The organism is Streptomyces sp. NPDC058045, assembly GCF_042885635.1.
In the GTDB taxonomy this organism is placed as follows: domain Bacteria; phylum Actinomycetota; class Actinomycetes; order Streptomycetales; family Streptomycetaceae; genus Streptomyces.
The window spans coordinates 1-57,671 of the sequence record NZ_JBHVRR010000035.1; the positions used below are offsets into that span (position 1 = coordinate 1).

41 protein-coding genes, 2 pseudogenes and 1 riboswitch (1 of these 44 running past the window's edge) are annotated in these 57,671 nt (G+C 71.8%); of the genes and pseudogenes, 18 read left to right on the forward strand and 25 right to left on the reverse strand.

What is annotated here, in order from left to right:
- Nucleotides 1-176: 176 nt before the first annotated feature.
- Genes ligA through ACFVST_RS20810 form a run of 4 tightly spaced genes read right to left on the reverse strand, consistent with a single transcriptional unit; the run spans nt 177 to nt 4,694 of the window.
- A complete protein-coding gene (gene ligA / locus ACFVST_RS20795) occupies nt 177-2,378 on the reverse strand; it encodes an NAD-dependent DNA ligase LigA (RefSeq protein ID WP_390153928.1) in 2,202 nt (733 codons plus the stop codon).
- A gap of 14 nt (nt 2,379-2,392) precedes the next feature.
- Nucleotides 2,393-3,412 (reverse strand): methionine synthase, encoded by a 1,020-nt coding sequence (locus ACFVST_RS20800; RefSeq protein ID WP_390153931.1) that lies wholly within the window; start codon nt 3,410-3,412, stop codon nt 2,393-2,395.
- Between the two features lie 3 nt (nt 3,413-3,415).
- On the reverse strand, nt 3,416-4,105 hold the full coding sequence (locus ACFVST_RS20805; protein ID WP_390153934.1) for an SDR family oxidoreductase: 690 nt from the start codon (nt 4,103-4,105) through the stop codon (nt 3,416-3,418).
- A 49-nt stretch (nt 4,106-4,154) separates the two neighbouring features.
- Nucleotides 4,155-4,694, reverse strand: coding sequence for a TIGR00730 family Rossman fold protein (locus tag ACFVST_RS20810; protein WP_390153937.1), 540 nt, complete (start codon nt 4,692-4,694; stop codon nt 4,155-4,157).
- A gap of 55 nt (nt 4,695-4,749) precedes the next feature.
- Between ACFVST_RS20810 and ACFVST_RS20815 the strand changes: the two genes are divergently transcribed.
- Nucleotides 4,750-5,109, forward strand: a complete 360-nt coding sequence (locus ACFVST_RS20815; RefSeq protein ID WP_390153940.1) for a DUF427 domain-containing protein — start codon at nt 4,750-4,752, stop codon at nt 5,107-5,109.
- 10 nt (nt 5,110-5,119) lie between these two features.
- Here the strand turns inward: ACFVST_RS20815 and mnmA are convergent, their stop codons facing one another.
- Nucleotides 5,120-6,241: a tRNA 2-thiouridine(34) synthase MnmA gene (gene mnmA, locus ACFVST_RS20820; RefSeq protein WP_390153942.1), complete on the reverse strand. Its 1,122-nt coding sequence runs from the start codon at nt 6,239-6,241 to the stop codon at nt 5,120-5,122.
- Between the two features lie 82 nt (nt 6,242-6,323).
- Between mnmA and ACFVST_RS20825 the strand changes: the two genes are divergently transcribed.
- Complete coding sequence (locus ACFVST_RS20825) at nt 6,324-7,046, forward strand: N-acetylmuramoyl-L-alanine amidase (protein ID WP_390153945.1); 723 nt, start codon at nt 6,324-6,326, stop codon at nt 7,044-7,046.
- An 11-nt stretch (nt 7,047-7,057) separates the two neighbouring features.
- On the opposite strand, the gene ACFVST_RS20830 is transcribed toward ACFVST_RS20825, so the two are convergent.
- From ACFVST_RS20830 to ACFVST_RS20880, 11 genes are all read right to left on the reverse strand, one after another.
- A complete protein-coding gene (locus ACFVST_RS20830; RefSeq protein ID WP_390153948.1) occupies nt 7,058-8,221 on the reverse strand; it encodes a cysteine desulfurase family protein in 1,164 nt (387 codons plus the stop codon).
- A gap of 328 nt (nt 8,222-8,549) precedes the next feature.
- On the reverse strand, nt 8,550-9,425 hold the full coding sequence (locus ACFVST_RS20835; RefSeq protein WP_390153951.1) for a thioesterase family protein: 876 nt from the start codon (nt 9,423-9,425) through the stop codon (nt 8,550-8,552).
- A gap of 97 nt (nt 9,426-9,522) precedes the next feature.
- Nucleotides 9,523-10,185: a trimeric intracellular cation channel family protein gene (locus ACFVST_RS20840; RefSeq protein ID WP_390153954.1), complete on the reverse strand. Its 663-nt coding sequence runs from the start codon at nt 10,183-10,185 to the stop codon at nt 9,523-9,525.
- Between the two features lie 91 nt (nt 10,186-10,276).
- Nucleotides 10,277-11,401: an ABC transporter ATP-binding protein gene (locus ACFVST_RS20845; protein WP_390154046.1), complete on the reverse strand. Its 1,125-nt coding sequence runs from the start codon at nt 11,399-11,401 to the stop codon at nt 10,277-10,279.
- Between the two features lie 89 nt (nt 11,402-11,490).
- Entirely contained in the window at nt 11,491-12,597 is a 1,107-nt protein-coding gene (locus ACFVST_RS20850; protein ID WP_390153957.1) for an ABC transporter ATP-binding protein, read from the reverse strand.
- Nucleotides 12,594-13,592 (reverse strand): ABC transporter permease, encoded by a 999-nt coding sequence (locus ACFVST_RS20855; RefSeq protein WP_390153960.1) that lies wholly within the window; start codon nt 13,590-13,592, stop codon nt 12,594-12,596. The genes ACFVST_RS20850 and ACFVST_RS20855 overlap by 4 nt, the downstream gene beginning before the upstream one ends.
- 123 nt (nt 13,593-13,715) lie before the next feature.
- Nucleotides 13,716-15,491, reverse strand: coding sequence for an ABC transporter substrate-binding protein (locus ACFVST_RS20860; RefSeq protein ID WP_390153963.1), 1,776 nt, complete (start codon nt 15,489-15,491; stop codon nt 13,716-13,718).
- A gap of 66 nt (nt 15,492-15,557) precedes the next feature.
- Nucleotides 15,558-16,562 carry an ABC transporter permease gene (locus tag ACFVST_RS20865; RefSeq protein ID WP_390153966.1) on the reverse strand — a complete coding sequence of 335 codons (1,005 nt, stop codon included), beginning with the start codon at nt 16,560-16,562 and terminating at the stop codon, nt 15,558-15,560.
- A gap of 625 nt (nt 16,563-17,187) precedes the next feature.
- Nucleotides 17,188-17,985 carry an enhanced serine sensitivity protein SseB C-terminal domain-containing protein gene (locus ACFVST_RS20870; protein WP_390153969.1) on the reverse strand — a complete coding sequence of 266 codons (798 nt, stop codon included), beginning with the start codon at nt 17,983-17,985 and terminating at the stop codon, nt 17,188-17,190.
- A 237-nt stretch (nt 17,986-18,222) separates the two neighbouring features.
- Complete coding sequence (locus ACFVST_RS20875) at nt 18,223-18,999, reverse strand: enhanced serine sensitivity protein SseB (protein ID WP_390153972.1); 777 nt, start codon at nt 18,997-18,999, stop codon at nt 18,223-18,225.
- A gap of 88 nt (nt 19,000-19,087) precedes the next feature.
- A complete protein-coding gene (locus ACFVST_RS20880; RefSeq protein WP_390154049.1) occupies nt 19,088-19,735 on the reverse strand; it encodes an AAA family ATPase in 648 nt (215 codons plus the stop codon).
- 310 nt (nt 19,736-20,045) lie between these two features.
- Nucleotides 20,046-20,142: riboswitch (glycine riboswitch) on the forward strand.
- 149 nt (nt 20,143-20,291) lie between these two features.
- Between ACFVST_RS20880 and gcvT the strand changes: the two genes are divergently transcribed.
- The 5 genes from gcvT to ACFVST_RS20905 all read left to right on the forward strand — a co-directional run bounded on the left by gcvT (nt 20,292) and on the right by ACFVST_RS20905 (nt 25,622).
- On the forward strand, nt 20,292-21,416 hold the full coding sequence (gcvT, locus tag ACFVST_RS20885) for a glycine cleavage system aminomethyltransferase GcvT (RefSeq protein WP_390153975.1): 1,125 nt from the start codon (nt 20,292-20,294) through the stop codon (nt 21,414-21,416).
- Nucleotides 21,417-21,523: 107 nt separating this feature from the next.
- The gene (gene gcvH / locus ACFVST_RS20890; protein WP_390153978.1) at nt 21,524-21,901 is read left to right on the forward strand and encodes a glycine cleavage system protein GcvH; all 378 of its coding nucleotides are present in this window, start codon (nt 21,524-21,526) and stop codon (nt 21,899-21,901) included.
- A gap of 42 nt (nt 21,902-21,943) precedes the next feature.
- Entirely contained in the window at nt 21,944-23,206 is a 1,263-nt protein-coding gene (gene glyA, locus ACFVST_RS20895; RefSeq protein ID WP_390153980.1) for a serine hydroxymethyltransferase, read from the forward strand.
- Between the two features lie 125 nt (nt 23,207-23,331).
- A complete protein-coding gene (locus tag ACFVST_RS20900; protein WP_390153983.1) occupies nt 23,332-24,714 on the forward strand; it encodes an L-serine ammonia-lyase in 1,383 nt (460 codons plus the stop codon).
- Between the two features lie 62 nt (nt 24,715-24,776).
- Nucleotides 24,777-25,622, forward strand: coding sequence for an ABC transporter permease (locus ACFVST_RS20905; protein ID WP_390153986.1), 846 nt, complete (start codon nt 24,777-24,779; stop codon nt 25,620-25,622).
- Here ACFVST_RS20905 and ACFVST_RS20910 read toward each other — a convergent pair.
- Complete coding sequence (locus ACFVST_RS20910; RefSeq protein WP_390153989.1) at nt 25,612-26,265, reverse strand: heme oxygenase (biliverdin-producing); 654 nt, start codon at nt 26,263-26,265, stop codon at nt 25,612-25,614. The two genes, ACFVST_RS20905 and ACFVST_RS20910, sit on opposite strands and share 11 nt — an antisense overlap.
- A gap of 367 nt (nt 26,266-26,632) precedes the next feature.
- Between ACFVST_RS20910 and ACFVST_RS20915 the strand changes: the two genes are divergently transcribed.
- Both ACFVST_RS20915 and ACFVST_RS20920 read left to right on the forward strand, forming a co-directional pair.
- A complete protein-coding gene (locus tag ACFVST_RS20915; protein WP_390153991.1) occupies nt 26,633-27,190 on the forward strand; it encodes a GH25 family lysozyme in 558 nt (185 codons plus the stop codon).
- Nucleotides 27,191-27,330, forward strand: a pseudogene (locus ACFVST_RS20920) (ABC transporter ATP-binding protein); the annotation flags it as partial.
- A gap of 168 nt (nt 27,331-27,498) precedes the next feature.
- Here the strand turns inward: ACFVST_RS20920 and ACFVST_RS20925 are convergent.
- From ACFVST_RS20925 to ACFVST_RS20940, 4 genes are all read right to left on the reverse strand, one after another.
- The gene (locus ACFVST_RS20925) at nt 27,499-28,356 is read right to left on the reverse strand and encodes a polysaccharide deacetylase family protein (RefSeq protein WP_390153994.1); all 858 of its coding nucleotides are present in this window, start codon (nt 28,354-28,356) and stop codon (nt 27,499-27,501) included.
- A 441-nt stretch (nt 28,357-28,797) separates the two neighbouring features.
- Entirely contained in the window at nt 28,798-29,301 is a 504-nt protein-coding gene (locus ACFVST_RS20930) for an ATP-binding protein (RefSeq protein ID WP_390153996.1), read from the reverse strand.
- 309 nt (nt 29,302-29,610) lie between these two features.
- Entirely contained in the window at nt 29,611-30,378 is a 768-nt protein-coding gene (locus tag ACFVST_RS20935; RefSeq protein WP_390153998.1) for an enoyl-CoA hydratase/isomerase family protein, read from the reverse strand.
- Between the two features lie 69 nt (nt 30,379-30,447).
- Complete coding sequence (locus ACFVST_RS20940; RefSeq protein WP_390154051.1) at nt 30,448-31,584, reverse strand: Ig-like domain-containing protein; 1,137 nt, start codon at nt 31,582-31,584, stop codon at nt 30,448-30,450.
- A gap of 659 nt (nt 31,585-32,243) precedes the next feature.
- Here ACFVST_RS20940 and ACFVST_RS20945 point away from each other — a divergent pair.
- The 4 genes from ACFVST_RS20945 to ACFVST_RS20960 all read left to right on the forward strand — a co-directional run bounded on the left by ACFVST_RS20945 (nt 32,244) and on the right by ACFVST_RS20960 (nt 40,594).
- Nucleotides 32,244-34,067, forward strand: coding sequence for an ABC transporter ATP-binding protein (locus ACFVST_RS20945; RefSeq protein WP_390154001.1), 1,824 nt, complete (start codon nt 32,244-32,246; stop codon nt 34,065-34,067).
- Nucleotides 34,064-35,926, forward strand: a complete 1,863-nt coding sequence (locus tag ACFVST_RS20950) for an ABC transporter ATP-binding protein (RefSeq protein ID WP_390154004.1) — start codon at nt 34,064-34,066, stop codon at nt 35,924-35,926. The genes ACFVST_RS20945 and ACFVST_RS20950 overlap by 4 nt, the downstream gene beginning before the upstream one ends.
- 761 nt (nt 35,927-36,687) lie before the next feature.
- Entirely contained in the window at nt 36,688-38,688 is a 2,001-nt protein-coding gene (locus ACFVST_RS20955; RefSeq protein ID WP_390154054.1) for a M4 family metallopeptidase, read from the forward strand.
- 316 nt (nt 38,689-39,004) lie between these two features.
- Nucleotides 39,005-40,594, forward strand: a complete 1,590-nt coding sequence (locus ACFVST_RS20960; RefSeq protein WP_390154007.1) for a M4 family metallopeptidase — start codon at nt 39,005-39,007, stop codon at nt 40,592-40,594.
- A 92-nt stretch (nt 40,595-40,686) separates the two neighbouring features.
- Here the strand turns inward: ACFVST_RS20960 and glgP are convergent, their stop codons facing one another.
- Nucleotides 40,687-43,314, reverse strand: a complete 2,628-nt coding sequence (glgP, locus tag ACFVST_RS20965) for an alpha-glucan family phosphorylase (protein ID WP_390154010.1) — start codon at nt 43,312-43,314, stop codon at nt 40,687-40,689.
- Between the two features lie 225 nt (nt 43,315-43,539).
- Between glgP and ACFVST_RS20970 the strand changes: the two genes are divergently transcribed.
- The 4 genes and pseudogenes from ACFVST_RS20970 to glgB all read left to right on the forward strand — a co-directional run bounded on the left by ACFVST_RS20970 (nt 43,540) and on the right by glgB (nt 51,354).
- Nucleotides 43,540-45,546, forward strand: a complete 2,007-nt coding sequence (locus tag ACFVST_RS20970; RefSeq protein WP_390154013.1) for an alpha-1,4-glucan--maltose-1-phosphate maltosyltransferase — start codon at nt 43,540-43,542, stop codon at nt 45,544-45,546.
- Nucleotides 45,543-47,237, forward strand: a pseudogene (gene treS, locus ACFVST_RS20975) (maltose alpha-D-glucosyltransferase); the annotation flags it as partial. The gene ACFVST_RS20970 and the pseudogene treS, both read left to right, overlap by 4 nt.
- A 275-nt stretch (nt 47,238-47,512) precedes the next feature.
- Nucleotides 47,513-48,958 carry a maltokinase gene (locus ACFVST_RS20980; protein WP_390154016.1) on the forward strand — a complete coding sequence of 482 codons (1,446 nt, stop codon included), beginning with the start codon at nt 47,513-47,515 and terminating at the stop codon, nt 48,956-48,958.
- 173 nt (nt 48,959-49,131) lie between these two features.
- Nucleotides 49,132-51,354: a 1,4-alpha-glucan branching enzyme gene (glgB, locus tag ACFVST_RS20985; protein WP_390154057.1), complete on the forward strand. Its 2,223-nt coding sequence runs from the start codon at nt 49,132-49,134 to the stop codon at nt 51,352-51,354.
- A gap of 59 nt (nt 51,355-51,413) precedes the next feature.
- Here the strand turns inward: glgB and ACFVST_RS20990 are convergent, their stop codons facing one another.
- From ACFVST_RS20990 to ACFVST_RS21000, 3 genes are all read right to left on the reverse strand, one after another.
- Complete coding sequence (locus tag ACFVST_RS20990) at nt 51,414-53,630, reverse strand: HelD family protein (RefSeq protein WP_390154019.1); 2,217 nt, start codon at nt 53,628-53,630, stop codon at nt 51,414-51,416.
- A 211-nt stretch (nt 53,631-53,841) separates the two neighbouring features.
- On the reverse strand, nt 53,842-54,621 hold the full coding sequence (locus ACFVST_RS20995; RefSeq protein ID WP_390154021.1) for a VOC family protein: 780 nt from the start codon (nt 54,619-54,621) through the stop codon (nt 53,842-53,844).
- 212 nt (nt 54,622-54,833) lie between these two features.
- Nucleotides 54,834-56,255 (reverse strand): cation:dicarboxylate symporter family transporter, encoded by a 1,422-nt coding sequence (locus ACFVST_RS21000; protein ID WP_390154023.1) that lies wholly within the window; start codon nt 56,253-56,255, stop codon nt 54,834-54,836.
- 311 nt (nt 56,256-56,566) lie between these two features.
- Here ACFVST_RS21000 and ACFVST_RS21005 point away from each other — a divergent pair, with 311 nt between their 5' ends.
- A protein-coding gene (locus ACFVST_RS21005) for an ATP-binding protein (protein ID WP_390154026.1) crosses the window boundary here: on the forward strand, nt 56,567-57,671 show its 5' portion. Its footprint extends 530 nt past the window's final position; the window shows 1,105 of its 1,635 coding nt (coding positions 1-1,105); its start codon is at nt 56,567-56,569; its stop codon lies beyond the right edge, outside the window.

The following is a 57,671-nucleotide window of genomic DNA, read 5'->3' on the forward strand; positions in this document are numbered from 1 at the left end:
CCGGAACGGTGTCCGGGGGCCGCCGCCCGGCCGGGTTCGGCAGGCGCACGTCCCCAACAGTAGGCCGCAGAAGGCTTCCACGGGCAGCGGTCGGCGGCGGTTGCCCGATTACCGACAGCCCACCCGTATGCATCTGGTATGCGCGGTACGAGCGGTCTTCAACCTCTGCTCGTCCTCTACTCCTCGGCGGGGAGTGCCTTTTCCGCCGCGGCCTCGGGACCGTCCGCGAGCAGCACCGCGAAGCCCTCCTCGTCGAGGACGGGGACCTTCAACTGCACTGCTTTGTCATGCTTGGAGCCCGGGTTCTCCCCGACGACGACGAAGGACGTCTTCTTGGAGACCGAGCCGGTGACCTTGGCTCCCCTGCTCTGGAGGGCCTCTTTGGCGCCGTCCCTGGTGTGGGTGGCGAGGGTGCCGGTGACGACGACGGTGAGGCCCTGGAGGGGGCGCGGGCCCTGCTCCTCACCGGCGCCCTCCTCTTCCATCCGGACGCCCGCGGCCCGCCACTTGCGGAGGATTTCCTGGTGCCAGTCGACCTGGAACCATTCCTTCAGCGAGGCGGCGATGACCGGTCCGACGCCGTCGGTGGCGGCCAACTCCTCCTCGGTGGCCTGCTCGACGCGCTCCAGTGAGCGGAACTCGCGGGCCAGTGCCTCGGCGGCGACCGGGCCGACATGACGGATCGACAGGCCGGTGATGACGCGGGCCAGGGGGCGTGCCTTGGCGGCGGAGATGTTCTCCAGCATGGTGAGGGCGTTCTTGCGGGGCTCGCCCTCCTGGTTGGCGAAGACGGTGGCGATCTTCTCCTCGCCGGTCTTGGGATCCCGCTTGGGCAGGCCGCTGTCCTGGTCGAGTACATAGGCGCGGATGGGCAGCAACTGCTCGACGGTGAGGTCGAAGAGGTCGCCCTCGTCGGTGAGGGGCGGCTCGGTGGGTTCCAGGGGGCGGGTGAGGGCGGCGGCCGCGACATAGCCGAAGGCCTCGATGTCGAGTGATTTCCGGCCGGCGAGATAGAACAGCCGCTCGCGCAACTGGGCAGGGCAGGTACGGGAGTTGGGGCAGCGCAGGTCCACGTCGCCCTCTTTCATGGGGCGCAGCGGGGTGCCGCACTCGGGGCATTCGGTGGGCATGGCGAACTCCCGCTCGCCGCCGTTCCTCAGATCGACCACGGGGCCGAGGATCTCCGGGATGACGTCGCCCGCCTTGCGCAGCACCACGGTGTCCCCGATGAGGACGCCCTTGGCCTTCACCACGTCCTGGTTGTGCAGGGTGGCGAACTCGACCTCGGAGCCGGCCACGGTGACCGGCTCGACCTGGGCGTAGGGCGTGACGCGGCCGGTGCGGCCGACGCCCACGCGGATGTCGATGAGCCGGGTGTTGACCTCCTCCGGCGGGTACTTCCAGGCGATGGCCCAGCGGGGGGCGCGGGAGGTGGAGCCCAGGCGGCCCTGGAGGGGGATCTCGTCCAGCTTGACCACGACGCCGTCGATCTCGTGCTCCACGGAGTGGCGGTTCTCCCCGAAGTGGGCGATGAACTCCCGTACGCCGTCGATGGATTGGACCACGCGGTTGTGCCGGGCGGTGGGCAGGCCCCAGTCGCGCAGCAGGTCGTAGGCGGCGGAGAGGCGGTCGAGTGCGAGGCCGGTGTGGGCGCCGATGCCGTGCACCACCATGTGCAGGGGGCGGGTGGCGGTGACTCTGGGGTCCTTCTGGCGCAGTGAACCGGCGGCGGCGTTCCGCGGGTTGGCGAAGGGCTTGTCGCCGGCTTCGACCAGGCGGGCGTTGAGGTCCTGGAACTGCTCCATCGGGAAGAAGACCTCACCGCGGATCTCCACCAGCTCGGGGATCCGCTCGCCGTGCAGGTACTCCGGGATGTCGGCGATGGTGCGGATGTTGGGGGTGATGTCCTCGCCGGTGCGGCCGTCGCCGCGGGTGGCGGCGCGGGTGAGGTGGCCGTTCTCGTAGGTGAGGTTGACCGCGAGGCCGTCGATCTTCAGCTCGCACAGGAAGTGGTGCGGGGAGCCGTCGAGTTCTCTGGCCAGGCGGTCGGCCCAGGTGGCGAGCTCCTCGTCGTCGAAGGCGTTGTCCAGGGAGAGCATCCGTTCGCGGTGCTCGACGGCGGTGAACTCGGTGAACACCGTCTGGTAGTCCCCCGCGACCTTCTGGGTCGGGGAGTCGGGGGTGCGCAGCTCCGGATACTGCTCCTCCAGGGCTTCGAGGGAGCGCAGCAGCCGGTCGAACTCGCTGTCGCTGATGACCGGTTGGTCCCGTACGTAGTACCGGAAGCGGTGCTCCTCGATCTGCTCAGCGAGCTGCGCGTGCTGCTCCCGCGCCTGTGCGGGCGCCTCTTCGGGCTGTGCGTGCTGGTCGCCGGCCACCGTTCGTCCTCCCGTTACTCTGGGTTGTCCGCGAGGGATCTCGCCGCCCGGACGCAGTGGGCGAGGGCGGCCCGCGCGTACGCCGGGGAGGCGCCCGCGAGACCGCAGGAGGGGGTGACGGTCACGGCCTCCGCGAGGAGTCCGGGCCGCAGCCCCAGCCTGCGCCACAGCGTCCTGACACCCATGACGCTACCGGCAGGGTCTGACAATGGGCCGTCGGTGGACGGCACCACTCCGGCGAAGAGGCGGAGCCCGCCCTCCACGGCCTCGCCCAGCACCTCGTCGTCACGTTCGGTGAGCAGCGCGGCGTCGAAGGAGACACCGTCCACCCCGGCCCGGCGCAGCAGTGCGAACGGCACCTCGGGCGCGCAGGAGTGCACGACGACGGGCCCGTCGTGGACGGCGGCCACTTCGCGCAGGACGGACTCGACGAGCTGCCGGTCGACGGCGGGGTGGGTGCGGTAGCCGCTGGCGGAGCGGACCCGGCCGTGCAGTACGGCGGTGAGGGAGGGCTCGTCGAGCTGGAGGACCGGCTGGGCGCCGGGCACGCGGCGGCGTACCTCGGCGAGGTGGCCGCGCAGGCCTTCGGTGAGGGAGGCGGCCAGGTCGCGGCAGGCGCCCGGGTCGGACAACGCGGCCTCGCCGCCGCGGAGTTCGAGCGCGGCGGCCAGTGTCCACGGCCCGGTGGCCTGCACCTTGAGCGGCCCCTGGTGGCCCTGGGTGAACTCCTCCAGGGCGTCCAGGTCCTCACCGAGGAAGGAGCGGGCGCGGCGGGTGTCGCGGCCGGGCCGGTCCCCGAGCCGCCAGCCGCTGGGCTCGACGTGCGCGTACAGCTCGACCAGGAGGCCGGTGGTGCGGCCGATCATGTCGGCGCCGGGGCCGCGGGCGGGCAGTTCCGGCAGGTGGACCAGGCCCTGGCCGTTCTCGAAGCTGCCGGTGACGGTCTTCACGGCCTCCCGGGCGTCGCCGCCGGGCATCGAGCCGACGCCGGTGGCGGGGCCGGGGGTGAAGGCGGCGGGGGTGCTGTCGCTCACCGGTTACCGTCCCGGCCGTACGGTCAGGTCGGTGAGCTCGGCGTCGCGCGGCAGGTCGAGGGCGGTCAGCACGGTGGTGGCGACGGACTCGGGGTCGATCCAGCGCTCCGCGTCGTACTCCTTGCCCTCCTGGCGGTGGACCTTGGCCTGCATGGGGCTGGCGGTGCGGCCGGGGTGGACGGAGGTGACGCGGATCCCGGCCTGGTGTTCTTCCTGGCGCAGGGCGTCGGCGAGGGCCTTGAGGCCGTGTTTGGAGGCGGCGTAGGCGGCCCAGTCCGGGTTGGCGCGGAGGCCGGCGCCGGAGTTGACGAAGACGATGTGGCCGCGGCTGAGCCGGAGTTGGGGCAGGAAGTGGCGGGTCAGCTCGGCGGGGGCGACGAGGTTGACGTCGAGCTGGTGCCGCCAGTGCTTGGGGGTGAGGTCGCCGACGCGGCCGAGGTCGACCACTCCGGCGATGTGCAGCAGCGAGTCGACGCGGTCGGGCAGGGACTGGTGGGAGAACGCCCAGGAGAGCCGGTCGGGGTCGGCGAGGTCGCCGACGAGGGTGCGGGCGCCGGGGAAGGCCGCGGCGAGGTCCTTGCCGCGGGCGGCGTCGCGGGCGAGGAGGATCAGCTCGTCGCCGCGTGCGTGCAGCCGCCGGGCGACGGCCGCACCGATACCGGAGCCCGCCCCGGTGATCACATGGATTGCCATACGCCCATGCTCGCACCCCAGGCCCGCAGCCCTCACCACGGAGGGTGGCCTACTCGATTCCGGCGGACTCCTCCAGGTAGGCGAGGGCGCCGACCGGTTCCTCGGCGAAGAGGACCAGGTCGGTGAGGGGCAGCGGCAGGAAGCCCTCGTCCTCCATGCGCTGGAACTGCTGCTTGAGGCCGTCGTAGAAGCCGCCGGTGTTGAGGATCACCACGGGTTTGGTGTGGTGGCCGTGCTTCTTGAGTTCGAGGATCTCGGTGGCCTCGTCCAGGGTGCCGGCGCCGCCGACCAGGACGACGACCGCTTCGGACCGGGCGAGCAACTCCGCCTTGCGTTCGGCGAGATCGCGGGCGACCACCATCTCGTCGGCCCCGGCCCGCGCCTTGTGGGACAGGAACTCCACGGAGACGCCGACCAGCCTGCCGCCCGCCTCCCGCACTCCGTCCGCGACCACCTTCATCAGGCCGGTGTCGGAGCCGCCCCAGACCAGGGTGTGCCCGCCCCGCCCGAGCAGTTCGGCGAACTCGCGGGCGGGCCGGGTGTAGCGCTCGTCCAGATCGGCCGCGGAGAGGAAGACGCAGATGTCCATGGGCTCACGGTACGGGCGCGGGAAGAAGGACCGGCCGCCGGGTGCTGTACGAGACATGGCTGACACACATGCTGGACACGGGAACGGGGCCGCGGGCCACACCATCACCGTCGAGCAGGGCGGCGAGCTGGTGCGGGCGGTGCACGACGGCCGGGTGCTGGCGGAGAGCCGCCGTCCGCTGGTGCTGCGGGAGACGGGCTGCCCGCCGCGCTACTACCTGCCCGCCGAGGACGTCCGCACCGACCTGCTGACGCCCTCGGACACCACCACCCACTGCCCGTTCAAGGGCACCGCCTTGTACTGGTCGGTGCCGGGCGCGCAGGATCTGGTGTGGGCGTATCCGGAGCCGAAGGAGCAGGTGGCCGGGATCCGGGGCCGCTACTGCTTTTACCGGGTGGAGGTGGGCGAGGGCTGAGGCGCCCGGCTCAGACGGAGGCGGTGGCGCGCTCGGTGGCGGAGATGGTGGCGGAGCCGACCACACGGCTGCCGTCGTAGAGGACGACGGCCTGGCCGGGGGCGACGCCGCGGACGGGCTGGTCGAAGGCGACCCGCAGGGTGCCGTCGCCGACCTCCGCGGTGACCTCGGTCTCGCCGCCGTGCGCCCGGAGCTGGGCGGTGTAGCGGCCGGAGGCGGCGGGGGCGGTGCCGCACCAGCGGGGGCGGATCGCGGTGAGGGCGGTGACGTCGAGGGCGGCGGCGGGGCCGACGGTGACCGTGTTGTCCACCGGGGAGATGTCCAGGACGTAGCGGGGCTTGCCGTCGGGGGCGGGGGTGCCGATCTTCAGGCCCTTGCGCTGCCCGATGGTGAAGCCGTACGCGCCGTCGTGGCGGCCGACGGTGGCGCCGGACTCGTCGACGATGTCGCCCTCCGCGGTGCCGAGGTGTCCGGCGAGGAAGCCCTGGGTGTCGCCGTCGGCGATGAAGCAGATGTCGTGGCTGTCGGGCTTGCGGGCGACGGCGAGGCCGCGCCGCTCGGCCTCGGCGCGGATCTCGTCCTTGGTGGTGGCGGTGTCCCCGAGCGGGAAGAGGGCGTGCGCCAACTGCCGGTCGTCCAGCACCCCGAGGACATACGACTGGTCCTTGGCCAGGTCGGTGGCGCGGTGCAGCTCGCGGGCGCCGTCGGGGCGGGTGACGACCTGGGCGTAGTGCCCGGTGCAGACGGCGTCGAAGCCGAGGGCGAGGGCCTTGTCCAGCAGCGCGGCGAACTTGATCTTCTCGTTGCAGCGCAGGCACGGGTTCGGAGTGCGCCCCGCCTGGTACTCGGCGACGAAGTCCGCCACCACGTCCTCGCGGAACCGCTCCGCGAGGTCCCAGACGTAGAAGGGGATGCCGATGACGTCCGCGGCGCGGCGCGCGTCGCGTGAGTCCTCGATGGTGCAGCAGCCGCGGGCTCCGGTGCGGAACGACTGCGGGTTCGCCGAGAGGGCCAGGTGCACGCCCGTCACGTCGTGTCCGGCTTCCACCGCGCGGGCGGCGGCGACGGCGGAGTCCACCCCGCCGGACATGGCGGCGAGGACACGGAGGGGGCGCTGCGTGGTCTCAGTCATAACCCCACCAGGGTACGGGTCCACGGGAACCGCGGGCGCCCGAGTATCCGTTGGAGGGGTGAGCGAGGAGGAACGGGCGAGGGTGGCGGAGCGCAGGGGTGGTACGCAGCGGGGTGGCCGGGGCGGGGCCGGTGGATCGGGGCCGCATCTCGGCCGGCGGGCGGCGCTGATCGGCGGCGGTCTGGCGGTGCTGGGCGCGGCGGGCCTGGCCAGGGACGAGTTGGCGCGGCTGCTGGGCGGGCGCCCGAGCCGGCCCCGGAAGGCGGGCGAGGTGGACTTCCGCGGCGCCCGCTGGATCGAGGCCTCCCCGGCGAACCGGCGGCTGGCGGACCGCCCCGCGGACTACCGGGTGGACCTGGTGGTGGTGCATGTCACCCAGGGCGGTCTGCGCAGCGCGGTGAAGGTGTTCCGGGATCCGGCGCACGGGGCGGCGGCGCACTACATAGTGGCGCGGGACGGTGCGGTGACGCAGATGGTGCGGGAGCTGGACGTCGGCTTCCACGCGGGCAACCGCGAGTACAACAACCGCAGCATCGGCATCGAGCACGAGGGCTGGGTGGACCGCCGCAGCTCCTTCACGGACGCCATGTACGCGGCCTCGGCCCGGCTGACGGCCGGGATCTGCGAGCGGTACGGCATCCCGGTGGACCGGCGGCACATCATCGGCCATGTCGAGGTGCCCGGCGCCGACCACACCGACCCGGGCCCGTACTGGGACTGGGACCGCTATCTGAAACTGGTGCGCCGCGCGGGCACGGCCGGACGGGACGACCGGGACGAGCGGGGCAAGCGAGAGGAAGGCTGAGGGACTCCGGCTCAGGTGAGTCCGGCGGTGCGGGCGCGTTCCACGGCGGGGCCGATGGCGCGGGCCAGTGCGTCCACGTCCTCGGGGGTGGAGGTGTGGCCGAGGGAGAAGCGCAGGGTGCCGCGGGCCAGGTCGGGATCGGTGCCGGTGGCGAGCAGGACGTGGCTGGGCTGGGCCACTCCGGCGGTGCAGGCGGAGCCGGTGGAGCACTCGATGCCCTGGGCGTCGAGCAGCAGCAGCAGCGAGTCGCCTTCGCAGCCGGGGAAGGTGAAGTGGGCGTTGGCGGGGAGCCGGTCCACCGGGTCGCCTCCGAGGATCGCGTCCGGTACCGCCTTCTGCACGGCCGCGACCAGCTCGTCACGCAAGCCGCCGATCTCACGGGCGAAGTCCTCACGGCGCTCCGCGGCGAGCCGTCCGGCGACGGCGAAGGCGGCCACCCCGGGCACATCCAGGGTGCCGGAACGCACATTGCGCTCCTGCCCGCCGCCGTGCAGTACGGGTACCGGGGTGTGGGCGCGGCCCAGCAGCAGGGCGCCGATACCGTAGGGGCCGCCGATCTTGTGCGAGGAGACGGTCATCGCGGCGAGCCCCGAGGCACCGAAGTCGAGCGGGACCTGACCGTAGGCCTGGACCGCGTCGGAGTGCAGCGGCACCCCGAACTCGGCGGCCACCTCGGCGAGTTCGGGTACCGGCAGCAGGGTGCCGATCTCGTTGTTGGCCCACATCACGGTGGCCAGGGCGACATTCCGCGGATCGCGGGCGAGGGCCTCGCGCAGGGCCTCCGGGTGGACCCGGCCGTGGCGGTCGACGGGAAGGTACTCGACGGTGGCGCCCTCGTGCTCGGCGAGCCAGTCCACCGCGTCGAGCACCGCGTGGTGCTCCACCGGGCTGGCCAGCACCCGGGTACGGGCCGGGTCCTCCGCGCGGCGGGACCAGTAGAGCCCCTTCACCGCGAGGTTGTCCGCCTCGGTGCCGCCGGAGGTGAGGACGACCTCGCTGGGTCGGGCACCGAGGGAGGCGGCAAGGGCCTCCCGGGCCTCCTCCACGGTGCGGCGGGCGCGGCGGCCCGCGGCGTGCAGCGCCGAGGCGTTGCCGACGGCGGTGAGCTGGGGTGTCATCGCCTCGACGGCCTCCGGAAGCATCGGAGTGGTCGCGGCGTGGTCGAGGTAGGCCATGGTGGCCTCGATTCTACGAGCCCCGCACCGGGAGCCGATCCGGCGCGGGGGTCGTACGGGTCGGGGTCGGCCCGCGAGCCGGTCCGGGACGGGGGTGGTCGGCGGAGGCCGGTGCGGCGTGCGGGCCGTGTCAGAGGCCGCGGCGGTGAGGCCGACCATGGCATGAGTCACACCCGGGGCGTCCGGGAGGCGGCCCCGATCGCTGACCGTGTGCGGCGCCAACCGGAGCTGGGCGACCGTCAGCCAACTCACCTGGGTCACCCGGAAGTTGGCAAAGCAGCCGGAGGCTGGACCGACCGGCCGCCCCCCACCCCGGTACGGGCGCGGCTCAGTTCAGCTTGGCGCGGGCCAACTGGCGGGACTGGGCGACGAGTCGGTCCGCGCTGTCCCAGACCTCGGCGTCCTCCTCCAGGAAGCCGCCGGCCAGATTGCGGGTGGTGATGGCGACCCGCAGCGGCCCGGGGGCGGGCAACGCCCTGATGTGCACGGTGAGTTCGACGGTGGGCACCCAGCCCTTCAGCCCCAGCTCGAAGGCGGTGGGCGGGAGGGCGTCGACGGCGAGCAGCAGGGAGAACGGGTCGTGGTCGCGGCCGTCGGCGAGCCCGAACCAGGACCGTATCTCGCCCTTGCCGGAGGGGGCGCCCAGGGCCCAGCCGAGGGTGGCGGGGTCCATTTTCAGCCAGAGTCGCTCGGTGAACGCCGAGCTGCCCGGTATCGGGGTCTGCTCCGGCGCGTCCTGCGGCCCGAAGCACTGGTCGGGGGGCGGCAGTTGGACGGGCCGGGCGGTGGTGCGGACATCGTCGGGGAGGGTCGAGAGGTCGCCGTAGGAAGCGAGGACCCGGATGCGTTCCACCTCGTGCCCGTCGGCGTCCCGCTGGAGCAGGGCGGCGGAGCCGGTGGAGAGGGTGCGGCCGGTGCGGACGGTCTCGGTGCGCACCACGGCGGGGCCGGGCTGGGAGGCGCTGAGGTAGTGCGCGGAGATGGTGAAGGGGTGCGGGTGGGGCAGGGCGTCGGCGAGGGCCCGGCCCAGAATCGCCAGCAGATAGCCGCCGTTGACGGCGTTGATGATGGTCCAGCCCGGGGAGAGTTCCGCGTCGTAGACGCCCGGCTCGCGCAGGGTGACCGCGGTGTCGCGGTCGAACTCGGCGGAACCGATGGCGGCGGACGGCGTCGTGGAGGTCCCGGCCTCTGCTGCATGTGCCATGGCTGCACGGTACAACACGAAACTACCCGGCGGTAGCTTCACGTTTTCCACCCGCTCCGCCCGGAATGCGCCCGCCGCTCCCCCGCTGCTACTCCCCCTACTCCTCCGCCTCCACCACCGCCGACCGCCGGTTCCAGGCGCGCGGCGCCCGCCAGTGGTAGCGCATCGCCAGCAGTCGCAGCAGTAGGGCGGTGGCGACGGCGAGCAGACCGGTCGCGGTGCCGAGGACCTCGTAGCGGATGCAGAGGGCGACCATGGTGGCGCCGACGACGGCCGGCACCGCGTACAGGTCGCGGTCCCAACGCACCAGTGACGGCACCTCGTTGGCGACCACGTCCCGCACCACACCGCCGCCGACCGCGGTGGCCACGCCCAGCGCAGCGGAGGCGGTGAGCCCCAGCCCGTAGCTGTACGCCTTGGTGGTGCCGGCCACGCAGAACAGGCCGAGGCCCGCCGCGTCGAAGATGTTGACCCCGGTCTGGAGGCGCTCCACATGCGGGTGCAGGAAGAAGACCAGGGCGCCCGCGATGAGCGGGGTGAGGAAGTAGCCGAGGTCGGTGAAGGCGGCGGGCGGCACCGCGCCGATGATCAGGTCCCGGAAGACCCCGCCGCCCAGCGCCGTCACCTCGGCGAGTACGGCGCTACCGAAGACGTCGAAGTTCTTGCGGACGGCGAGCAGCGCGCCGGAGATCGCGAAGACGAAGATGCCGGCGATGTCGAGCGAATGCTGGACCGAGGGCGAGAACAGTTCCTGAAGCACGCGCCGTATTGTCTCCCGCGCGCCCCCGCCCGAGACCAGCGGGCCGGGCGCGGAATGTGACCTTCCCCGCTCCGGCCCGGCCGGTTCGACTTCAGGACGCCGAAGTGCCGTTGCCGCCCGGGATGTCCACCGACTCGGCCGCCTCGACGGCCGCCTGGAGGAGTTCGGTGTCCTGCGGCGCCTGGTCCTCGGCGTTCTCCGGGTGGTGGCAGGCCACCTGCTGCCCGGTCTTCAACTCCAGCAGCGGCGGCTCCTGCTGGGTGCAGATCTTCGTCGCCTTCCAGCACCGGGTGTGGAAGCGGCAGCCGCTGGGCGGCGCGATCGGCGAGGGCACATCGCCCTTGAGCAGGATCCGCCCGCTCTTGGCACTGCGCCGCTTCGGGTCCGGGATCGGCACCGCCGACATCAGCGCCTTGGTGTACGGGTGCATCGGCGCCGTGTACAGCGAGGAGCGGTCGGCCAGTTCGACGATCTTGCCGAGGTACATCACCGCGATCCGGTCCGAGACATGCCGTACCACCGACAGGTCGTGCGCGATGATCACGTACGTCAGGCCGAGTTCCTCCTGGAGGTCGTCGAGGAGGTTGACCACCTGGGCCTGGATGGACACGTCGAGTGCGGACACCGGCTCGTCGGCCACCACCAGCTTCGGGCTCAGCGCCAGGGCGCGGGCGATGCCGATGCGCTGGCGCTGGCCGCCGGAGAACTCGTGCGGATAGCGGTTGTAGTGCTCGGGGTTGAGGCCGACGACCTCCAGCAGCCGCTGGACCTCCTTCTTCACCCCGCCCTCCGGCGTCACGTTCTGGAGCTTGAACGGGGCGCCGATGATGGTGCCGATGGTGTGCCGCGGATTGAGCGAGCTGTACGGGTCCTGGAAGATCATCTGCACATCGCGGCGCATCGGCCGCATCGCGCCCACCCCGAGGTGGGTGATGTCCCTGCCCTCGAACTCGACGCTGCCGCCGGTCGGTTCCAGCAGCCGGGTGATCAGCCGGCCCATGGTCGACTTGCCGCAGCCCGACTCGCCGACCACGCCCAGCGTCTCACCGGCGCGCACCTCGAAGTCGATCCCGTCCACGGCCTTCACCGCGCCGACCTGGCGCTGCATCAGGCCCTTGCGGATCGGGAAGTGCTTCTGCAGGCCGGACACCCTCAGCAGGACCTCGCCGCGCGGTGCGTCCTTGGTCAGGGTGGCGGCGCCGGCGGGGCGGGGCACCTTCCCCTGTGCGTCCTGGTCACCGGTCACGGCCTCCGCCTTCCCGGCCGCCCGCTCCGGCTCGGCCGCCTGCTCTGGCTTCTTGTCGGTCACAGCTTCGGCGCAATCTCTTCGGTCCAGATACGCTCCCGCTGCTCCTGCGGCAGATGGCAGGCCGCCCAGTGCTCGTCGCCGACCTGGCTCAGCTCCGGCCGCACGGTGCGGGTGACGTCGTCCTTGGGCACATCGGCGTACGGGCAGCGCGGGTTGAAGGCGCAGCCGGACGGGATGTTGATGAGCGAGGGCGGGGAGCCCTTGACGGGTATGAGGCGGTCGGTCTGCTCCCGGTCGAGCCTCGGCATCGAGCCGAGCAGGCCCCAGGTGTAGGGGTGCCGCGGCTCGTAGAAGACCTTCTCGGCCGGGCCGCGTTCGACGCAGCGCCCGCCGTACATCACCAGGATGTCGTCGGCCAGCTCGGCGACCACGCCCAGGTCGTGGGTGATGATGACGACCGCGGAGCCGAACTCCTTCTGCAGGTCCCGGATCAGGTCGAGGATCTGCGCCTGCACGGTGACGTCGAGCGCGGTGGTCGGCTCGTCGGCGATCAGCAGTTCCGGGTTGTTGACCAGTGCCATGGCGATCATGGCGCGCTGGCGCATACCGCCGGAGAACTCGTGCGGATAGCTGTCGACGCGCTTGTCGGGCTGCGGGATGCCGACCCGGTCCAGCATCTCCACGGCCAGCTTCCGCGCGGTCTTCTTGTCCCCGCCGTGGTGCACCCGGTACGCCTCGGTGATCTGCTTGCCCACCGTGTAGTACGGGTGCAGCGCCGACAGCGGGTCCTGGAAGATCATCGCCATCTCGCGGCCGCGGAGCTTGCGCACCTCGTCCGGGTCGGCGGAGAGCAACTCCTGCCCGTTCAGCCAGATCTCGCCGGAGAGCCGGGCCTTGCGCTTGCCGTACTGGCCGGCGGTGTGCAGGCCCATGATGCCGAGCGAGGTGACGGACTTGCCGGAGCCGGACTCGCCGACGATCCCGAGGGTCTTGCCCTTCTCCAACTGGAAGCTCAGCCCGTCGACGGACTTCACCAGGCCGTCGTCGGTGGGGAAGTGCACCTTCAGATCGCGTACTTCGAGGAAGGCGGTCGGGGGCTCGCCGGTCGCGGTGTCCGGTTCGCCCACCGCCGCGCTCTTCTTGGTCTCGCCGGTGTCTGTCATGCGAGCCTCACTCGGGGGTCGATCACGGCGTACAGGATGTCCACGACGAGGTTGGCGATGATCACCGCGAGTGAGGTGATCAGGGTGACGCCGAGGATCACCGGGAGGTCGCGGTCGCTGATCGCCTTGAGCACCGCCTGGCCGAGGCCCGGCAGGCTGAACGCGGTCTCGGTGAGGATGGCTCCGCCGACGAGGGCGCCGAGGTCCATCCCGAGCATGGTGAGGATCGGCGTCATGGTGGACCGCATGGCGTGCTTGCCGATGACGACGGGCTCGCTGAGGCCCTTGGCGCGCGCGGTGCGGATGTAGTCCTCGCCCATCACCTCCAGCATGGTGGCGCGGGTGATGCGGGCGTACATCGCGGCGTACAGGAAGGCCAGGGTCACCCATGGCAGCAGCAGGCCCTGGAACCAGGGGCCGATGCCGTCGCCGAGCGGGTGGAAGCCGGAGTCGATCCAGCCGAGGCCGTAGTCGAAGGCGGCCAGCGCCAGCATCGCGGTGAAGAAGATCGGCAGGGAGACACCGGAGAGGGCGACGACCATCGCCGTACGGTCCCAGAGGCTGCCCCGCTTGAGAGCGGAGAGCACACCGGCGGCCACCCCGAACAGCAGCCACAGCACGGCGGCGCCGAGCGCCAGGGCCAGGGTCACCGGCAGGCGGTCGGTGAGCACGGGCCAGATGGCCTGCTCGCTCTTGAACGAGTAGCCGAAGCAGGGCGCGGCGCAGTGCGTGACATCGCCGCCACCGCTGTAAGTCCGGCCCACGAACAGGCCCTTGAAGAAGTCGATCACCTGGGCGTAGACGGGGTCGCCCAGATGGAGCTTCTCGCGTACGGCCTCGACCTGGGCGGCGCTGGACGTCTTGCCCACGTACATCACGGCCGGGTCGACGCCCGCCCACTTGGGGATGAGGAAGAAGATGCAGAAGACCACCACGACGATGACCACCAGCATCACTGCGACGGCCATCAGCCGCCTGATGAGGTATGCGAGCACTGCTCTCGGCCCGGCGGCCGGGGCCGCGGCCCGCCCGGAGGTCGTCCGAGCGGGCCGCGGGGCCCGACCGCCCCGGCCTTCACCTGCCTTTCGTGCCGTACGGCCGGTGTGCCGGAAGGGGGGCTACTTGCTGACGCCGATGCTGTTGAAGTCGAACTGACCGCTGTAGGCGTTCGTCGTGTAGACGTTGGTCAGCCGGTCCGAGCGCCAGTTGATGAACCGCTCGAAGGTGAAGGGCAGGTAGTAACCGCCCTCCATCACCTTGTGGTTGATCTGCTGGGCGAGGGCTTCCTTCTTCGCGTCGTCCAGTTCGCCGACGAACTTGTCGAAGTCGGCGTCGATCGACTTGTCCTTGATCATGGCGAAGTTGTTGTTACCGCTGTCGAGGATGTACTTGCTGTCCCACAGCGGCATCCCGTAGCCCTGCACCGACGGGAAGTCCGGGCCCCAACCCATGATGATGATGCCGTAGTTCTTCTTCTTGACGACGTCCGGGTTGCCGATGATGCCGGCGGTCTGCGAGCCGTCGTACTGGTCGATGTCGGCCTTGATGCCGACCTTCGACAGGGACGCCTGCATGGACTCGGCGGTGGCCACCTCGACCGGCTTGTTGTTGCGGACCGCGATGGTGGTCTTGAAGCCATTGGGCTTGCCGCAGGCCTTCAGCTCCTCCTTGGCCTTGGCGAGGTCCGGCTTGCCGCCGTTCTTGGCGGTGCTGAACGGGTCGTACTTCTGGCCCTCGGCGCCGGGCACCGACGGGGGCAGCATGTTGGTGCCGATGTCACCGCCGGCCATCGGGCCGCCGCGGGCGGTCTGCAGCGACTTGTGGTCGGCGCCGTAGATGACGGCCTTACGGCAGTGGATGTTGTCGAAGGGCTTCACCGTCTGCGGGAAGACGGCGTAGCGGATGAAGCCGGAGACCGGGTTGTCCAGGTTCTCCTTGTGCTCCTTGAGGGCCTTGGTGCGGCCCTGCGGGGAGAGGCCGGTCTGCGCCATGTCCAGGTCGTACTCACCGGCGATGAGCTTGTTGTCCAGGTCGTCGGCGTTGGTGAAGTACGTGATGGTGACCTTGTCCGGGAGCGCCTTGCGGACCGGGTCCGAGGCCTGCTTCCACGCCTTGTTGCGGACCAGCACCATCGACTTGTTCGGCGTGTAGGACTGGAACTTGTACGGGCCGGCGGCGAAGGGGTGCAGGCCGTACTTGGACTTGGTGTCCTTGTCCTGGCGGACCGGGGAGGCCGAGGTCATCGCGAGCATCTGCTCGAAGTCACTGTTGGGCCGGGGCAGATGGAAGACGATGGTCTTCTCGTCCGGGGTGTCGATCGCCTTCAGACCGAGGTGGTCCTTGGCCTTGTCCTTGTAGGGGCCCTTGTACTCGCCCTTCGGGTCCAGGGTGTCCTTCAGGTACACCGGGCCGCCGGAGAGCACATCCTGCGCCCAGACCCGCTCGATGCCGTACTTGACGTCCTGGGCGGTGATCGCCTTGCCGTCCTCCCAGGTCACGCCGTCGCGCAACTGGTAGGTGTAGGTCTTGCCGTCGTCGGATATCTTCGCCATCGACTTGGCGAGGTCCGGGGTGGCCTCCGCGCCGGGCTTGCCGGGCTCCGTCTTGTACGTGAGCAACTGGCGGCTGTAGAAGCGCATGAAGTTCCACGCGAAGCCGTAGTAGGCACGGGTGGGGTCCCAGGAGTCGGCGTCCTGGGTGGTGGCGAACTTGAGGGTGCCGCCCTTCTTCGACGAGGCGTTGGCGACCTTGTTGTTGCCGGCGTTGAAGCCCGCGGCGCCGCTCTTGTCGTCCGATCCGCCGCCGCCGCAAGCCGCCGTGGACAGCAGCGCCGCGACCACGGCAGCAGCCGCCACGGCCTGCTTCCGCCGCCCTGAGGTGCGTTGGGTAGTCACGATGTCCGATCCTCCGTGAAGTCGTTCGGCCCGCCCCCCGCGGAACGGGCCACTGGGGTACGGCAGTTAGCGCGAGCCCTTCGGGTCGAGCGCGTCGCGCACGCCGTCGCCGAAGAGGTTGAAGGAGAGCACGGTGATGAAGATGGCCACGCCCGGGATGATCATGTACATCGGGTCCGACTCGTAGTAGCTCAGCGCGGAGGACAACATCTGCCCCCAGGACGACGTGGGCGGCTTGACGCCCACGCCGAGGAAGCTCAGCGCGGCCTCGGTCAGGATGTTGGTGGGGATCATCATCGTGGAGTAGACGATGATCGGGGCGATCAGATTGGGCAGCAGTTCCTTGAAGAGGATGTAGATCCGGCCCGCGCCCAGGCTGCGCGCCGCGTCCACGTACTCGCGTTCCCGCAGCGACAGCGTCTGGCCGCGCACCACCCGGCCCACGTAGGGCCAGCCGAAGAAGCCGATGACCAGGATCATCACGAAGATGCGGACGCCGGTGCCGGTCAGCCCCAGCATCTGGTTCGGCATCACCGAGACCAGCGCGATGATGAAGAGCAACTGCGGGAACGACAGCAGCATGTCCATCACCCGGCTGATGACCGCGTCCAGCCAGCCGCCGAAGAAGCCGGCCAGCACCCCGAGCACGGTGCCCAGCACGATCGCCACCAGCGCGGAGAGGAATCCGACCAGCAGCGAGACGCGGGAGCCGTAGATGATCCGGGCGAACACATCGCGCCCGCTGACCGGTTCGACGCCCAGCAGATGCTCGCCGTTGATGCCGCCGAGCGAGCCGGTGGGCGTGGAGAACAGCGGGTCGATCAGGTCCTCGTGGTGGCTGTCCGGGTCCTGCCCCACCAGGTGCGTGATCACCGGCGCGAGGACCGCGATGACGATCAGCAGCACCACGACCGCACCACCGGTGAGCGCCAGCTTGTCCCGCTTCAGGCGCTCCCAGGCGATCCGGCCGAGTGAGCGGCCTTGCACCGCCTTGCCCGGGGCTGCTGCTTGGGCCTCCGCCGTGGCGCTCGGGGCCGCATCCGCGGTCGGCTCGTGCAATGGTGCCGTCATCGTGGCAGGGACCCCTCTCAACCGGCGGTGGCCGGCCCGCACTTGGCCGCTCGTAGCGGCGTGGTCAGTCCGTGTACGCGGGGGTAGCTCGCCGCCCCCTTGCTGCGGGAGTCTTCATGCCCGCGTCGATCTCTCACCAGAGTTGACGGTGAATGGATGCCTAACCGTGATGCTGTCCGGGAGGTTCCGTTATCCGAACTCCGGATAACGACCCCCGGACACTGCACAATCAGCCATCAATGCGGACATCGCCCCCGCACCGCCCCATTGCCGCCCCTTCACCCCGCGAGCGAACAACATCCCCACTACCCGGCAAGTGTCACCAACTCCCCGTTATCCACGAGAGATCCAGGTGACGACGGGCACGGGCACCGGTCCGGCACGGAGTCGACGCGCGTTGACCCCGCCGCCGGTCCTACCCCGAACTCCCGGTGTACGAACGGCTTTCGACCGAAGAAGATCGCGACCCGTACCGCACCGGCTCGTCCGGCCAGTGAGACATACGCGCGGGTAGGTCAAATCGGATCGCCGCATTCCGGCCATGGGGAGGGCGCGGGGAAGGGCACGGGAAGGTGCTGCGGGACCCCGCGGGCGAGGGGCGGCGGTCCGGGTCCGGCGAGGCAGGTCAGTAGTGGGCGTGCGGCGGCGGGTAGCCGTAGCCGGGGACCGGGGCCGCCTGGGCGGGGGACGCCTGCGCCTCGCGATCGTAGAAGGGGCGGCCCCGGGCACGCAGCCAGAGCGCCACCGGATCGTGCTCGTCCGCCAGCGCCACCGTGGACACCGGCAGCCCCTCCGGTACCGCCGCGATCGACTGCTGCATCATCCCGCGCACCGCGTCCACCGAGGCCGGCGCGGTGTCGTACACATCGAGCCCGATGGCGAGATACGCGGTGCCGAGGGCCGGCTGCACCCAGGCGCGGCGGAGCGAGCGCACCGCGGGTGTGCGGTGCGCGTGCTGGGTGAGCAGGGCGTAGAACTGCGGGATGTCCACGGCCGGTTCGGCGATCCGGAGCGGCCCGGCGGGCTGCCGGTCCAGGCCGGTGGCGATCCGCCGCAGATCGGCCCAGGGCACGCCCACCCCGCCGCCGGGGCTGTGCGGATTCAGCCAGAGGCCGTAGTGCTCCGGGTAGAGGGTGCGGGACACATCGGCGCCGGCGACCACCTCATAGGCGCGGTTCCAGCCACTGGCGGACAGCTCCTGGGCGGAGGTCACACAGGGCGCGTAGCCGTGGCCGTCCACCTCCATCCGCCCGTACTGGGCGTCGGGCGAACCGGCCTGGCCGTGCCAGAGCAGCATCCACACCTGACCGGCCGCCGGATCGGCGAGCGCGCCGAGCAGCCCCTCGTAGGTGTCCAGGCGCCCGGGCGTCACCTGGCGCAGCATGTGCTCGACCTGCCCGGCCGCTGCCCCCGACGCACTCACCCTTGACCGCCCCTTCATGACGCTTTCGCGTGCCGTGTCTCCTGCGACTCTCCTGCCGGCCAAGCCCCTGGCGCGCCCCTCGGGCCCGCGCGGCCGACCGGGCCATGAAACCAGCTTAATCGGCCGCATTGACACAGACTTGACGTACCGGTCGGGTCAAGTCCCGGCGGCCCGCCGCGTCCCCGGGTGGTCTCTCCCCGATCTCCACCGGTCCGACACCGCCCCGGGAGGCACCCCCTAAGCCGTATCACCCCCGGCGTGAAACGGTGAGAGCCGCTCCCGCATCCAGTCCGCGACCAGGTCCTGGGTGACGTCCAGCAGTACCAGGTTGACCGGCCAGGGAACGGGGACCCGGCCCAGGGCCCGGCCCAGGGCGTCCATCGCCGCGTCCCGGTCGGCCGGTTCGGCGCCGCTCAGTTCCACGCCGACGAAGAGCACCGGGTCGCCGCCCTCGATACTGGCCAGGCAGCGGCGGGCGGTACGCACCACACCCGTCGCGGCGAACTCCGCGGAGGCCGCGGAGAGGAAGTCCACCGGGTCCTCCTGCCAGTCCGGTGGGTAGAGCCGCACCCGGCCGCCGGTGAGCGGCCCGTCGAGTTCGCTGCGTCCGCTACGGCAGAGTTCGGCCACCGCGGGCGGCGGCAGCGGGATGCCGACGGTGCCGTCCGGGTTGACGGCGATGCCGAGTTGGGGCGGCAGGCCGCGGGCGAACTCCACCGCGGGCGCCACCGTGTACCCGAGTCCCTCCCCTGTCACCTGACGGAACTGCTGCTCCGAGCTGAAGACGGGGACATAGGCCTGCCCGTCCATCTCCAGGGTGGGCAGGTCCAGGGTGCCGCTCTCCGGGCCGCCGCCGTTGGGCAGCGGTATCCACAGCGGGCTGCGGCCCAGTACCTCCAGGATGCGTGCCGCGGCGGACGGTCCCGCGCCCAGGCCGGCGGCGAGCACCTCCTCCAACTCGTTGCCCGGCCAGCCCATATGGGGATGGGTCATGGCCTGCCCCGGTATGTCCATACTCTGCTCTACCGCCTGTCCCTCACTGCCTGCTGCCAGCGCACCCTAACCGGTCCCCCGCCGCCCGCACCCCCCGGTCGCCGGCTCGCTACCCGCAGGGGGGATCCGCTCCGGGGCCGAAGGCGATGGTGTGCAGGGAGTCCGCGGCCGGGCGGTCCAGCAGCACCGCGGAGGCACAGCCCGGGGGCGGGGTGCCCGCCTCCAGCCCGGCCAGCAGTGCGCGCAGCGCCCGCCGGTGCCGCGCGAAGGCGTAGCGGGAGACGCCGCGGCCGCGGGCCTGCTGGCCGGCGCGTGCGGTGCGGGGGGTGACGTCGAGCAGCAGCAGATGCAGTCGCCGGCCGCGGCGGGCGGCCTCCCGGGCGAGCCAGCGGCGCACCCAGCGCTGGGTGCCGCAGTCGTGCACCACCACGGCGCCGCCGCCCCGCAACACCCGCCGCAGCCCGGCGAAGTGCGCGATCCGCACCAGCGGCCGGTACAGCGGATACGGCAGCAGCGGGCCGAGGCGGCGGGCCCAACTCTCGCGGGTGTCCTGGGAGTCGACGCACACCCCGTCGACCGCCCGCCGTATCAGCGTCGACTTGCCGCTGCCCGGCAGCCCGGACACCACCACCACATCCCCCTCCCCGAACCACAGCCACCCGGGCCCCCAGCCGCCGAGCCCCCGCAGATCCCGTACGCGGGGCCGACGCGGACCGGGTAAGAGGGGGAGCGGCGTCCGGGGTCCCGGCGGCCCCATCGCCTCCGCCGCTCCCCCCGTGCCGTCGACCGCCTCGTCCGCCGTACCGCCCACCGGCCCGCCTCCCCTGCTCGCCGCCCGCGACGGCCCTCCGCACAGGGCGCGCCCCCAGGAGTGTAAAGAGACAGTAATGCGGCACAAGTCCCCCTGGTGCAAAGGCCGGTGGCGCTGCCGTACTCCGCGGACTCCCGGCCTCCGGACCGCGCAGGTGAACGCCGCCGCACCCGCCCCCGTTCCGGTCCTCCCCCGCACCTGCCGCGCGGCCGCACCGGCGTGCAATGATGAGCGCGCCAACTCCATACCGGCCGCTTGAATCCGCGCGGGAGAGCCCCCGGCCGCACGCCGGGGCGCCGAAGGAGCAAGTCCCTCCCTTGAATCTCTCAGGCCCCCGATACCGCGCGGGCGAGGCACATCTGAAAAGCGGGCCGCCCGGCACGGCGGCCCCACCCACGGTGCAAGCCGGGATCCGCCGCACGGGCCTCCCGGCGAACCTCTCAGGTTCCGATGACAGATGGGGAGGAACGTCCTCGCCGTCACGCCTCCGGGAGCAGCGCCCATGACCGACAGCCCTCGCCGTACCGCCCTCGACGCGGTGCACCGCGCCCTCGGCGCCACCATGACCGACTTCGCCGGCTGGGACATGCCACTGCGCTACGGCAGCGAACGTGACGAGCACACCGCCGTCCGCACCCGCGCCGGGCTCTTCGACCTCTCCCACATGGGCGAGATCACCGTCACCGGACCCCAGGCCGCCGACCTCCTCGGCTACGCCCTGGTCGGCAACATCGCCACCGTCAAGCCCGGCCGCGCCCGCTACACCATGATCTGCCGCGAGGACGGCGGCATCCTCGACGACCTGATCGTCTACCGGCTCGGCGACACTGAGGACCCGACGTACCTCGTCGTCGCCAACGCCTCCAACGCGCAGACCGTCCTGGACGCCCTCACCGAGCGCGCCGCCGGTTTCGACGCCGAGGTCCGCGACGACCGGGACGCCTACGCGCTGCTCGCCGTGCAGGGCCCCGCCTCCCCCGGCATCGTGGCCGCCCTCACCGACGCCGACCTGGACGGCCTGAAGTACTACGCGGGCCTGCCCACCACCGTCGCCGGGGTGCCGGTGCTGCTGGCCCGCACCGGGTACACCGGCGAGGACGGCTTCGAACTGTTCGCGGCGCCGGAGCACGCGGAAAAGCTGTGGCGGGCGCTCACCGACGCCGGGGCGGACGCGGGCCTGGTGCCCTGCGGTCTGTCCTGCCGCGACACCCTCCGCCTGGAGGCCGGAATGCCGCTCTACGGGCACGAGTTGAGCACCGCGCTCACCCCCTTCGACGCGGGTCTCGGCCGGGTCGTGAAGTTCGAGAAGGAGGGCGACTTCGTCGGGCGGGCCGCGCTCTCGGCGGCCGCGAAGCGGGCCGAGTCGGCGCCGCCGCGCAAGCTGGTCGGCCTGGTCGCCGAGGGCCGCCGGGTGCCGCGGGCCGGGTACCCGGTGGTCGCCGGCGGCGAGGTGATCGGCGAGGTCACCTCCGGCGCCCCCTCCCCCACCCTCGGCAGGCCCATCGCCATGGCCTATGTGGACGCGGCCCACGCCGCACCCGGGACCACCGGTGTCGGCGTCGACATCCGGGGCAGCCACGAGCCGTACGAGGTCGTGGCGCTCCCCTTCTACAAGCGGCAGAAGTGACGCCGCACCCCCTCGCACGGGGGACGTGACGCGGCCCATACGCTCCGTCTCGCATCGCAAGACCATCCGTTCACCAGCACTGCCCCGCGTACAGGAGAATTCAGGTCATGAGCAACCCCCAGCAACTGCGCTACAGCAAGGAGCACGAGTGGGTCTCGGGCGCCGAGGACGGCGTCTCGACGGTCGGCATCACCGAGTACGCGGCCAACGCGCTCGGCGATGTCGTCTACGCCCAGCTCCCCGAGGTCGGTTCCACCGTCACCGCGGGCGAGACCTGCGGTGAGCTGGAGTCGACCAAGTCGGTCAGCGACCTGTACGCGCCGGTCACCGGCGAGGTCACCGCGACCAACGACGATGTGGTCGGGGACCCCTCGCTGGTGAACTCCGCCCCGTTCGAGGGCGGTTGGCTGTTCAAGGTACGTGTCTCGGAGGAGCCGGGCGACCTGCTCTCCGCCGACGAGTACGCCGCGTTCTCGGGCAACTGAACCCGCCCGGGCGCTACCGAGACCGACGCGATAGGGATCGTGATGTCGCTTCTCAACACTCCCCTCCATGAGCTGGACCCGGATGTCGCCGCCGCCGTCGACGCCGAGCTCCACCGCCAGCAGTCCACCCTCGAAATGATCGCCTCGGAGAACTTCGCTCCGGTCGCCGTCATGGAGGCGCAGGGCTCGGTGCTCACCAACAAGTACGCCGAGGGCTACCCCGGCCGCCGCTACTACGGCGGCTGCGAGCACGTCGACGTGGTCGAGCAGATCGCCATCGACCGCGTCAAGGCGCTGTTCGGCGCCGAGCACGCCAACGTGCAGCCGCACTCCGGTGCCCAGGCCAACGCCGCCGCGATGTTCGCCCTGCTCAAGCCGGGCGACACCATCATGGGGCTGAATCTGGCGCACGGCGGCCACCTCACCCACGGCATGAAGATCAACTTCTCCGGCAAGCTCTACAACGTGGTCGCCTACCACGTCGACGACAACACCGGCCAGGTCGACATGGCCGAGGTGGAGCGCCTCGCCAAGGAGGCCAAGCCGAAGCTGATCGTGGCCGGCTGGTCGGCGTACCCGCGCCAGCTCGACTTCGCGGCCTTCCGCCGGGTCGCCGACGAGGTCGGCGCCTATCTGATGGTGGACATGGCGCACTTCGCCGGTCTGGTCGCGGCGGGCCTGCACCCCTCGCCGGTACCGCACGCCCATGTGGTGACCACCACCACCCACAAGACGCTCGGCGGCCCCCGCGGCGGCGTCATCCTGTCCACCGCGGAACTCGCCAAGAAGATCAACTCGGCGGTCTTCCCCGGCCAGCAGGGCGGCCCGCTGGAGCATGTCATCGCGGCGAAGGCGGTGTCCTTCAAGGTCGCGGCGAGCGAGGAGTTCAAGGAGCGCCAGCAGCGCACCCTGGAGGGCGCCCGCATCCTGGCCGAGCGCCTGGTCCAGGACGACGTCACCTCCGTCGGCGTCAATGTGCTCTCCGGCGGCACCGATGTCCACCTGGTCCTGGTCGACCTGCGCCACAGCGAGCTGGACGGGCAGCAGGCCGAGGACCGCCTGCACGAGGTCGGCATCACCGTCAACCGGAACGCGGTCCCCAACGACCCGCGGCCCCCGATGGTCACCTCCGGCCTGCGGATCGGCACCCCGGCGCTCGCCACCCGCGGCTTCACCGCCGAGGACTTCCACGAGGTCGCCGACATCATCGCCGAGGCGCTGAAGCCGGCCTTCGACAAGGACGCGCTGGCCGCCCGGGTCACCGCCCTCGCCGGCAAGCACCCGCTGTACCCGAGCCTCGGCTAGGCCGGGAACGTACGGTGGACGGGGGCGCCGCGCGCGGCGCCCCCGCACCCACCTCCTCCGCACGACCGCATCTCCGCACCACCCCCGGCAGACAACGGCGTCTACCACCCCCCAAGGAGTCCTCCGTGGCCATCTCGGTCTTCGACCTGTTCTCGATCGGCATCGGCCCGTCCAGCTCCCACACCGTGGGCCCGATGCGGGCGGCCCGGATGTTCGTCCGGCGGCTGAAGAACGAGGGCCTCCTCGCCCACACCACCGCCCTCACCACCGAGCTGTACGGCTCTCTCGGCGCCACCGGCCACGGCCACGGCACCCCCAAGGCGGTACTCCTCGGCCTGGAGGGCGAGTCCCCGCGCACCGTGGACGTGGAGCGCGCCGAGGAGCGCGTCGCCGAGATCCGGGAGAGCGGCCGGATCGATCTGCTCGGCGCCCACGAGATCGCCTTCGACGTGGACCGGGACCTGGTACTGCACCGCCGCGAGGCCCTCCCGTACCACGCCAACGGGATGACGCTGGAGGCCCGGGACGCGGACGGTGCGGTGCTGCTGGCGAAGACGTACTACTCGGTGGGCGGCGGCTTCGTCGTGGACGAGGACGCGGTGGGCGCCGACCGGATCAAGCTCGACGACACCGCCCTGAAGCACCCCTTCCGCACCGGCGACGAACTGCTGCGGCTCGCCCGCGACACCGGCCTGTCCATCTCCTCGCTGATGCTGGAGAACGAGAAGGCGTGGCGCACCGAGGACGAGGTCCGCGCCGGGCTGCTGGAGATCTGGCGGGTGATGCGGGAGTGCGTCGCCCGCGGGATCAACCGCGAGGGCATCCTCCCCGGCGGCCTCAAGGTCCGCCGCCGCGCCGCGACCACCGCGCGCAAGCTGCGCTCCGAGGGCCGGCCCGCCGCCAACGCCATGGAGTGGACCACCCTCTACGCGATGGCGGTCAACGAGGAGAACGCGGCCGGCGGCCGGGTGGTGACCGCCCCCACCAACGGCGCGGCCGGCATCATCCCCGCCGTGCTGCACCACTACACCGAGTTCGCGGCCGGTGGCGCCTCCGAGCAGGAGAAGGAGGACGGCATCGTCCGCTTCCTGCTCGCGGCCGGCGCCATCGGGATGCTCTTCAAGGAGAACGCCTCCATCTCCGGCGCCGAGGTCGGCTGCCAGGGCGAGGTGGGCTCCGCCTGCTCGATGGCGGCCGGTGCCCTCGCCGAGGTCCTCGGCGGCAGCCCCGAACAGGTCGAGAACGCCGCCGAGATCGGTATGGAGCACAACCTCGGCCTCACCTGCGACCCGGTCGGCGGCCTCGTCCAGATCCCCTGTATCGAGCGGAACGGCATGGCCGCGGTGAAGGCCGTCACCGCGGCCCGGATGGCGCTGCGCGGCGACGGCAGCCACAAGGTCTCCCTCGACAAGGTCATCAAGACGATGCGCGACACCGGCGCCGATATGTCCGTCAAGTACAAGGAGACCGCGCGCGGAGGTCTCGCGGTGAACATCATCGAGTGCTGACGGGCCGGGCTCGCACCGCGCCCGTCGGCCCGGACGGCGACCCCGGACGGTGAGTGATGCCCATGCCCGTGAACTCCGCCGCTGCCGCACTGCTGCCGGTCGACGCGGCGCTGGGCTGGGTCCTCGGGGTGCTGCTCGCCCTGGCGGTCGCGGTCACCGCGGCGGCCCGGCTCTCCCCGGACCAGGGCTTCGGCCGGGCCCGCCAGGTGCTGACCGCCGGGATACGCGCGGCGGTCCAACTGGCCGCCGTCTCCGCCGTCATCGGCTGGATCGTCCGCTCCGGCACCGGACTCCCCGCGTTCCTGCTGCTGATGTACGCCGTCGCCGTGCGCACCGCGGGACGCAGGCTCACCTCCGACCGCACCTGGTGGTGGGCGGCCCTGCCGATCGCCGCCGGTGTCGTACCGACCGTCGCCCTGCTCCTGGCCACCGGACTGCTGCCGGTACGGGGCATCGCGCTCATCCCGGTGACCGGCATCCTCATCGGCGGCGCACTCACCGCGACCGTGCTCGCCGGGCGCCAGAGCCTGGCCGCGCTGGAACAGCGGCACGGGGAGGTCGAGGCGGGCCTCGCCCTGGGACTCACCGAGCGGGAGGCGCGGATCGAGATCGCCCGGCCCGCCGCGTCCGAGGCCCTCGTCCCGGGGCTTGACCAGACCCGGACGGTCGGGCTGGTCACGCTGCCCGGCGCGTTCGTCGGAATGCTGCTCGGCGGGGCCGACGCCCTCACCGCCGGGGCCGTCCAACTCTTCGTCCTCGTCGCCCTCATGGCCGTCCAGGCCGTGGCCGTCACCCTCACCCTGGAACTGATCGCCCGCTCCCGCCTCACCGCCCCGGCCCGCGGCGGAACGGGCACGGCAGTGAAGCGGGAACGGCCTCGGCGCGGGGTGGGCCGGCTCAGGCGCTGAGCGGGAACTCCTCGCCCAACTCCCGGAAGACCGCGGTGTTCAGCGCGAAGGCCCGCTTGCACTCCGTGGCGATCCGCTGGCGCTCCAGCTCGTCCGCGGGCACCGCGTCCAGCAGAGCACGGTAGGAGCGCTTGAACGCGGCGGGGTTCGCGATCTGCTCGAAGACGTAGAAGCGCACCCCGTCGCCCCGCCGTTCGAAGCCCCAGGCCTGCTCGGCGCGGCCGCGGATGACCTGTCCGCCGGACAGGTCGCCCAGATAGCGCGTGTAGTGGTGGGCGACATAGCCGCCGGGCCAGGTGCGGGCGCACTCGGCGATCCGGGCCGCGTAGGCCTCGGTGGCCGGCAGCGGGCGAAGGCTGTCACGCCAGCCCGGCCCGCGCAGATGGGCCAGATCCCGCTCCAGCTCCGCCAGCCGCGCCAGCTCCGGCACCAGGAAGGGCCCGGCCACCGGATCCTCCCGCAGCGCCGCCACGTCCTCCTCCAACGCCCGGTAGACGAACCAGAGTTGCTCGGTGTAGCGGGCGTAGGCGGTGACCCCGAGGCGACCGCCCAGCAGGTCGCTCATAAAGGTCGAGTTCTCCGCCTCGGTGTGGGCCTCGGCGGAGGCGGTGCGGATGAGCGTGGAGAACGGCGTCGCGGTCATGGGACCTCCGGGCGTCGGTGAGAGACCAGTCGCCTCTCGCTGGGACACCCCGAGTCTTCAAGTTTAGGGTCACCTAAGTCAAGGCTTTTACTGACAGCATGTCGGTAAAATTCCAGAACCAATCCGATCGCATGGCACATAACAGACAAAAGACACCAAGTGCCACAGGTCGCCCACGCGCGCGCCCGCCCGGAGCAAGTCCCGTTCTCTGGACCGAAGTTGACTCTGCGTCAGCGGGATCGCGGGTATCCCTCGGACTGGTGGGCGATGGTCACCCGTAGGGCGAAAAGGCAGGGGTCGTGGCTTGTGTCATGGGGAACGCTAGGACCCGAGAGGTAAGTCAACGGGGATCAGGAGGCGGTGCGGGATGCTGCACGGCATCGACGTAAGTTCCTACCAGTCGTCGTTCGACACCGACGGGGTGTCGTTCGTCATCATCAAGGCCACGGAGGGCCGTTCGTACATCAACCCGCGGCAGGCGGCGCAGGCCAAGCGGGCCCGGGACGCGGGCTGCGTCGTCGGCTTCTACCACTTCCTGTGGCCGGGCCACATCAAGGCGCAGGCCGCGTACTTCGTGGAGAAGTGCGCCTCGCATGTGGAGGACCTGCTCTGCGTCGACTGGGAACGCACCGGTGAGGGCTCGCACGCCAGCAACGCGGAGAAGGACGCCTTCATCCACGAGGTCAAACGCCTGCGCCCGCAGCACAAGGTCCTGCTCTACACCAACCGGGACTTCTGGCTGAACGTCGACACCACCTCGTACGCGGGCGACGGGCTGTGGATCGCGGACTATGTGACGGCGGGCAAGCCGCGCATCAAGGCGAAGTGGCGCATCCACCAGTACACCAGCACCCCGCTGGACAAGAACCTGGCGGACTTCTCCAGCCGCGCCGCGATGCACAAGTGGGCCACCGGCAACGGCTGACCCGCCCGGGGCCGGGTCGAGGTGGCGGGGCGCGCCCTGGGACCGTCGATCTGCGGGAGTCGCGCGCCCGTGTGAGCCATGTCGACCCGCGCCATCCGCTGCGGGTGCGGGATGTGGTGCTGACGGGTGACAGCGGGAGCGGGCGGAACAGTTGACCGGCACGCTGGGGGGGCTGGCCTCGTGACACGGCCAAGACCTGCCAGGGCGGGAGCAACTGCTGTGTGCGCTGGACGAGTTGAGGCATCCCGCAACCTGGCGACGATGCTGGTGACGGTGCTGAACCGCCATACGATCCAGGTCAGTTGACCTCAGCTCAGCAGTTCGGTGGCCGTCACCGGGCGCAGCCCGCGGCGGTGGAGTGCGTCGAGGAGGCCGGGGAGCGCGGTGGCGGTGTCCTCGTGGCCGAGGTGCAGGCTGACCACGGATCCGGGGCGGGCCTGGCCGGTGACGCGGTCGATGATCTGCTGCGGCCCCGGTGCGGTGTGGTCCAGGGAGTCCACATCGTAGGAGAGCAGGTGCGGGTAGCCGGCGGTGCGGGCGAGGCGTTCCACCAGGGGGCTGGCGTAGCGGGCGCGGGAGGGGCGGAACCAGCTTCCGATGGAGCCGGTGAGCCGCCGCAGCCGGTCCGCGCAGCCGGTGATCTCGGCGCGCGCCCCGGCCTCGGAGAGTTCGTTGACGGCCTGGTGGTGCAGGGTGTGGTTGCCGAGGTCGTGACCGCCGTCGAGGATGCGGCGGGCCATCTCCGGGTGCTGGTCGAGCCAGGTGCCGACGGCGAGCACGGTGACCCTGGCCCCGGCCCGTTCCGCGGCGGAGAGCAGCTTCCGGGCCGGCGCCGGGTCGCCCTGACCCTGGAAGGTGAGCGCGATCAGCGGACGGTCGCGGGGGCCGTGGCCGATCTGCGCGGGGCTCCCGGGGAAGCGGTGCGGGCCGTTGGCGGGGGGTGTGCGGGTGAACGCGGGGCGGGGCGCCGAGGTGGTGGGGTGGCCGGGTGCTTCGGGACGGGCCGGGGGTGCGGGCGCGGAGCGGCCGGTGGCGCAGCCCGCGGTGAGCAGACCGGCGGCGGCGAGACCGGCTCCGGCCCGCAGCGCGGTACGGCGGGTGGTGGTGCGGTCGGCGGGAGGCGGGGCGGGGCGGGACCGGTCGGTGGGAGGCGGTGGTGTGGTCACTCGCCCATTTAATGGCGGTGGGGCGACTATGGGCGGTTCAGGGGATTTCGCGGCCCACCCGAAGGGCGGAGCCCGGCTCCCCGCCCGGACCGGCCCCCAGGGCGGATGACCTTCCTATCCGTCCACGGCCGGGATGATTGCCGGGGTTTTCCAGGAAAGTGGCCCATGTCACCAGAGATCCACCCGTCACCCCGGGCGCTTGATTCACATTCGCCCGAATTGTCGATTTCGGGGACCGGAGACGCCTCTGCCATAGTCGTCCGTACACGACCTCCCTCGATCCGGGTCAGGTCGTCACCGGCCGCCGTGGACACCACCCCCCTGGTCCGCGGCCCACCACAGAAGCCCCCGCGGCGCCCCACCGGGTGAGAACGGGGGCTTCTGTGCGTCCGGTGACGGCCGCGCCCGGTGACGGCCGGGGAGCATCGGCCCCGGTGGCCGTCAGCGTTCGGTCAGCCGCAGTTCGAACCAGGTGGTCTTGCCGAGGGGCAGCAGATCCACGCCCCAGCGGTCCGCGAGCCGGTCCACCAGGAAGAGGCCGCGGCCCGAGACGTCGAGCGGCTGGACCGGCATCAGACAGGGCAGCCCGCGCGAGGGGTCCTTGACCTCCACCCGCAGCCAGCCGCGCCGCCGCAGCATCCGCAGACCGAACTCCCGTGCCCCGGTGTGCCGTACCGCGTTGCCGACGAGTTCGGAGACGAGGAGGACGACGTCCTCGGCGATCTTCGGGCCCATGCCCCACTGACGGAGGATCACGATCTGGGCGAGCCGGCGGGCGACGGCCGCGGACTCGGGACGGGACGGCAGCCGCACCTCACGCTCGGCCGGATTCCCGTACAGCTCAAGGGACTTGACGCCCCGTTCGTCCTCCACTGCCGGCGACCACCGCGGCACGGTCGTACCGGCTCGCGCCGGTGACTGTTCGACACCTTCCAGCCCCGTCATGCCCCCATCATGAAGGCCGGACGAGGGTGCCGTGGCCGTTCCAGTGGAATCGACGGGGCGGAAGAGGATCTTCCATTGATGCCGAGCGGAATATGCCACCGGCAGATCGGCACCCAGAACATCCCATCTGAGCTGCAATGACGCACCGCACCCGACGCCGCGCACACAACTCCGCCACATGAAGTTTTACTATTCCGTTACCGTCCGGCCGAACCGCTCCAACGAGGGACCCCGCCCGTACCCGCCGCGACGACGGACACGGAACGGGGCCGTTGATCACACGCTGATCACCCGCTGAGCACCCGTGGTTCAGCGGAAGACGGCCTTGCCGGGACCGTCCTCGACGAAGCTGCGCATCCCGCGCTCCCGGTCCTCGGTGGCGAACAGGCCCGCGAACCAGGTGCGTTCGACGGCGAGCCCCGACTCCAGATCGGTCTCCAGGCCCGCGTCCACGCACTCCTTCGCCGCCCGCAGCGCCAGCGCCGGGCCCTTCGCCAGCCGCGCCGCCCAGGCGTGCGCCTGCTCGTACACCTCGGCGGCCGGGGCCAGCCGGTCCACCAGGCCGAGGCCCAGCGCCTCCTCGGCCTTCACCTGGCGGCCGGTGAAGATCAGGTCCTTCGCCTTGGACGGGCCGATCAGCCGGGCCAGCCGCTGGGTGCCGCCCGCGCCCGGGATCAGCCCGAGCAGGATCTCCGGCTGGCCCAGCTTGGCGTTGTCCGCGGCGATCCGGAAGTCCGCGCAGAGCGCCAACTCGCAGCCCCCGCCCAGCGCGTAGCCGGTGACGGCCGCGACCACCGGCTTGGGGATGCGGGCCACCGCGGTGAACGACTCCTGCAGCGCCCGGGACCGCACCACCATCGCGGTGTGGTCCATGGCCTGCATCTCCTTGATGTCCGCGCCGGCCGCGAACACCTTCTCGCCGCCGTAGAGGACCACCGCGCGCACATCCTCGCGGTGGGTGACCTCCTCGGCCAGCTCCTTCAGGCGGTCCTGGAGGGCGATGTCCAGCGCGTTCATCGGGGGGCGGTCGAGGCGCAACGTGCCGACACCGTCGGCTACTTCGAGATGCACAGTCATGGCAGCAGGTTAGCCGCCGTTAACGGCGCAGGCCGCGTCGTCCTCGTCACACCTCGTCACACCCGCGGCTCAGCTCTTCCACTCGCCCCAGGGCATGTTCCAGCCGTTGAGGCCGTTGTCCGGCTGGATCTGCTTGTCCTGGGAGTGCTTCACCTCCACCACGTCGCCGATCATCGAGTGGTCGAAGAACCAGGCCGCGGGCTGCTTGCCGTCGTAACCGCCCCGTACGTCCCGCAGCCCGACGCAGCCGTGGCTGGCGTTGTAGTTGCCGAAGGCGCCGCCCGACCAGTAGTTGCCGTGGATGAAGGTGCCGGAGGTGGAGAGGCGCATCGCGTGCGGCACGTCCTTGATGTCGTACTCGCCGCCGAAGCCCACGGTGTCGCCGTTCATCCGGGTCACCCGCAGCTTCTCGCTGATCACCATCTGCCCGTTGTAGGTGGTGGTGCCGGGGCCGCCCGCGGTGATCGGGATGGTGCGCAGCACCTTGCCGTCCCGGCGCACCTTCATGGTGTGCTTCTTCGCGTCGACGGTGGACACCTGGCTGCGGCCGACGGTGAAGCGCACCGTCCTGACCTGCTTGCCGTACACCCCGGGGCGCCCCTCGACCCCGTCCAGGTCCATCCGGACGGTGACCCGGGTGCCGGCCTTCCAGTACCGCTCGGGGCGGAAGTCGAGCCGGTCGTTGCCGAACCAGTGGCCGGCCACCTCGACCTTGGGCTCGGTGGTCACCCGGATCGCGCGGCGCACGTCCTCGGGGTGGGTGATGCCGCGGGTGAAGTGCACCGAGAAGGGCATCCCGACGCCGACGGTGGAGCCGTCCTCCGGGGTGAAGGTGCCGGTGAAGGTGTTCTGCGGCACCAGTGTGGTGAACGCGGCCTCCTTCGCGGAGGCCCGGCCCGCGGCGTCCTTGGCGACGGCGTGCACCTTGTACGCGGTACCGGCGGCGAGGTGCCGGCTCGGTGTCCACCGCTTGCCGTCGGCGGCGAGGGACCCGGGCACCGCGTGGCCCTTGGAGTCCTCCACCGTCACCTCGGTGAGCTTGCCCTGCTGTGCGGTGACCCGCAGCGCGCCGGTGGTGTCCACATCGTCGGCACCGTTGCGCGGGGCTATCGTCACCACCGCCCGGGACGGTGCGTTGCCCCCGTCCGCCCGGTCGGACTTGCCGTCGTCGCCGGTGCCCGAACCGCCGCACGCCGCCAGCGGCATCAACAGCGCCCCGCACAGCACGGCCGGCGCCCACCGGCCGCCGCCCCGCCCTCCGATCCCCCGTACCCGCCGCCGCAGCGCTGCCGCGGCACCCGGTATCCGCCCGTCCCGACCGTCCCCGTACACGTCCCTCTCCCCTCGCACGGCCTGGTCAAGGCCCGCACCACGCGCCCCCAGGCGCACTCAGCGTCAATTAACCACACCGGGCGCGCCGTGCAATCCCCGCGGATGTCACCGTTCAGTCCCAACTCACGGGTGACACGGGGGCGGTACGGGGTTGACGCGCCGCACAGGGCCGGCGGGAGCGTTCAGCGGGCGGCGGAGCCGGCGCGCCAGCGGCGCCAGCCGAGGTTCCAGCCGCTGAGGCCGTTGTCAGGACGGACAGTGCGGTCCGCGGAGTTGACCACCCGGACCACATCGCCGACGAGGCCGCGGTCGAAGAACCAGGCGTGTGGCGGGCCGCAGTGGCGAGCCGGCCGGGGCCGGTGGGGCGCCAGCTCAGGCCGTCCGCGGCGATCCGGCCGGGCACCGGCTCCGCCCGCGCGTCCCGTACCCGCACCACCCGCGCCGACTCCAGCCGCCCGCCCGGCACTTGGACCCGCAGGGGGCGGCCGGGAAATTCGGTGGCACTGTCAGTGGTGATCCGTAGGCTCCCTGTGATGTCCGAGACCCCTGTACCGACCGGCCACCCGTCCGCTGTGCGCAGCCTGCTGCGGTTGTGGCCGTTTGTGCGGCCGGTGCGCGGGCGGTTGGGGCTCGCCGCGGTGACCGCCACCGCCGCGTCCAGCATCGGCCTGGTGATCCCGCTGGTGCTCAAGTGGATGGTGGACGGGCCGGTGGCACAGCGGGATCCGTCCGGGGTGTGGCTGGGCGCGCTGTACCTGCTGCTGCTCGGGGTGGCGGAGGCGGGCCTCTTCGGGCTGCGGCGCTGGCTGGTGGCCCGCCCGCTCGCCGGCGTCGAGGCCACCATGCGCGGCTCGCTGTACGAGCGGTTGCAGCGGCTGCCGGTCGCCTTCCACGACCGTTGGCCCTCGGGCCAGTTGCTCTCCCGCGGCACCACGGATCTGATGCTGCTGCGGATGTTCCTCGCCTTCCCGCTGACCTTTCTGGTGGTCAACGGCACCACCATCGTCATCGGTGTGGCGATCCTGCTGGCGCAGCAGTGGGGCCTCGGGCTGGTGCTGCTGGCGCCGGCGGTGCCGCTGATGGTGCTGTGCGGTGTCTTCGAGCGGCGTTTCTCGCGGGTGGCCCGGCAGGCGCAGGACCAGGTGGGCGATCTGACCACGCTGGTCGAGGAGGCGGTGCTCGGTATCCGCGTCATCAAGGGCTTCGGCCGGCACCGCAGTCAGGCGCGGGCGTTCCACGCGCTGTCCGGCACGCTGCGCGGCACCGAGTTGGCGAAGGCGCGGCTGCTGGGCGGGATCTGGGCGGTGATCGTGACGCTGCCGGAGCTGGCGCTGGGCGCGGCCCTGGTGCTGGGCGCGCTCCAGGTGGCGCACGGCTCGCTCTCCGCCGGCACTTTGGTGGCGTTCCTGTCGACGGCGCTGGCGCTGCGCTGGCCCATCGAGTCCATCGGCTTCCTCCTCGCCATCAGCCAGGACGCGGCCTCGGCCACCCGCCGCTACTTCGAAGTGCTGGACGAGCGGCCCGAGTTGGAGACCGCCGAGGAGCCGGCAGACGGCGGCGTCCCGGGGGACGGCATCCGCTTCGAGGGGGTGGTGTTCCGGTACCCGGACGCGCCCGCCGGGGCGCCGCCGGTACTGGACGGGGTGGATCTGCGGATCGCGCCGGGCGAGACGGTGGCCCTGGTCGGGGCGACGGGCAGCGGCAAGACGACGCTCACCGCGCTGCTGCCCCGGCTGTACGAGCCGACCGGCGGCCGGATCACCCTGGACGGCGAGGACATCACCGCGATGCCGCGCGAGCGGCTGCGGTCCCTGGTGTCGGTCGCCTTCGAGGAGCCGACACTGTTCTCCGCCCCGGTCGCGGAGAACGTCCTGATGGGTGCCCAACCGGGGGCGGGCGAGGCGGAGTTGACGCGCGCCCTCGCCGTGGCCCAGGCGGGTTTCGCGTACGGGCTGCCGGAGGGCACCGGCACGCAGGTCGGCGAGCAGGGCCTCAGTCTGAGCGGCGGGCAGCGGCAGCGGCTGGCGCTGGCCCGTGCGGTGGCGGGCGCGCCCCGTTTCCTGGTGCTGGACGACCCGCTGTCCGCGCTGGACGTGCACACCGAGGCGCTGGTGGAGGCGGCGCTGCGGCGGGTGCTGGCGGACACCACGGCGCTGGTGGTGGCGCACCGCCCGTCGACGGTGCTGCTCGCGGACCGGGTGGCGCTGCTGTCCGGCGGCCGTATCACCGCCGTCGGCACCCATCAGCAACTGCTGCGCTCCTCCGCCGAGTACGCCTGGCTGATGTCGGGCACCACCGCCCCCGGCCCGGGTGCCGGGTCCGGGCCGTCGACGCCGAGAGAGGTCCCGTCCGGATGACCGCGCCCGCCGCCACCGCACCCCGCCCCGAGGACGAGGAGCCCGGCCCGGCGCCGTCCCCCGGCGGCGACCCCTTCGACGGGGACGCGCTGCCCGCTCCGCCGGGCGCCACCGGGGCGCTGCTGCGTTCGCTGCTGGCGCCGATGCGGGGCCGGGTGGTGCTGGCGGCGGTCCTGCTGGTGCTCCAGCAGGCCGCCGTACAGGCCGGGCCGCTGCTGGTGGCGTACGCGATCGACCGCGGGGTGCCGGCCGCGGCGGACCAGCGGTACGGGCCGCTGGCCGCGGTGGGCGCCGGGTACGGGCTGGCGGCGCTGGCCTCGGGCGGGCTCCAGTGGGGCTTCCGGGTGGTGGCCGCCCGGGTCAACCAGGACGCGCTGCTGGATCTGCGGGGCCGTATCTTCCGCCAGGCGCAGGCCCTCAGTGTCGACTTCCATGAGCGGTACACCTCGGGCCGGCTGATCTCACGGGCCACCACGGACGTGGAGTCGCTGCGGGAGCTGCTGGGCGAAGGGCTCCAGGAACTCCTCACCGTCGTCCTGTCGTTCGTGTCCATCGCGGTGATGCTGCTCTGGCTCGATCTGGGTCTGGGCGCGGTGGCGGTGGCCTCGTTCGGCCCGCTGTATCTGCTGGTGCGGCGGTACCGGCGGCGGGTAACGGAGGTGTTCCGGCACCGGTCGACGGCGATCGCCTCGGTCATCGTGAAGTTCACCGAGACCATGAACGGGATCCGCCCGGTGCGCGCCTTCCGCCGGGAGCGGGCCAACGAGGAGGCGTTCGCCCGGCTCAACCGCCGCCATGAGCGGGTCAACGGGGACGCCCTGCTGGAGATGGCCCGCTATGTGGTGGGCTCCCGGCTGGTGGCGAACACCGCGGTGGCGGCGATCGTGCTGTGGGGCGGATACCGGGTGGCGTCGGGTTCGCTGGCGCTGGGGGTGCTGGCGGCGGCGGTGCTGTATCTGCGGCGGCTGTACGACCCGATCGACCAGATGGGGATGTTCCTCAACTCCTACCAGTCGGCGGCCGCTTCCCTGGAGAAGATCGCCGGGCTGCTGGCCCAGGTCCCGTCGGTGCCGGAGCCCGCCGAGCCGCTCGCCCTGCCGGCCCGTGCCTCCGAACGGCCGGGCCGCACCGTGGAGTTCGAGGGGGTGCGGTTCGCGTACCGGACGGGTGGTGAGGTGCTGCCGCGGTTCGATCTGACGCTGCCGGCGGGGCAGACGGTGGCGGTGGTGGGTTCGACGGGGGCGGGCAAGTCGACGCTGGCGAAGCTGCTGGCCCGGTTCTACGACCCGACCTCGGGCCGGGTGCTGCTGGACGGGGTGGAGCTGGGGCGGCTGTCGGGGGCGGAGCTGCGGCGCGGGGTGGTGATGGTGACGCAGGAGGCGTTCCTCTTCTCCGGCACGGTCGCGGAGAACATCGCCATCGGCCGCCCGGACGCCTCCCGCGCCGAGATCGAGCAGGCGGCGAAGGAGATCGGGGCGCATGACTTCATCGCCTCGCTGCCGGACGGCTACGACACGGATGTACGCAAGCGGGGCGGCCGGATCTCCGCGGGGCAGCGGCAGTTGGTGGCGTTCGCGCGGGCGCTGCTGGCGGATCCGGCGGTGCTGATCCTGGACGAGGCGACGAGTTCGCTGGATGTGCCGGGTGAGCGGGCGGTGCAGCGCGCGATGGACACGGTGCTGCGGGGGCGTACGGCGGTGGTGATCGCGCACCGGTTGTCCACGGTGGAGATCGCGGACCGGGTGCTGGTGATGGAGGGCGGGCGGATCGTGGAGGACGGTCCGCCGGCCGAACTCATCGCGGGCGAGGGCGCGTTCTCCGAGCTGCACCGCGCCTGGCGGGACAGCCTCGCGGGCTGAACGGGGCAAATCCACCCTTCGCGCCGTAGTCGTTTTCCGGCCAGCGGTTTCAACCGAAACACAATCGGACGGAACCGCTCCATGCCCGATCCGGGGGTCCGCACCCACCTCGCGGTCACCGACCGTCACCGATTCCGGCAGCCACACTTCCCGGATGCTCAGGGTCCGGACGCCGCCCGCCCGGACCCGCCGACACCCCGCCCGACCTCCGGAACCCCGCCCAACCACTGGGAACGTTACGGGAGTCGGGCGGACGGTCCGGGCGAACCCGAGCACCGGCCGACCGTCACCAGCGCACACCGCTCGCGGATGCGAACGGTGCACACCGACCGCACACCGACCGCGCGTTACTCACGGGTATCGATTCCGTATAACGAACGTACCGATCAGTACCGGCAGCAATTTCCGGCCAATGTGCTGACGCGGTCCTGACAACTTCACCACAGGACTGTCACTCTTCCGTTCGGCCTCACCGGCCACGCACCGCGGACCCTTTCGACCGCCAACCGCGGCCGGCCCACCGGCCGTGCTCTGCCGCGCCCCGCCACGCCCCGCCGCGGCCCGGCGCGCCGCACCAGGTACCTGCACCTCGCTCCGCCCTGCTGTGCCCGGACGGCCACCCGTCGTCCGGTCCCCCCTCGGCCGTCCAAGTCGCGGCCGCCCAGAAGGAGTTCGTGTTGAGCAGCCCCACACAAAGACGAACCTCCATAGCGGCCGGCCGTCGCCGCGCCGCCGCCGGAGCCCTGGTCGCCGTCGCCGCGATGCTCTCGGTGGCCGTGCAGACCGGCTCCGCGTCCGCCGACTCGGCAGCGCCCGCCAAGCAGCCGCTGCCGCTCACCGGCAAGGCCGACAAGGGAGCCCTCCCGCTCAAGCTCTCCCCCTCGCAGCGCGCCGAACTGCTCCGTGACGCCGAGGCCGGCATCGCCGGCACCGCGAAGGACCTGGGCCTCGGCGCGCAGCAGAAGCTCGTCGTCAAGGACGTCGTGAAGGACGCCGACGGCACCACCCACACCCGCTACGAGCGCACCTACGCCGGCCTCCCGGTGCTCGGTGGCGACCTCGTCGTGCAGACCACCAAGTCCGGTGCGACCGCCGACGTCACCCACGCCGCCCAGGCGGAGCTGAAGCACGTCGACACCAAGGCCGCGGTGCGTCCGGCGGTCGCCGAGAAGAAGGCGCTGGGCCTGGCCAAGGCCGCCGGCGCCGACCGCGCCACCGCCGACCAGGCGCCCCGCAAGGTGGTCTGGCTGGCCGGCGGCGCCCCCGTCCTCGCCTACGAGACCGTCGTCGGCGGGCTCCAGGAGGACGGCACGCCCAACCAGCTCCACGTCATCACCGACGCCTCCACCGGCAAGCAGATCTACCAGTGGCAGGCCATCCAGAACGCCACCGGCACCGGCCACTCCACCTACAGCGGTGACGTCGAGATCACCACCTCGGGCTCCGGCTCCTCGTACACGATGGACGACGCGGACCGCGGCGGCCACAAGACGTACGACCTGAAGCACGGCACGTCCGGGCAGGGCACCCTCTTCACCGACGACGACAACGACTGGGGCGACGGCACCGCGGCCAACGCCCAGACCGCCGGGGTCGACGCGCACTACGGCGCCGCCAAGACCTGGGACTTCTACAAGGACACCTTCGGCCGCTCCGGTATCAAGGGCGACGGCAAGGCCGCCTACTCCCGAGTCCACTACGGCAAGGCGTACGTCAACGCCTTCTGGGACGACAGCTGCTTCTGCATGACCTACGGCGACGGCCAGGGCGACAAGGCGCCGCTGACCGCGATCGACGTGGCCGGCCACGAGATGACGCACGGCGTCACCGCGGCCACCGCGGGCCTGGTGTACAGCGGCGAGTCCGGCGGCCTGAACGAGGCCACCTCGGACATCTTCGGCACCGGCGTCGAGTTCTACGCGAGCAACCCCACCGACAAGGGCGACTACCTCATCGGTGAGAAGATCGACATCCGGGGCGACGGCTCGCCGCTGCGCTACATGGACAAGCCCAGCAAGGACGGCGCCTCGCTGGACAACTGGAGCTCCAACGCCGGCAACGTCGACGTGCACTACTCGTCCGGCATCGCCAACCACTTCTTCTACCTGCTCTCCGAGGGCAGCGGAAAGAAGACCATCGACGGCGTCGACTACGACTCCCCGACCTCCGACGGCCTCCCGGTCACCGGCATCGGCCGGGACAAGGCCCTTCAGGTCTGGTACAAGGCGCTCACCGAGAAGTTCACCAGCACCACGAACTACGCGGCGGCCCGCACCGGCACCCTGGACGCGGCGAAGGACCTGTACGGCGCGGACTCCGCCGAGTACAAGGCCGTCGGCGAGGCATGGGCCGGCGTGAACGTGGGCTCGCGGGACGGCGGCGGCGACCCGGGCGACCCCGGCCCGGGCGACCCGACGGGCAAGGTGTTCGAGAACAAGACCCGCGTCGACATCCCGGACCCCGGCACCGCGACCTCCACCATCAAGGTCACCGGCATCGGCGGCAAGGCGCCCAAGAACCTCAAGGTGACGGTGGACATCCGGCACACCTGGCGCGGCGACCTGAACGTCGACCTGGTCGCGCCGAACGGTGCCTACGCCCGGCTGAAGTCGGCCAGCATCTACGACTCGGCCGACGACGTGAAGGGCACCTGGACCGTGGACGCCTCCTCGGTGAACGGGAACGGCAACTGGAAGTTGCGGGTCCAGGACGTCTACTCGGGCGACACCGGATACATCAACAGCTGGAAGCTGGAGTTCTGAGTCCGGTGAACACCCGCCCGCCGGCCTGATCCGGCCGGGCGACCACCATCGGGGCATCGCGCCCGGGAGCCTCAACTCCCGGCCGCGGTGCCCCAGTTGTGTCCGCAGTTCGCATACAGCTCCTTACTGAAGAGTAAAAAATTCGGCCAACCTGCTTGCCCCCTCCTGACATGTACGCGCGTAGATGACAGGGTGCACGGTGTTCGAGTCGTACCGGCCACCTGAGTCCCAGGACTCCCGCGGCCCACCGCACCACACCTTGTCCGCCCGACGGCCCCCACGCCCGACGGCATACAACGACACACAAGGAGTCTGCGTGACCCCCCACATATCCCGCAGAGGCAAGACCCTGGCCATCGCCACCACCGTGGCCGCCGGCGCTCTCCTCGCCTCCGGACTCTCCACCGCGTCCGCGCAGCCGGCCCCGCAGAACCTTCGCGCCCTGGCCGCCGCACCCGCGAACATCTCCGCCGCCGAGCACGCGAGCCTGGTCAAGTCGGCGCAGGCCGACACCGCGAGCACGGCCGCCGAGATCGGTCTCGGCGCCAAGGAGAAGCTCGTCGTCAAGGACGTGGTCAAGGACCGCAACGGCACCACCCACACCCGCTACGAGCGCACCTTCGACGGGATGCCCGTCCTCGGCGGCGACCTGATCGTGCACCGCACCTCGGCGGGCAAGACCAAGAGCGTCACCCACGCCTCCTCGGCCAAGTCCGTCAAGGTGGCCACCGGCGCCGGCTCGCTCGCCGCCGAGGCCGCTCCCGAGGGCGCCCGCAAGGTCGTCTGGGCCGCCCAGGGCTCGGCGAAGCTGGCGTACGAGAAGGTCGTCAAGTCCACCAAGAAGGACGGCACTCCGAGCCGGATGCACGTCATCACCGACGCTGCCACCGGCAAGAAGCTGTTCAGCTTCGACGAGATCAAGACCGGCACCGGCGAGAGCGAGTTCAGCGGCTCCGTCGAGCTGGGCACCAAGCAGGGCAGCAGCGGCTTCGAGATGACCGACGAGGACCGCGGCGGCCACAGCACGTACAACCTGGAGAACGGCGAGTCCGGCCAGGGCAAGCTCTTCACCGACGACGACGACAAGTGGGGCGACGGCACCGTCGAGGACGCCGCCACCGCCGCCGTCGACGCCCACTACGGCGCCGCCAAGACCTGGGACTTCTACAAGGAGTCCTTCGGCCGCTCCGGCATCAACGGCGACGGCAAGGGCGCCTACTCCCGCGTCCACTACGGCGACAACTACGTCAACGCCTTCTGGGACGACAGCTGCTTCTGCATGACCTACGGCGACGGCGAGGGCAACAAGGCCCCGCTGACCGCCCTGGACGTGGCGGCGCACGAGATGTCGCACGGCGTCACCGCGGCCACCGCCGGCCTGGAGTACAGCGGCGAGTCCGGCGGCCTCAACGAGGCCACCTCGGACATCTTCGGCACCTCCGTGGAGTTCTACGCGGACAACTCCGAGGACGTCGGCGACTACCTCATCGGCGAGAAGATCGACATCAACGGCGACGGCACGCCGCTGCGCTACATGGACAAGCCGAGCAAGGACGGCTCGTCCCTCGACGAGTGGAGCGCGGACGCCGGCAACGTCGACGTGCACTACTCCTCCGGCATCGCCAACCACTTCTTCTACCTGCTGTCCGAGGGCAGCGGCCCGAAGAGCATCAACGGTGTCGACTACGACTCGCCGACCTCCAACGGCGAGAAGGTCGAGGGCATCGGCCGCGACAAGGCCGAGCAGGTCTGGTACAAGGCCCTCACCGAGTACATGACCTCCACCACGGACTACGCGGCGGCCCGCACCGCCACGCTGGACGCGGCGAAGGACCTGTACGGCGCGGACTCCGCCGAGTACAAGGGCGTCGACGCGGCCTGGGCCGGCGTCAACGTCAAGGGCTGACCGAGCCCACCGCCGCCGGGACCGGCCCCGGCGGCACCGAGGGCGGCACCCCCTGGGGGTGCCGCCCTCCGGCGTGCGCGCGGTGCCGCGGCTCAGCGCAGCGGCACCCCGTGCCCGTCGCCCGCCACGGTGTCCCGCGGCAGTGCGGCCAGGCCGAGTTCGGCCGGGGAGGCGAGCCGGGGGTGGGCCGGCAGTACGCGCACCGTGTAGCCGAACGGGCCGGTACGGCCGAGGGTGAGCGGGCCCTCGTAGGTCCAGCGGCCGTCCAGGTCGGGCCCGGCGACCGGCTTCAGCGGGAACGGCGCGGCGTCCCGGATGCGGTCCTCCGCGTCCACCCGCCCGGCGACCGCCTGCACCTCCACATCGTCCGGGCCCAACTCGCCCAGGCTGACCCGGACCCGCAGCGGATGCGTCGCGCCCAGCTCCGCGGTGACCTGGCCCGAGCCGGCGGCCGCGGCCTCCACATGGTCCACGGCCACCCGCGGCCAGGCGGTGCGCACCCGGTCCTTCCAACTCGCCAGGGCACGGGCGGCGTCCGGGGTGAGTGCGCGGTGGGCGCGGGCCGCGGGGGCGTACAGCCGCTCCACGTACTCCCGGACCATGCGGCCGGCCAGCACCTTGGGGCCGAGGTGGGTGAGGGTGCGGCGGACCATCTCCAGCCAGCGGTCCGGCAGTCCCTCGGGGCCGCGTTCGTAGAAGCGGGGTGCGATGCGCTGCTCCAGCAGTTCGTAGAGGGCCTGCGCCTCCAGGTCGTCGCGGCGTTCGGCGTCCATCGGGCCGCCGCCGTCGGCGGTGGGCACGGCCCAGCCGAAGTCCGGCTCGAACCACTCGTCCCACCAGCCGTCCAGGACCGACAGGTTGAGGCAGCCGTTGAGCGCCGCCTTCATCCCGGAGGTGCCGCAGGCCTCCAGCGGGCGCAGCGGGTTGTTGAGCCAGACGTCGCAGCCCGGGTACAGCTTCTGCGCCATCGCCATGCCGTAGTCGGGCAGGAAGACGATGCGGTGGCGGACCTTCGGGTCGTCGGCGAAGCGGACCAGTTCCTGGATGAGGCGCTTGCCGCCGTCGTCCGCGGGGTGCGCCTTGCCCGCGACGACGATCTGCACCGGGTGCTCGGGGTGGAGCAGCAGTTCGGTGAGGCGCGCCCGGTCCCGCAGCATCAGGGTGAGCCGCTTGTAGGAGGGGACGCGGCGGGCGAAGCCGATGGTGAGGACCCCGGGGTCGAGGACGTCGTCGATCCAGCCCAACTCGGCGGGTGCGGCGCCGCGTTGGCGCCAGGAGTCCCGCAGCCGGGCGCGGACCTCGGTGACCAGCCGGGCGCGCAGGGTGCGGCGCAGCTCGAAGACGTCCCGGCCGGGGATGTCGGCGACGGCGTCCCAGCGGGCGTCCTCGCCCACGGTGAGCGCCTCCTCGGTACGGCCGGGTCCGGCCTGCCGGGCGCCGAGGCGGAACACCTCGGGGGCGACCCAGGTGGGGGCGTGCACCCCGTTGGTGACGGAGGTGATGGGCACCTCGTGCGGGTCGAAGCCGGGCCAGAGTCCGGCGAACATCTCCCGGGAGACCTCGCCGTGCAGCAGCGAGACGCCGTTGGCGCGCTGGGCGAGCCGCAGTCCCATCACGGCCATGTTGAACAGACCGGGTTCGCCGCCGGGGTAGGTCTCCCGGCCGAGGGCGAGGATGCGGTCGGTGTCGACGCCGGGGAGTTCCGCCTCGAAATGGCGGGCGACGAGTCCGGCGTCGAAGCGGTCGATCCCGGCGGGCACCGGGGTGTGGGTGGTGAACACGGTGCCGGCCCGCACCTTCTCCAGCGCGGCGTCGAATTCCAGTCCCTGCGCGGCGAGTTCGTGGATACGCTCCAGGCCGAGGAAGCCGGCGTGGCCCTCGTTGGTGTGGAAAACCTCGGGAGCGGCGTGCCCGGTGAGCCGGCAGTAGGCGCGGACCGCGCGCACCCCGCCCATGCCGAGCAGCATCTCCTGCTGGAGCCGGTGTTCACTGCCGCCGCCGTAGAGCCGGTCGGTGACGTCGCGTTCGCGGGCGCCGTTCTCCTCCACGCCGGAGTCGAGCAGCAGCAGCGGGACGCGGCCGACCTGCGCGAGCCAGATCCGGGCGTGCAGCCGCCCGCCGCCGGGCAGCGCGAGGGAGATCCGGGTGTCGCTGCCGTCCTTCTCGCGCAGTGCGGTGAGCGGGAGTTCGTGCGGGTCGAGGACCGGATAGTGCTCCTGCTGCCAGCCTTCGCGGGAGAGGGTCTGGCGGAAGTAGCCGTGCCGGTAGAGGAGTCCGACGCCGATCAGCGGCAGGCCGAGATCGCTGGCGGCCTTGAGGTGGTCGCCGGCGAGGATGCCGAGCCCGCCCGAATACTGCGGCAGGGCCGCGGTGATGCCGAATTCGGGGCTGAAGTAGGCGACGGCGGCGGGGAGTCGGCCTTCCTGGCGCTGGTACCAGCGGTCGCCGGTGGTGTACGCGGTGAGGTCGGCGTCGGCCTCGGCGAGGCGGGCCAGGAAGCCCTGGTCCTCGGCGAGTTCGGCGAGTCGGGTGTGCGGGATGCCGCCCAGCAGGCGGACCGGGTCGTCGCCGCTCCCGGGCCCGCGTTCGGGGTCGGCGGCGGCGAACAGGTCGCGGGTGGCGGGGTGCCAGGACCAACGGAGGTTGCGGGCCAGCCTGCTGAGCGGCCGCAGGGGTTCGGGGAGCACCGGTCGGACGGTGAATCGACGGATTGCCTTCACCTGTCCACCTTTGCAACGACTCGGGCGGCTTCGGCGGAGGCACGGCGCGCGGCGTGGCCCGACAGCGGGGGCCTGACACGGCCTGGTTCCCGGGCGGGGCTCCGAATGAGTGAACGCGGACAGCAGCGGCGATGCCCTCGGCGCGTGAGTCGTCAACACAGATAAAAAGGGCAAAACTCGCAATTCCCCCAGCCGTCCTCCGTTGTAGAGCCCCCAGGTGAATTCATGATCGGCCGTATCCCCGTTCTGGACGTCCGCCCCCGAGTCGACTGCGGCCGGCGGCCGGCCAAGGCGGTGGCCGGTGAGGCTTTCGAGATCAGCGCCACCGTCTTCCGCGAGGGCCATGACGCGGTCGCCGCCAACGTGGTGCTGCGCGGCCCCGGCGGTCGCGGCGGCCCCTGGACCCCGCTGCGCGAACTCGCCCCCGGCACCGACCGCTGGGGCGCCACCGTCAGCATCCCCACCGAGGGCCGCTGGACGTACACCGTGGAGGCCTGGAGCGATCCGCTCGGCACCTGGCGGCACACCGCGGGCATCAAGATCCCGGCCGGTGTCGACACCGAACTCGTCTGCGCCGAGGGCGCCGAACTGTACGAGCGGGCCGCCGCCGGCGTCCCCAAGAGCCGCGGCCGCCGCGAGGCGGTACTCGCCGCCGCCGACACCCTCCGCGACACCGCCCGCCCGGCAACCGACCGCCTCGCCGCCGCCCTGGACCCCGCGGTGGACGAGATCCTCACCCGCCACCCGCTGCGCGAACTGGTCTCCACCGCACCGAAGTTGGCCGTCCAGGTGGAACGCCCCCGCGCCCTCTTCGGCTCCTGGTACGAGTTCTTCCCCCGCTCCGAGGGCGCCCGGCTGCGACCGGGCGCGGCCCCCGTCAGCGGCACCTTCCGCACCGCCGCCGAACGGCTGCCCGCGATCGCCGCGATGGGCTTCGACGTGGTGTACCTGCCGCCCATCCACCCCATCGGCACCACCCACCGCAAGGGCCCCGGCAACACCCTGACCGCGGGCCCGCACGACGTGGGTGTGCCCTGGGCGATCGGCTCGGCGGACGGCGGGCACGACGCGGTCCACCCCGACCTCGGCACCCTGGACGACTTCGACGCCTTCGTCCGCCGGGCGGCCGAACTGCGCCTGGAGATCGCCCTCGACTTCGCCCTCCAGTGCTCCCCCGACCACCCCTGGGTCACCGAGCACCCCGAGTGGTTCCACCACCGGCCCGACGGCAGCATCGCCTACGCGGAGAACCCGCCGAAGAAGTACCAGGACATCTATCCGCTGGCCTTCGACGCGGACATGCCCGGGCTGGTGGCCGAGACCCTGCGCGTCCTGCGGTTCTGGATGGACCGCGGGGTGCGGATCTTCCGGGTGGACAACCCGCACACCAAACCGGTGGTGTTCTGGCAGCAGGTGCTCGCCGACATCAACCGCACCGACCCGGACGTGGTGTTCCTCGCCGAGGCCTTCACCCGGCCCGCGATGATGCGCACCCTCGGCGCCATCGGCTTCCAGCAGTCGTACACCTACTTCACCTGGCGCACCACCAAGCCGGAACTGACCGAGTACCTCACCGAACTCGCCGGTGAGTGCGCCGAGTTCATGCGCCCCAACCTCTTTGTGAACACCCCGGACATCCTGCACGCCTACCTCCAGCACGGCGGCCGTCCCGCCTTCGAGGTGCGGGCCGTGCTCGCCGCCACCCTCTCCCCCTCCTGGGGCGTCTACAGCGGCTTCGAGCTGTGCGAGGCGACGGCGGCGGCCGAGGGCGGCGAGGAGTACCTCCACTCGGAGAAGTACGAACTGCGCCCGCGGGACTGGGAGGCGGCCGAGCGCGAGGGACGCTCGATCGCCCCGCTCCTCACCTCCCTCAACCGGATCCGGCGCCGCAACCCGGCGCTGCAACAACTGCGTAACCTGCACTTCCACCACACCGACCAGGACTCGGTGATCGCCTACTCGAAGTCGGCGGCAGGTACGCACGGCACCAACACCGTGCTCGTGGTCGCCAACCTGGACCCGCACCACGCCCAGGAGGCCACGGTCTCGTTGGACATGCCGCAACTGGGGCTCGACTGGCACGAACCCCTGTCGGTGCGCGACGAGCTCACCGGCGAGACCTATCACTGGGGCAGGACCAACTACGTGCGGCTGGAGCCCGGCCGGGCGCCCGCACACGTGCTCACCGTCCTGCGACCGTCCCCGCCGACCGGAGGGTCACCCACATCATGATCGTCAACGAGCCCGTCCCGGACACGTTCGAGGACACCCCCGCGCGCGACCGGGATCCGGAGTGGTTCAAGCGCGCCGTCTTCTACGAGGTCCTGGTCCGCTCCTTCCAGGACAGCAACGGCGACGGCATCGGCGACCTCAAGGGCATCACCGCCAAACTCGACTACCTCCAGTGGCTCGGCGTGGACTGCCTCTGGCTCCCGCCGTTCTTCAAGTCCCCCCTGCGCGACGGCGGTTACGACGTCGCCGACTACACCTCGGTCCTCCCCGACTTCGGCGACCTGGCCGACTTCGTGGAGTTCGTGGACTCGGCACACCAGCGCGGTATGCGGGTCATCATCGACTTCGTCATGAACCACACCAGCGACCAGCACCCGTGGTTCCAGTCCTCCCGCGAGGACCCCGAGGGCCCCTACGGCGACTACTACGTCTGGGCCGACGACGACAAGCAGTACCCCGACGCCCGCATCATCTTCGTCGATACCGAGGCCTCCAACTGGACCTTCGACCCGGTGCGGCAGCAGTACTACTGGCACCGCTTCTTCTCCCACCAGCCGGATCTCAACTACGAGAACCCCAAGGTGCAGGAGGAGATCATCGCCGCCCTCAAGTTCTGGCTGGACCTCGGCATCGACGGCTTCCGCCTGGACGCGGTGCCCTACCTGTACGCCGAGGAGGGCACCAACTGCGAGAACCTGCCCGCCACCCACGAGATGCTGCGGCGGGTACGCGCCGAGATCGACGCCAACTACCCGGACACCGTGCTGCTCGCCGAGGCCAACCAGTGGCCGGAGGACGTCGTCGACTACTTCGGCGACTACACCAAGGGTGGCGACGAGTGCCATATGGCGTTCCACTTCCCGGTGATGCCGCGGATCTTCATGGCGGTACGCCGCGAATCGCGCTACCCGGTCTCCGAGATCCTCGCCAAGACCCCCCAGATCCCGTCCGGTTGCCAGTGGGGCATCTTCCTGCGCAACCACGACGAGCTGACCCTGGAGATGGTCACCGACGAGGAACGCGACTACATGTACGCGGAGTACGCCAAGGATCCGCGGATGCGGGCCAACATCGGCATCCGCCGCCGCCTCGCCCCGCTCCTCGACAACGACCGCAACCAGATCGAGCTGTTCACCGCCCTGCTGCTGTCCCTGCCCGGCTCGCCGATCCTCTACTACGGCGACGAGATCGGCATGGGCGACAACATCTGGCTCGGCGACCGCGACGCGGTCCGCACCCCCATGCAGTGGACCCCGGACCGCAACGCCGGCTTCTCCTCCTGCGACCCCGGGCGGCTCTCCCTGCCGACCATCATGGACCCGGTCTACGGCTACCAGGTGACCAACGTCGAGGCGTCCATGTCCTCGCCGTCCTCACTGCTGCACTGGACCCGCCGCATGATCGAGATCCGCAAGCAGAACCCGGCGTTCGGCCTCGGCACCTACACCGAACTCCAGTCGTCCAACCCCGCGGTGCTCGCCTTCCTCCGCGAGCACGGTGACGACCTGGTGCTCTGTGTGCACAACTTCTCCCGCTTCGCCCAGCCCACCGAACTGGACCTGAGCACCTACGAGGGACGGCACCCGGTGGAGCTGATCGGCGGGGTCCGCTTCCCCGCCATCGGCGAACTGCCGTATCTGCTCACCCTCGCCGGGCACGGCTTCTACTGGTTCCGCCTCCGCACGGGCCCGGTACCGGCCGGGGAGACGGTGCAGGCCACCGGAAACGCCACCGTGACGGTGCCCGCGGCCCAGGCCGGGGACACGGCCGACGGGGCGGGCGCGCCGGGCAACGGCGGGACCCCCCGGACAGGACCCGGGCGTTAGGCGGCCGGGATCCCCGGTGCGGGCCGCGACCGCCCGCACCAGGGCCCGGCCCGTCCCGTACGGCCGCACCCTTTATTGGCATATTCCGGGACACTGACGCGCGACTCCGGTGGTGGGCCCGGGGAAAGGACGCGACTGAAATGTCGGAAGCCGTCACAGATCCGGGCCAGCCCGCAGTCTCCCGCCCCGGCCTGCTCGACTCGCTGGAACCGCTGCTGCTGCCCTGGCTGCCGCGGCAGCGCTGGTTCGCCGGCAAGGGCCGCCCCGTCACCGGCCTCTCCCTGGTCTCGGCCACCGAACTCCTCCCGCCCGGCCCCCGCCCCGGCCACCCCGGACTGCTGCACCTGCTGGTACGGGCCGAACAGCCGCCGCTGCCGGGCCACTCCGACGCCGAACTCCCCGCCGACTGCTACCAGTTGGTCCTCGGCGTCCGCGACACCCTCCCCCCGCACCTCGCCCCCGCCCGCATCGGCCGGGTCCCGCACGGCCCCCTCGCCGGCCGCATCCTCTACGAGGGCCTCTACGACCCCCGGCCCGCCGAAATCCTCTTCGAGGCACTGCGCAGCCAGGCCCGGGTCGGCCAACTCCGCTTCGACCGGGACACCGCCATCGACCTGCCGACCGGCCTGGTACCGCGCGTCCTCGGCGGTGAGCAGTCCAACTCCTCGCTGGTGTACGGGGATTCGTTCATCCTCAAGCTGTTCCGGCGGATCGTGCCCGGCGTCAATCCGGACCTGGAACTGCCGCGCGCGCTGGCCCGGTCGGCCTGCCCCCGGGTGCCCACCCCCGCCGCCTGGATCACCTCAAGGACCGGGCACCCCGCCGCCCCCGCCCCGGCGGAACCCGACGCCCGCACCCTCGTTCTCGGCGTGCTCCAGCCCTACCTCAAGGGGGCGGCGGACGGCTGGGAGTTGGCCCTCGGCGAGCTGTCCAAGGGCGAGGACTTCCATAGCGAGGCGCGGGCGCTGGGCCGGGCCACCGCCGAGGTGCACACCGCGCTCGCCGCCGCCCTGCCGGTGCGCGCCCTGGGCCGGGCCGAGGTGGCGGAGCTGGCGGCGGGCATGACTCGCCGTCTGGAGGCGGCAGTTGAGGAGGTACCGGCGCTGCGGCCCTGTGCGCCGGGGCTGCGGGCCCGCTTCGAGGCGCTGGCCGCGCACGCCGCGGACGGCAGCACCTGGGCCGCCCAGCGGGTGCACGGCGATCTCCATCTGGGGCAGTGCCTGCGGGCGCCGTCCGGCCACTGGTCGCTGATCGACTTCGAGGGGGAGCCGGTGCGGCCGCTGCCGGAGCGCGTCCTGCCGCAGCCCCCCGTCCGCGACATCGCCGGGATGCTGCGCTCCTTCGACTACGCGGCCCGCTCGCACCGCCCCTGGGCGCCCGACTGGGCCGCCGGCTGCCGTGCCGCGTACTGCGCGGGATACGCCGAGGTCTCCGGCCGCGACCCGCGCGCCGAGCCGGTGCTGCTGCGGGCGTACGAGACGGACAAGGCGGTCTACGAGGTGCTGTACGAGGCCCGGCACCGCCCCGACTGGCTGCCGGTGCCGCTGGCGGCGATAAACCGCCTGGCCGCCGCAGACCCTGACTGATCCCCCTGGCCGAGGAGGCTTCCCCCGTGACCCCACCGTCCCGCCCCACCACCCGTACGACCCGTACCGCCAAGTCGGCCCGGAGCTCCAAGCAGGCCGACGAGAAGCCCAACAGGCCTGCCGACGGGGCCGGTTCGAAGAAGTCCGGCAAGTCGGCCAAGGCCCCGGAAGCGGTGGGGGCCGCCCCGGAGGTGCTGGCGCCCGGAGCCCTGCACCCCTACGACCGGGGGCGGTTGCTCGCCGGGGCGCACCATGACCCGCACTCGGTCCTCGGCGCCCATCCGCTGCCCGGCGGCCGGGTCGCACTCCGGGTGCTGCGGCCCTGCGCGGACGCCGTCACCGCTCTCCTCGACGACGGCAGCACCGCCCAACTCCGCGACGACGGCGAGGGGTTCTTCGCCACCGTCCTCCCCCGCGACACGGTGCCCGGCTACCGGCTGCGCATCGTCTACGGCGACCCCGCCGCCCCGCTGGAGACGGACGACCCGTACCGACTGCTGCCCGCGCTGGGCGAGTTGGACCTGCACCTGATCGGGGAGGGGCGGCACGAGGAGCTGTGGCGGGCGCTGGGGGCCCGGCCGATGACCCACCAGGGTGTGACCGGCACCCGCTTCACCGTATGGGCGCCGAACGCGCAGGGTGTGCGGGTGACCGGCGGGTTCAACTACTGGGACGGGACCGGCTTCCCGATGCGCTCGCTGGGCTCCACAGGGGTGTGGGAGCTGTTCGTACCGGGCGTCGGCGAGGGCGAGTTGTACAAGTTCGACCTCACCCGGCCCGACGGCTCGCACACGGTACGCGCCGACCCGATGGCCCGCCGTACCGAGGTGCCGCCCGCGACCGCCTCCGTGGTGGACGCCTCGCACCACACCTGGGGCGACGCGGAGTGGCTGGCGCGGCGGGGCGAACGCCGGGTGCACGAGGCGCCGTTCTCCGTCTACGAGGTCCATCTCCCGTCCTGGCGGCCCGGGTTGACGTATCGTCAGCTTGCTGAGCAACTGCCCGCGTATGTCGCGGACTTGGGGTTCACCCATGTCGAGCTGATGCCGGTGGCGGAGCATCCGTTCGGCGGCTCCTGGGGGTACCAGGTCACCGGTTTCTACGCGCCGACCTCCCGGATGGGCACCCCGGACGACTTCCGCCATCTGGTCGACTCGCTGCACCGGGCCGGTATCGGGGTGCTGATGGACTGGGTGCCGGCCCACTTCCCGCGCGACGACTGGGCCCTCGCCGAGTTCGACGGCCGCCCGCTGTACGAGCACTCCGACCCGTCCCGCGCGGCCCACCCCGACTGGGGCACCCTGGAGTTCGACTACGGCCGGACCGAGGTGCGCAACTTCCTGGTCGCCAACGCGGTGTACTGGTGCGAGGAGTTCCATATCGACGGGCTGCGGGTGGACGCGGTGGCCTCCATGCTCTACCTCGACTACTCGCGGGAGGACGGGAGTTGGGCGCCCAATGAGTTCGGCGGGCGGGAGAACCTCGACGCGGTGTCCTTCCTCCAGGAGATGAACGCCACCGTCTACCGCCGGGTGCCCGGGGTGGTGACCATCGCGGAGGAGTCCACCGCCTGGGACGGTGTCACCCGCCCCACCCATGTCACCGGCCCCGGCGGCTTCGGCGGCCTCGGCTTCGGGCTGAAGTGGAACATGGGCTGGATGCACGACTCCCTGGGCTATGTCGAGCACGAGCCGGTGCACCGCAAGTACCACCACAACGAGATGACCTTCTCGATGGTGTACGCGTACAGCGAGAACTACGTACTGCCGATCTCGCACGACGAGGTGGTGCACGGCAAGCAGGCGCTGGTCTCGAAGATGCCGGGTGACTGGTGGCAGCGGCGTGCCGACCACCGTGCCTATCTGGGCTTCATGTGGGCCCACCCGGGCAAGCAACTCCTCTTCATGGGGCAGGAGTTCGCCCAGGGCGCGGAGTGGTCCGAGGGCCACGGACCGGACTGGTGGCTGCTCGACCCGGCGTACTCCGCGGAGCCCGACCACCGGGGTGTGCGGGACCTGGTGCGGGATCTGAACGCGGTGTACCGGCGCGAGCCGGCGCTGTGGGAGCGGGACACCGAACCGGCGGGCTTCACCTGGGTGGTGGGCGACGCCTGGGAGGACAATGTCTTCGCCTTCCTGCGGCACGACGCACACGGCGCCCCGCTGCTCTCGGTGTCCAACTTCTCCCCGGTGGTCCGCCACGACTACCCGCTGGGCGTCCCCGGCGAGGTCCCCGGCTGGCAGGAGGTGCTGAACACCGACGAGGAGCGGTATGGCGGCTCCGGGGTGGCCAACTCCGGTCCCCTGAAGCCCGATCCGGCGCCTGCACACGGCGGCCGGGGCACCCTGCGGCTGACCCTGCCGCCGCTCGCCACCGTCTGGCTGCGCCCCGCCTGACCACGGCCACGGAAAGGGGGAGGGTCCCGGGACCCTCCCCCTTTCGGTGGTTCCGCCCGCTACATACCGGCCGGAAGGCTCCCGGTGTGCACCACGCCCAGCGCGCGGGTGGCCCGGGTCAGTGCCACATACAGATCGCTGGTGCGGTACCCGCCCGGCTCGACCACCACCACCGAGTCGAACTCAAGTCCCTTGGCCTGACGGGGAGTCAGCAGGACCAGCGGCCGGGTCAGATCGGGCTCCGCGCCCGCGGTGACCTCGGGCAGGGAGTCGGCGAGCACCGGGTGCAGCTCGCGGGGCGCGATCACCGCCAGCCGCCCCTCGGCGGGCGCCAGCCGCTCCGCCAGCCGGGCCGTCGCCTCGCCCAACTCCCCTGGCCCGCACGGCAGATACTCGGGTCGGGTGCCGGTGGAGCGTACCGAGGCGGGTGGTGCGAAGGCGGGCTGCTCGGCGCGGACCACCGCGGCCGCCAGCTCCATGATCTCGGCCGGGGTGCGGTAGTTGACGCCGAGCCGGGTGTGCTCCCAGCGGTCCCCGACATAGGGCGCCAGGATCTCCCGCCAGGAGCCGACCCCCGCCTCTTCCGAGGTCTGCACCGGGTCGCCCACCAGGGTCATGGAGCGGGTCGGGCAGCGCCGCATCAGCAGCCGCCACACCATCGGCGACAACTCCTGCGCCTCGTCCACGATGATGTGGCCGAACGCCCAGGTGCGGTCCGCCGCGGCACGTTCCGCCGCGGTGCGGTGGTCGGCCTCCTGGTGCCGCTCCGCCATCCGCTCCGCATCCACCAGGTCCTGTACGCCCAGCACCTCGGACTCCTCATCGCCCCGGTCCTCGAACTCATAGGTGCGGGAGGCGTACGCCACGTCCAACACCCCCTGGGCGTAGGCGACTTGCTCGCGGCGCTCCAGCTCGGCGGCGGCACGGGCGACCCGGTCGTCCTCGCCGAGGAGTTCCGCGGCCTCGTCCAGCAGCGGTACGTCGGCCGGGGTCCAGGGCCCACCGGTGCGGCGGATCGCGTCCGCGTCCCCGGGCGGCAGATGCCCCGGGTCGGCGAGGAAGTCGGCCACCAGGCGCTGCGGGGTGAGCCGGGGCCAGAGTTGGTCCACGGCGGCCCACACCTCGCTGTTGGCGGCGAGCTCGTCGCGGAGCTGGGTGATGTCGGAGGGGTCGAGGAGGTTGGAGCCGTCGTAGGGGTCGGTGCCGATGCGTTCGGCGAGCATGTCGGTGAGGGCGTTCAGTACCAGGCCCTCGAAGTGCTCGCGGGCCTCGTTGTGCGGGAGCCGCAGGGCGCGGGTGCGCTCGCGGGCCACCTGTACCAGGTCCGCGTCGAGCATCAGCACCTCGCGGTCGTGCTCGATGGCGATCACCGGGTCGGGCAGTGCCTGCCGGTCGGCGAGGGCCCGGGCCAGGACCCCGGCCATCTCCGCCCGGCCCTTGACCTCGGCGGCGCGCGGGGTGTCGGTACCGGTGGCGCGCACCCCGGGGTACAGCTCGCCGGGGCTGGCCAGCAGCACCCCGGTCTCACCGAGGGAGGGCAGCACCTCGCCGATATAGCCGAGGAACGCCGGGTTGGGCCCGACGACCAGGACGGCGCGGCGGGCCAGCAACTCCCGGTGCTCGTACAGGAGATAGGCGGCGCGGTGCAGGGCGACGGCGGTCTTGCCGGTGCCGGGGCCGCCCTCCACGACGAGGACGCCGCGGTGCGGGGCGCGGATGATGCGATCCTGCTCGGCCTGGATGGTCTGCACGATGTCGCCCATCCGCCCGGTGCGGGCCGCCTCCAGCGCGGCGAGCAGTACCGCGTCGCCCGACGGGTCCTCGTGGCCGGTGCGTTCCCGGTCGGCGGGGTCGAGGAACTCGTCGTGCAGGGTGGTGACCCGGCGGTCACGGGTGGTGATGTGCCGGCGGCGGCGCAGGCCCATGGGGGTGTGGCCGGTGGCCAGGTAGAAGGGGCGGGCGACGGGGGCGCGCCAGTCGATCAGGATCGGGCGCCGGTCTCCGTGCGCGTCGGGTTCGTCGCGCAGCCCGATACGGCCGATGTGGTGCCCGGTGCCGTCGGCGAGGTCGATACGGCCGAAGCAGAGCGAGCCGTCGACGGCGTCGAGCGCGGCGAGCAGCCCGGAGCGCTCGGCCACCTGGATGTCGCGCTCCACCCGCGCCTGCCGGTTGCCGCCCACCGGGGCGAGGGCGTCCGCGACGGCGGTCTCCGCCTCGCCGCGCAGCGCGTCCACCTGGCGGTGGAGCAGATCGATGAATTCCTGTTCGGCGGCCATTTCCGTGTCCGGCAATGCATTCTGCGGCTGCTGGTTTGACAATACGACTCCCGCCCGGATATACTGCGTGCAGTTGAAATTCCCATCGCGGAACCGGTTACGGAGCCATGGGAAAGGTGCGAAATCCACGCACACGAAGAAGCCAATATACCCAAGGAAATCCCCCGGCTGTCAATTCGCCGGGGGATTTCCTTTGCACCGCCCCGGGAACCTACTCCTCGGCCACCTGCATCACCGCGAAGGTCGCGCCCCACGGATCGCTCAGCACCGCCAGCACCCCGTACGGAGTGGGCGTCGGCGGCGCCAGTACGGGCCCTCCAGTGCGGGAGGCGGCCTCCACGGTGGCCGGGGTGTCGGACACCGCGAAACAGGTCAGCCAGTGCGGCGGCACATTCTCCGGATAATCGCTCGCGGCCATGTCGCGCAGCCCGCCCACCGGGCGTTCCGCACCCGCCGGATGCAGCCCGAATCCACCGCCGTCCGGCACCGGCCTGGCCTCCAGGCCGAATACCGCCTCGTAGAATTCGGCGGCGGTCGCCACATCGCGGGTGGCGCAGTCGTTCCAGATCACCGCACCCGGTTCGTTCACCACTCCGGCACCAGGGAAATCCCCGCCCTGCCACACCCCGAACACCGCCCCGGTGGGATCGGCCGCCAGCAGCATGGTGCCGACGGTGCCGATCTCACGCGGCTCCACCACCACCGTGCCGCCGGCGCCGGTGATACGGCGGGCGGTGCCCCGGGCGTCGTCCGAGGCGAGGTAGGTCGTCCACACATGCGGTGGTTCCGGGCGGCCCTCCTCGGCCTGCGCGGAGCCGATCCCGGCCACCGCTCCCCCGTTCCGCTCCAGTACGGCGTAGCCGCCCTCACCGGGGTCGCCGCTCCAGCCGAAGAGGGGGCGGTAGAAGTCGAGGGCGGCCTGCTGGTGCCGCGTCATCAGGTCCACCCAGCACGGGGTGCCGGGACTCCACGGGGTGTGTGCCACGGGCATGGTGCTTCCTCCACGGCGTAGGCGTCGGCGTAGGCATCGGCCCCCTCCTCCACTCTGGCACCGGCCCCGCCACCTGTCGTGCGGTGGCCGTTCCGCCCGCCCGGCACGGCGCCGGAGAACGCGCACGTCCCCGACGCCGGACCGTGACGCGGAGGTCAGGGCGGGCGCCGGGGACATGGGCGGCGCACCCCGCAACTGCGGGGCGGGTGGGCCTACTTGGCGGCGGCGGGCTCCTTCTCGTCGCCGTCGGGGGAGCCGCCGTCGGAGGCGTCACCGGCAGCGGCCTCGTCGTCGCGGGGCGCCGGGACCTCGGCGGGGCGGTGGTCGTCGGTCAGAGTCGACTCGTCGAAGGGCAGGCCGCCGGAGAGGACCAGGGCGACGCGCTCCTTGTCGATCTCCTTGGTCCAGGTGCCGACCAGCACCGTGGCGACCGCGTTGCCGGCGAAGTTGGTCAGCGCGCGGGCCTCGCTCATGAAGCGGTCGATACCGACGATCAGGCCGACGCCGTCCAGGAGTTCCGGGCGGTGCGACTGGAGGCCGCCGGCCAGGGTGGCCAGACCGGCGCCGGTGACACCGGCGGCGCCCTTGGACGCGATGATCATGAAGAGGAGCAGCGAGATCTGCTCGCCCGCGTTCAGCGGGGCGTCCATCGCGTTGGCGACGAAGAGGGAGGCCATCGTCAGGTAGATCGCGGTGCCGTCCAGGTTGAACGAGTACCCGGTGGGCACGGTGATGCCGACGACGGGGCGGCTCACACCGAGGTGCTCCATCTTCGCGATCAGCCGCGGCAGCGCCGACTCGGACGAGGAGGTGGAGACGATCAGCAGGAACTCACGGCCGAGGTAGCGCAGCAACTGGAAGATGTTGACGCCGGTGACGAACCGCAGCAGCGCGCCCAGGACCACCACGACGAAGAGCAGACAGGTCACATAGAAGCCGACCATGATGACGGCGAGCGACTTCAGGGCGTCCACACCGGTCTCGCCGACCACGGCCGCCATCGCGCCGAACGCGCCCACCGGCGCCGCCCACATGATCATCTGGAGGACGCGGAACACCAGCCGCTGGATGTGCCCGATGCCGTTGAGCACCGGCTGCCCGGCGCTGCCCAGGGCCTGGAGCGCGAAGCCGACCAGCAGCGCGACCAGCAGGGTCTGGAGGACCTCGCCCATGGTGAAGGCGGAGACCAGAGTGGTGGGGATGATGCCGAGCAGGAAGTCCACCGTCGACTCGGAGGCGCCCTCGGCCTGGGCGGCGCCCGCGTGCCGTACCGCCTCGGTGAGGTGGAGGCCGCTGCCGGGCTCCAGCACATTGCCGACTATGAGGCCGATGGCCAGCGCCACCGTCGACATCACCATGAAGTAGAGCAGCGCCAGACCGCCCACCGCGCCGACCTTGGCGGCCTTGCGGACCGAGCCGACGCCGAGCACGATCGTGCAGAAGATGATGGGGGAGATCATCATCTTGATCAGGTTGACGAACCCGGTGCCCAAGGGCTTCAGCTCGACGGCGAAGTCGGGTGCGGCGAAGCCCACGATGATGCCGAGGACTACTGCGCCGATCACGGCGAGATACAGGTAGTGCGTGCGGTCCCGCCTGGACTGCTGGGCGGACTCCACCTGCGGAGCGGACACGACTGTGCCTCCTTGAGTACAACCTTGGGTGCAATGGACGACGGCATCGGCGAACGCGGCGGACACCGGGTGCGAAGAAGCGGCCGACGGGAACTGTCCCGCGTGGGCGGGACAGTACCGGTGCGCGGCGCCCTCGCCCAGGTGTGCGGCTCAGGTTCTCCAACTACGCACGCTCCGCGGCGCGTTGGCGTGCGGATCACGTTCCGTGCGGCGGTGATCCCGACGGATCCTGGAGACTATCTCCCAGCCGGTGAGAGCGGTCACCCTTCCGTTCATTTAGTTCACGCCGGCCCGGCAGGCAGACTTGCCCCATGCCCCGCGCCCGCCTCCCCCGCAGCCTGGCCGGCCAGCTCTTCGCCATGCAGGTGCTGCTGGTCGCCGTGGTCGTGGCGGGCTGCGCCCTCTTCACCTACGTCGACGGCGGGCGCCAGGCCGAGCAGGCGGCCCGGCGGCAGGCGCAGGCCGCGGCGCGTGCCGTCGCCGACTCCCCCTCGGTCCGCACCGCCATCCGCGGCGCGGACCCCGCCCGGGACCTCCAGCCCTACGCCGACGCCGCCCGCCGCGGCACCGCTGTCGACTTCGTCACGATCATGGACACCCGGGGCATCCGCTGGACCCACCCCGACCCCGAGCAAATCGGGCGCCGCTACCTCGGCCATATCGACGAGGCGCGGCACGGCCGCACCTTCCCCGAGACCTACACCGGCACCCTCGGCCCCTCGGTGCGCGTCATCACCCCGGTACGGGACGGGGGCCGGGTCGTGGGGCTGGTCAGCGCCGGTATCACGGTGGAGAAGATCAGCGCCGGGGTGCGGGAGCAGATGGCGGGGCTGCTCTGGGTGGCCGGCGGCGCCCTCGTCCTCGGCGGCGCCGGCACCTACGTCATCAACGCCCGGCTGCGCCGCCACACCCACGGGATGAACGCGGCGGAGCTGAGCCGGATGCACGACTACCACCACGCGGCGCTGCACGCGGTACGGGAGGGCCTGCTGATGCTCGACGGGCGGCGCGGGATCGCGCTGGTCAACGACGCCGGGCGGGAGCTGCTCGGCCTGGACGCGGACGCGGTGGGCCGGCCGGTCGCGGACCTGGGACTGCCCGCACCGCTGACCGGCGCCCTGCTCGCCGCCGAACCCAGGGTCGACGAACTCCACCTCACCGAGCGGCGGGTGCTGCTGGTGAACACCTCCCCGGTCTCCGGCGGCGACCACCGCGGCAGTGTGGTCACCCTCCGCGACCACACCGAACTCCAGGCGCTGATGGGCGAGTTGGACTCCGAACGCGGCTTCACCGAGGCACTGCGCGCCCAGGCCCACGAGGCGGCGAACCGGCTGCACACCGTGGTCTCCCTGATCGGACTGGGCCGCGCCGAGGAGGCGGTCGAGTTCGCCACCGCGGAGCTGGAACTGGCCCAGT

What these genes read in the sequence shown, in the direction of transcription:
- ACFVST_RS20950 (WP_390154004.1), top strand. Translation starts at nt 34,064, where the DNA reads ATGACCGCGCCCGCCGCCACCGCACCCCGCCCCGAGGACGAGGAGCCC.
- ACFVST_RS20865 (WP_390153966.1), bottom strand. Translation starts at nt 16,562, where the DNA reads ATGACGGCACCATTGCACGAGCCGACCGCGGATGCGGCCCCGAGCGCC.
- ACFVST_RS20930 (WP_390153996.1), bottom strand. Translation starts at nt 29,301, where the DNA reads ATGACGGGGCTGGAAGGTGTCGAACAGTCACCGGCGCGAGCCGGTACG.
- ACFVST_RS20935 (WP_390153998.1), bottom strand. Translation starts at nt 30,378, where the DNA reads ATGACTGTGCATCTCGAAGTAGCCGACGGTGTCGGCACGTTGCGCCTC.
- ACFVST_RS20915 (WP_390153991.1), top strand. Translation starts at nt 26,633, where the DNA reads ATGCTGCACGGCATCGACGTAAGTTCCTACCAGTCGTCGTTCGACACC.
- ACFVST_RS20910 (WP_390153989.1), bottom strand. Translation starts at nt 26,265, where the DNA reads ATGACCGCGACGCCGTTCTCCACGCTCATCCGCACCGCCTCCGCCGAG.
- ACFVST_RS20830 (WP_390153948.1), bottom strand. Translation starts at nt 8,221, where the DNA reads ATGGCCTACCTCGACCACGCCGCGACCACTCCGATGCTTCCGGAGGCC.
- gcvT (WP_390153975.1), top strand. Translation starts at nt 20,292, where the DNA reads ATGACCGACAGCCCTCGCCGTACCGCCCTCGACGCGGTGCACCGCGCC.
- ACFVST_RS20995 (WP_390154021.1), bottom strand. Translation starts at nt 54,621, where the DNA reads ATGCCCGTGGCACACACCCCGTGGAGTCCCGGCACCCCGTGCTGGGTG.
- gcvH (WP_390153978.1), top strand. Translation starts at nt 21,524, where the DNA reads ATGAGCAACCCCCAGCAACTGCGCTACAGCAAGGAGCACGAGTGGGTC.
- ACFVST_RS20955 (WP_390154054.1), top strand. Translation starts at nt 36,688, where the DNA reads ATGCTCTCGGTGGCCGTGCAGACCGGCTCCGCGTCCGCCGACTCGGCA.
- ACFVST_RS20875 (WP_390153972.1), bottom strand. Translation starts at nt 18,999, where the DNA reads ATGGACATACCGGGGCAGGCCATGACCCATCCCCATATGGGCTGGCCG.
- ACFVST_RS20805 (WP_390153934.1), bottom strand. Translation starts at nt 4,105, where the DNA reads ATGGCAATCCATGTGATCACCGGGGCGGGCTCCGGTATCGGTGCGGCC.
- glyA (WP_390153980.1), top strand. Translation starts at nt 21,944, where the DNA reads ATGTCGCTTCTCAACACTCCCCTCCATGAGCTGGACCCGGATGTCGCC.
- ACFVST_RS20980 (WP_390154016.1), top strand. Translation starts at nt 47,513, where the DNA reads ATGTCGGAAGCCGTCACAGATCCGGGCCAGCCCGCAGTCTCCCGCCCC.
- ACFVST_RS20850 (WP_390153957.1), bottom strand. Translation starts at nt 12,597, where the DNA reads ATGACAGACACCGGCGAGACCAAGAAGAGCGCGGCGGTGGGCGAACCG.
- ACFVST_RS20810 (WP_390153937.1), bottom strand. Translation starts at nt 4,694, where the DNA reads ATGGACATCTGCGTCTTCCTCTCCGCGGCCGATCTGGACGAGCGCTAC.
- ACFVST_RS20940 (WP_390154051.1), bottom strand. Translation starts at nt 31,584, where the DNA reads ATGCCGCTGGCGGCGTGCGGCGGTTCGGGCACCGGCGACGACGGCAAG.
- mnmA (WP_390153942.1), bottom strand. Translation starts at nt 6,241, where the DNA reads ATGACTGAGACCACGCAGCGCCCCCTCCGTGTCCTCGCCGCCATGTCC.
- ACFVST_RS20970 (WP_390154013.1), top strand. Translation starts at nt 43,540, where the DNA reads ATGATCGGCCGTATCCCCGTTCTGGACGTCCGCCCCCGAGTCGACTGC.
- ACFVST_RS20990 (WP_390154019.1), bottom strand. Translation starts at nt 53,630, where the DNA reads ATGGCCGCCGAACAGGAATTCATCGATCTGCTCCACCGCCAGGTGGAC.
- ACFVST_RS20815 (WP_390153940.1), top strand. Translation starts at nt 4,750, where the DNA reads ATGGCTGACACACATGCTGGACACGGGAACGGGGCCGCGGGCCACACC.
- ACFVST_RS20835 (WP_390153951.1), bottom strand. Translation starts at nt 9,425, where the DNA reads ATGGCACATGCAGCAGAGGCCGGGACCTCCACGACGCCGTCCGCCGCC.
- ACFVST_RS20945 (WP_390154001.1), top strand. Translation starts at nt 32,244, where the DNA reads ATGTCCGAGACCCCTGTACCGACCGGCCACCCGTCCGCTGTGCGCAGC.
- ACFVST_RS20880 (WP_390154049.1), bottom strand. Translation starts at nt 19,735, where the DNA reads ATGGGGCCGCCGGGACCCCGGACGCCGCTCCCCCTCTTACCCGGTCCG.
- ACFVST_RS20905 (WP_390153986.1), top strand. Translation starts at nt 24,777, where the DNA reads ATGCCCGTGAACTCCGCCGCTGCCGCACTGCTGCCGGTCGACGCGGCG.